The sequence below is a fragment of the Alloscardovia criceti DSM 17774 genome (genome assembly GCF_000376885.1).
Lineage (GTDB): Bacteria > Actinomycetota > Actinomycetes > Actinomycetales > Bifidobacteriaceae > Alloscardovia > Alloscardovia criceti.
The window spans coordinates 57,672-111,749 of the sequence record NZ_AQXR01000006.1 but is presented as its reverse complement, the minus strand read 5'-3'; the positions used below and the strand labels follow the sequence as shown (position 1 = coordinate 111,749).

Here is a 54,078-nt window from a genome sequence, read left to right as displayed (position 1 = left end):
GGGTTGTGGTTTGGTGTATTGTTTTTATTCGCTGCCTGATGCGGTGTGATTGCTTGGTTTGTGAGTGGTTGTGCTGGTTTGTGTTGTGGTGGTTTGAGAACTCAAGAGCGTGTTTTGTACTACTTTTTATTGTTTTGATAATGCCAGTGATGCTCGCCTGAATATTGTTTTGTGTTTGGGTACTGTGATGGTTTGATGAGTGTCTTTTTTTGTGCGTTGAAACTTTTTGTTTTTTCGTTGATTTTATTTTTGTGAGTCATTTTTGATGGCCTTTTTGCAAGTTTTTTGTGGAGGGTTTGATTCTGGCTCAGGACGAACGCTGGCGGCGTGCTTAACACATGCAAGTCGAACGGGATCTGGCTCAAGCTTGCTTGGGTTGGTGAGAGTGGCGAACGGGTGAGTAACGCGTGATCAACCTGCCGTGTAGTGGGGAATAGCTCCTGGAAACGGGTGGTAATGCCCTATGGTCCGCATCATCGCATGGTGGTGTGGGAAAGTGATTGAGTGCTATACGATGGGATCGCGTCCTATCAGCTTGTTGGTGGGGTAGTGGCCTACCAAGGCTTCGACGGGTAGCCGGCCTGAGAGGGCGACCGGCCACATTGGGACTGAGATACGGCCCAGACTCCTACGGGAGGCAGCAGTGGGGAATATTGCACAATGGGGGGAACCCTGATGCAGCGACGCCGCGTGCGGGATGACGGCCTTCGGGTTGTAAACCGCTTTTAATTGGGAGCAAGCAGTTTTACTGTGAGTGTACTTTTTGAATAAGCACCGGCTAACTACGTGCCAGCAGCCGCGGTAATACGTAGGGTGCAAGCGTTGTCCGGAATTATTGGGCGTAAAGAGCTCGTAGGCGGTTTGTCGCGTCTGGTGTGAAAGTCCATCGCTTAACGGTGGATTTGCGCTGGGTACGGGCAGGCTAGAGTGTAGTAGGGGAGACTGGAATTCCCGGTGTAACGGTGGAATGTGTAGATATCGGGAAGAACACCAATGGCGAAGGCAGGTCTCTGGGCTATGACTGACGCTGAGGAGCGAAAGCGTGGGGAGCGAACAGGATTAGATACCCTGGTAGTCCACGCCGTAAACGGTGGATGCTGGATGTGGGGCCCTTTCCACGGGTTCTGTGTCGGAGCTAACGCGTTAAGCATCCCGCCTGGGGAGTACGGCCGCAAGGCTAAAACTCAAAGAAATTGACGGGGGCCCGCACAAGCGGCGGAGCATGCGGATTAATTCGATGCAACGCGAAGAACCTTACCAAGACTTGACATGTTAACGATTGCCTCAGAGATGGGGTTTCTCTTCGGAGCGTTTTCACAGGTGGTGCATGGTCGTCGTCAGCTCGTGTCGTGAGATGTTGGGTTAAGTCCCGCAACGAGCGCAACCCTTGTCTTGTGTTGCCAGCACGTTATGGTGGGAACTCACAAGAGACCGCCGGGGTTAACTCGGAGGAAGGTGGGGATGACGTCAGATCATCATGCCCCTTACGTCTTGGGCTTCACGCATGCTACAATGGCCGGTACAGCGAGGTGCGATAGGGTGACCTGGAGCGGATCTCTGAAAACCGGTCTCAGTTCGGATCGGAGCCTGCAACTCGGCTCCGTGAAGGTGGAGTCGCTAGTAATCGCAGATCAGCAACGCTGCGGTGAATGCGTTCCCGGGCCTTGTACACACCGCCCGTCAAGTCATGAAAGTGGGCAACACCCGAAGCCGGTGGCCTAACAGTTTTTCTGGGGGAGCCGTCTAAGGTGAGGTTCGCGATTGGGACTAAGTCGTAACAAGGTAGCCGTACCGGAAGGTGCGGCTGGATCACCTCCTTTCTACGGAGATTTTGAGAACCCATTGTTATGGGTTGTTTTTGTGGCACAACATATTTTTTTTCTTGCACTGTTGTGGTGTGGGGTGTTGTGTTCTGGTGTGGAATGTTATTGAAACATTGTAGTGTGGAATATGCTTTTGGGTTTCCGGATTGCGACAGCAGTCTTGGTAGCTTCCCCATGTGATTGCATGCTGGATGGTTTGTTTGGTGTGTGGTTGTGTGTGGGTTTGTGGTTTGAGAACTGGATAGTGGACGCGAGCAAACAAGTTTTATTTTTTTGCTTGTTTGTTGTAATTGAATCGAACTCTGAGAATTTTTATTTTTTTGAGTTGTGGTTCGATCGTTTTGTGATCATTTTAGTGTGATGATTTGTTGTCTAGGAATTGTATTCGGTAGTGTTTAATGGTGTTTTTACTGTTAAGGGCTTAGGGTGGATGCCTTGGCACATGGGAGCGATGAAAGACGTGGGAGGCTGCGATAAGCCTTGGGGAGCTGTCAACCGAGCTGTGATCCGAGGATGTCTGAATGAGGAAACTCATCAAGTATGAATGCTTGATACCCATTTTTTGTGGGGGCGTACGTAGGGAAGTGAAACATCTCAGTACCTACAGGAAGAGATATTCCGTGAGTAGTGGCGAGCGAAAGCGGAGGAGACTAAACCATTTGCGTGTGATACTTGTCAGGGGTTGCGTGAGTGGTGTTGTGGGATGCTTTGTACTGGTTCTGACAGGCTGGTGGTGAGTGATAAAATGGCGTGTGAGCTGAACAGGATTGAATGCCTGGCTGGAGAGGGTGATGGCCCCGTAGGTGGTAGCGCGTTGTCTTGCTATGAGTTGTCCCGAGTAGCACGATACTCGAGGAATTTCGTGTGAATCTGCCCAGACCGTTGGGTAAGTCTAAATATATCCATGTGACCGATAGTGAACGAGTACCGTGAGGGAAAGGTGAAAAGTAGTCCGGGAGGACAGTGAAATAGTTTCTGAAACCGTGAGCTTACAATCCGTCGGAGCCTTGAGGGGTGACGGCGTGCCTATCGAAAAATGAGTCTGCGAGTTAGTGGTATGTAGCGAGGTTAACCCGTGTGGGGGATCCGTAGCGAAAGCGAGTTTTAAAAGGCGTTTGAGTTGCATGCCCTAGACCCGAAGCGGGATGATCTATCCTTGAGCAGGTTGAAGCAGGGGTAAGACTTTGTGGAGGACCGAACGCACCTAGGTTGAAAACTGGGGCGATGACTTGTGGATAGGGGTGAAAGGCCAATCAAATTCCGTGATAGCTGGTTCTCTCCGAAATGCATTTAGGTGCAGCGTTAGATTAGTTTCCAGGGGGTAGAGCTACTGGATGCTTGCGGGCCCGTATAGGGTACCAATAGCAGCCAAACTCCGAATACCTGTGAAGTGGTGTCTAGCAGTGAGTCAGCGGGGGATAAGCTTCGTTGTCGAAAGGGAAACAGCCCAGATCGTCGTCTAAGGTCCCTAAGCGTGTGCTAAGTGGGAAAGGATGTGGAGTCGCATAGACAGCCAGGAGGTTGGCTTAGAAGCAGCCATCCTTGAAAGAGTGCGTAACAGCTCACTGGTCTAGTGGTTCCGCGCCGACAATGTAGCGGGGCTCAAGCACACCACCGAAGACGCGGCAATCAGTCTTTAGGGCTGGTTGGGTAGGAGAGCGTTCCATACTGGGGTGAAGCAGGAGTGGAAACTTTTGTGGACTGTATGGAAGTGAGAATGCAGACATGAGTAACGAAAGACGGGTTAAAATCCCGTCCGCTGGATGACTAAGGGTTCCAGGGCCACGTTCATCGTCCCTGGGTGAGTCGGGTCCTAAGGCGAGGCCGACAGGCGTAGTCGATTGGGTGAAGGAGTTGATATTCTCCTACCAGTGTATACTCGTCAAATCCGAGGCTTACTATACTAACCTCTGATGTTTATGATCCATGCTTTCGGGTGTGGTGAGTTTTCATGATTGGGATCTTGGTTTGTAGTAGGACAGCACAGGAGTGACGCATCGTGATAGCCGACATGTCAGGTGGTTTTGGCATGGTAAGCACGCAGCCTGTTTGATAGGTAAATCCGTTGAACGTGTGGGTGAGGTGTGATGCGCATCATCGTTGGGTGGTGTTTTGGTGTGTCTTGGTGTCAAGAAAAACTTCGGTGTGAGAGTGTATACTGCCCGTACCCTAAACCGACACAGGTGGTCAGGTAGAGTATACCAAAGCGATCGAGCGAATCCTGGTCAAGGAACTCGGCAAATTACTCCCGTGCCTTCGGTATAAGGGAGACCCTTGATGGTGAAACTCTTTGCGGGTGGAGCTTTTGGGGGTGGCACAGACCAGGGGGTAGCGACTGTTTACCAAAAACACAGGTGCATGCGAAGACGTAAGTCGCTGTATATGCACTGACGCCTGCCCGGTGCCGGAAGGTTAAGAGGATCCATTAACAGTAATGTGACGTGGTGAATTTAAGCCCCGGTAAACGGCGGTGGTAACTATAACCATCCTAAGGTAGCGAAATTCCTTGTCGGGTAAGTTCCGACCTGCACGAATGGCGTAACGACTTCCCCACTGTCTCGACCAGGAGCTCGGTGAAATTGCAGTACGAGTAAAGATGCTCGTTAAGCGCAGAAGGACGAAAAGACCCCGGGACCTTTACTATACCTTGGTATTGGCATTCGGTGTGGATTGTGTAGCATAGGCGGGAGACTTGGAAGCATGGGCGCTAGCTTGTGTGGAGTCGGCAAGTGAAATACCGTTCTGTTTATATTGGATGTCTAACCTCGACTAGTTATCCTAGTCAGGGACAGTGCCTGGCGGGTAGTTTAACTGGGGCGGTTGCCTCCTAAAGAGTAACGGAGGCGCTCAAAGGTTCCCTCAGCCCGGTTGGTAATCGGGTGTTGAGTGTAATTGCACAAGGGAGCTTGACTGTGAGACTGACGGGTCGAGCAGGGACGAAAGTCGGAAATAGTGATCCGGTGCCGGCGTACGGACGCGGCATCGCTCAACGGATAAAAGGTACCCCGGGGATAACAGGCTGATCATTCCCAAGAGTCCATATCGACGGGATGGTTTGGCACCTCGATGTCGGCTCGTCGCATCCTGGGGCTGGAGCAGGTCCCAAGGGTTCGGCTGTTCGCCGATTAAAGCGGCACGCGAGCTGGGTTCAGAACGTCGTGAGACAGTTTGGTCTCTATCCTCTGCGCTCGTTGGAATTTTGAGGAGTCCTGCCCATAGTACGAGAGGACCTGGGTGGACGAACCTCTGGTATGCCAGTTGTCACGCCAGTGGCATGGCTGGTTAGCTACGTTCGGAAGAGATAACCGCTGAAAGCATCTAAGCGGGAAGCTCTCTCCAAGATGAGAATTCCTGACACTCCTTTGGGGGTGTGTGAGACTCCTTAGAGATGATGAGGTTGATAGGCCGGGTGTGGAAGCATGGTAACGTGTGGAGCTGACCGGTACTAATAGTCGAAGGTAATCACACTCTTATTGAACACTCCTTATGCGAATACGATTAATACTCAACAAGGAGCATTATATGAGAACACGAAACGTGTCGCGTCTACTAGCCGGTCCCCGAACCACAAACACGAAACAAATGATACATGAGCCCATTATTGATGGGGTTGATAATTGAAGATTTTGCGGTGGTCATGGCCTAGGGGAAACGCCCAGTATCCTTTTCGAACCTGGTAGCTAAGACCTAGTACGGTGATGGTACTGCACTCGATAGGGTGTGGGAGAGTAACAAACCGCCGCAATCACACGTATGATGAGGGGTGACACCAACACGGTGCCACCCCTCACTTCTTTCATACACACACCAATTAATACATCGGTCCAGTACTCCCACGTACAGCCATAGTCGGTGGATAGAGTAGGCTCTTTAATTTCGCTTGAGCAAAATGTGGTGCAACTGTTTTCCTCTTGGATGCCGAGCTGAGAAGTCTGCCCACGAGTTCACTCGTCATCAGTGCAGTAGGTTGTTGCATAGTAGTCAGTGGTGGATCAAGGTGGCACGCGTTGTCGATATCATCAAAGCCGATGATAGACAGTTCTTCCGGGATACGTATACCCAATTGGTGCGCGGCGTCATAGATGCCAAACGCATGGTTGTCGCTGCAGGCAAATATGGCCGTAGGACGTTGTGAACGCGGCACGTCTAAAATCTTTAGCGCAGACTTTCGCGCAGATTCTGACCAATAATCGCCAATGCACAGATGGTCTTGGGAAAGGCTTATATCTTCTTGAGCAAGGCCGGCTTTAAAACCGTCTAAACGCGCTTGATAGCATGGTGTCGAAAGCGGTCCACAGATCACCGCAAATTTCGTATGGCCCAGTTCCAAGAAATGAGTGGCCACTTCAAAACCGGCCGTCCAATTGTCCACGCGTGCTTCGGGACATCCTTGGGCAGGCTTACCTGAGGGGTCCACCACGGCAAAAGGTATGGCCATTTCCTTGCATAGATTGCGATCGGTCATAGAAACGTATGCATGGTCAAAAATAATGGCTTGAGGTTTAGAGCGTCGGATAATCTTACGATACCCGTCATCGGGTGTGCCGTCGGTGGCCGTTTTCGCACACACCATCACAGTCAATCCGCGGGTTATGGCTGCGTTCGTAGCGCCTTCCATAATGTTGACAACCCACGGGTTAGACATAGATTCAAACACTAATGCAAGCGTTGTGGACCGACTGTGGTTTACAGGATTCTTTGCATAATCTAGATCCTGCAAGATGCGTTCGATATTCTGCCTAGTCTGTTCTGAGACCCCTGGCCTTCCATTAATGACTTTGGACACCGTCGATGGTGTGGTATGCGCGAGTCGTGCGATTTCCGAAAGTTTAGGGCGTCGTTGCAGTGCATTCGTCATACTCACCATAGTAATAAAGAAATTTCTTTCTTTTCAGATTTTCCCGCAAAAGTATGCTATGAATTCCAAGGAATACGCGCGCATAACGGGATAACATTTACGAAATTTCGTAAACTTCGAAAAAAATTTTTATGAATACTTTTTAGGATGAGAGCACAACGAAAAGTGCGATGGACAGAGTTGTCGAGTGTGAGCAGCGAACCACAGGAACTTTTCAAACAAACGTTATCTACAGATAGGCAAAGGAGACGAATCTGATGGAAGACGCCAATGTCAAACTCTCATTAAGAGAGAAGCTCAGTTACGGCGCATCTGATTGCGCATATAATCTTGTATTCAGTGTTATTACTGCCTTTATGATGTTCTATTACACGGATGTGGCTGGAATCAGCTTGATGCAAGTGGGAACGCTGTTTTTGGTAGTTCGCGTGCTCGATGCATTAGCCGGGCCAATCGTCGGTGTGCTCATCGATAAAACGCATACAAAGTGGGGCAAAGTGCGCCCATGGTTTTTATGGTTCGCACTGCCATTTGCGATTATCGGTGTGATGACGTTTAGTGTGCCAAACTTTAATGAGCCGCTCAAAATGCTCTACGTATATATCACGTATATCCTGATGAATTTTGTGGCCGTGGCTGTGACCACGCCAGTGACGGCTATTTTGCCTAATTTAACCACGAATACGCAGGAGCGCGTCACTGCGAATGCATTCAGAAATGTGGGCGGGCAGATTGGCGTCATCGCATCGGGAATGCTGACATTGCCGTTGGTTAACCTGCTGGGACGGGGAAATCAGCAACTGGGCTTTACTCTGACGATGTGTCTGTATGGCGTGGTTTGTGCAGCATTGCTTCTGCTTGCGTTTAAGAATACGCGTGAACGTGTCCAGACAGCAAAGGCTGAAGAGCCACCATTTATGAAAAGCTTTGTAAGCATGCTAAAGAATGAACCCTGGTGGATTCTTACTATTTTGAATCTTGTACTTTTCATTGGTGTGGTGACGCGTGCCGCCTCGATGGTGTATTTCTTCAAGTACAATGTGGGCAATGAAAATTTGGCATCCCTTGCCAATGGCTTAAATGCTGGGGGAATGATTCTAGGCATGGTGCTTGCTCCAGTGCTTGCAAGACGCATGAAAAAACGCAATATTGCCATAGTCTTCTTCGCATTGGGCATTGTAGGATCCGTCATTCTCTATGCCGGTGCGCAGATGATGTCCTTGCCGATTATTTTCCTTGCCATCGTCATCGCTGCACTGTCTGGTGCGGGGCAAAGCATGGGCTTCGTGATGCTTGCCGATGTGGTGGATTATGGAGAGTGGAAGAGCAATGTGCGTAGCCAAGGTCTGATTACCTCGTGCGCTGCCATTGGCATAACCTGCGGTGCGGGCATTGCAGGATGGCTGTCCAGCTATGTGTTGCAAATTAACGGATTTGTACCAAATCAGGTGCAAACGGCTCAGGCTTTGAATGCCATTAATATCGACTTCATTTGGATTCCGGTAATCTGCGGTGCACTGGGCATTGGTTTGATGCTTTTGTACCGTTTGGACTACCAAATTGATGAAATTCGCCAAGACTTATCTCAACGAAGCGCAACTGAAGCGCAGTAAAGAAACACAACGTTGCGGGTTGTGAGCAGACATCTCTCCTTTCTTCTCACGACCCGTAATGGCCTAGGAAAGACGGGCAGAGGATATGGCAATTCTAGATATTCGTTTCAATTCTTTTCTTTTGAAACGGAAGATTACTATCAAAGCAATTCTCCCTGGAGACCCCTTTAATGCTTATAGCGGGCAAGCATTTCGCGGAGAAAACAGCTCATTACAATCTTTATATCTTTTCCACGGATTCGGGGGTGATTGCTCGGACTGGCTGGAAAACACGGATATACAGCGGATAGCTGGGAAAAATAATCTTGCGGTTTTTCTGGTGAGTGGCGAGAATAGCTTCTATGTCGATTCGCATGGAGATACGCAGTGGGAAACATTTATTGCGCAGGAATTGGTAGGTTACACAAGGCGTCTCTTCCCTCTATCGCATTCTCGGCAGGATACTTTCGTTGCCGGTAATTCCATGGGCGGTTTTGGTGCTTTGAATATTGGGCTAGGACATCCTGAGATTTTTGGCAAAGTCGTTGCCCTGTCCTCTGCGCTCATATTGGATACGATTGATTCGATTTCTGAGGATTACGTCGATAACCTTGCAAACTATGCGTATTATCAGGGCATTTTTGGCGATCTATCGTCCGTGGCTTTCGGCCCCCTTGATCCGCGCTATCGGGCTAAGAAAGCGGTGCAGGCTCACAAACAGCCGCGACTGTATCTGATGTGCGGAACGGAAGATTTCCTTATCGAGCAGAACCGTGAATTCGTACGGTATGTACGGGATATCCCTGCAGAAGTGCTATACGAGGAGCTTCCGGGAAAGCATGACTGGGAATTTTGGTCGAGTAGAACGCATGCAATGGTGCAATGGCTTGTGTCTTAACGTCTGCGTAATGGACCAAGCAAACAAGAATTTGAAATGTCAAGAGGCTAAAATGAGTGAAATTAACTTAGAATCCGTGAATTTTACAGTCCAGCGTGAAGATGGAGAAAGGCTCATCCTGCGCGGTACTCAATATTTACCCAACGATTTTTCCCCAGAAAAAACGTACCCAGTTGTGGTACTTCTTCATGGTTTTGGCGGTAATCGTATAGATTATTCAGGTTTCATGGTTCAGCTTGCCCGCATGTATGCGTCTGTAGGAGTTATGGCGATTACCTACGATCGTGCGGGTCACGGGGAGAGTGATGGTTCTTTCTTCGACACCACCGTGACGGGTGATGTGGCCGATGCGCTTCAGGTTATCGCGCAAGTACGCCAGTTGCCCGGGTGTGATCCAGACAATCTTCATCTGGCAGGGCTCAGTTTGGGCGCGGTTATTGCGACATTCTGTGCGCCGCAGGTACAAGCACAACCGAAGTCAATAACATTATTCTCAATTGCAGCGTCATACGCGGATGAAATTCGCGGTGGCACTTTACAGGGGCAGCCGCTGCATGTGATGGATGAGCAAGGCTATTTTGATTTCATGGGCGTGGCAATGGGCGGAGCTATGGTAGATGATGCTGTGTCTACCGATCCATACAAGCGTGCGCAGGGCTTTGAGGGCAAAGTCAAGATCATTCATGGCAGTCACGATTTTATTCCGATTTCGTATGCTGAAAAATACCGTGAGGTCTACGGGGACTCCATGAATTTCTTGAAAATCACTGATGGCAATCATGGGTTTGGAAACGTAAAACACCGTGAAATGGCGTTTCAGGCAGCACGGGAATTCATTGCGGAGCAAATAAAGAGCTAAACCTGAGACTTTTCAGGGTTAGAACTCGGGATGTCACTGATGTGCTCCGCCTGCAAGCCCTTCTACAATATAATTATGAGGCTTCTTGGAAATATTTTGTGGATTATCTTTGGCGGATTTTGGATAGCGCTGGGCTGGCTGATTGCCGGGCTGGTGCTATGCGTCACGATAATCGGTATCCCCCTGGGTGTGCAGTGCTTTAAGATGGCGGAGCTCACGTTGACACCATTCGGTAAGCAGATAGTGTACACCGGCGGTGGATTGAGCTTCCTCGCAAACATCATCTGGGCTGTGGTCTTTGGTTGGGTGCTGGCCGTGGGTTATTTTATCGCCGGAATTGCGAATTGCATTACGATCATTGGCATTCCTTTTGGCCTTCAATCCTTCAAAATGATGAGGTTGGCATTTGCACCGTTTGGTGCCAGCGTTGTGGAGCCATATCAGTATTATTAAGCACATCCGTGGGCGGAAACTACGGAATTGTGCGATAGTTCGCCTAGATACAAGACGAGAAAATAATGAAAGTGCCGATCGGTGTAATAACCGGTCGGCACTTATGTGTGTTCAGTATTTTAGCTATTTGAACTGGTGGTTTCGGTCAAATCGTAAATCGTGACACCGCCTACTGTTTGGGCTGTGTAGTTCTCGGCTACCCATTCTGCAATTTCAGAGGCTGCTGAGGATCCGCCATTTTGGCTGCCACCCATACCGCCACCAGAAATGTAGTAGTGGATGAGGCCTTGAGCTACGTATTCTTTGAATTGCTCCAGAGTTGGGTAATCATCCGTGCCGTTGAAGCCGCCGATTGCCATCACAGGTTCTTCGCTGGCCAGCTGGTAAGAGGCGGCTGACTGAGAGCCGGTGGTTGCTGCTACCCAACGATAGTTGGAAGCATTTTCTTGAAGCAAGGCGACAAGCTCAGAGTTTGAGGATGCGCCCGTGCCGCCAGTGAGGTTGCCCATGCCGCCACCACCTGGACCGTTATTTGACTGGGTTGAGGAGCTGGAGGAATCCGAGCTAGTGGAGCTATCTGTATCGGTGGTGGAGTCGCTGCTTTGACTAGAACTGTCGGAGGAACTATCCGAAGACCCATCGCTGGAATTCATACCTGGCATGCCGCCCGGTTGACCATTTGAGCTGCCATCTGTACTACCACCGGGGAATCCCTGAGAAGACTGACTATCCGTGGATCCGTCTGTGGCGCCATCCATGGATGGAGCGCCATTACTGGAGCTACCATCCTGGCTTGTAGAGCCTGGAGCGCTACTCATGGCCGAGCTACTGCTCGTGGAGGAGCTGCTAGAGGCATAAGCCACAGTCCACACGGTTGGGGTGACGATGATGAACGCGGTGACGATGCCGATTGCGATATTGCGCAGCGTGTGCGTTTTATATGCGCGGTGTGTTTCTGCCATGAAAAGCCCCTTTAGCTATTGATACTAGAACTGTTTGTCGTGCTGGATGAGGAAGAATCGGAGGAGCTACCGTCCGATGTAGAACCATTGGCGCCTGGGAACTGCTGAGAGCCATCCGTGCTGCCCTGAGAATCCGTAGATCCGTCTGAACTTGTAGATCCGCCAGGTCCCATCATCTGTCCGCCAGGGCCACCCTGCATGTTCATTTGTGAGGACATGGATGGGCCGGAATTTTGAGCCGTGCTCGAGGCGATCATCCATGTGGTTGGTGTAATCAAGGCAGCTGCAGCCACGAATCCGATGGCGATGTGCATAATCATCTTCTTGCGTTCGGCCTTGTTAGGAGCCATTTCCGCATTGACCGGGCCTCCCACGGTGTTTGGAGCCATCGGTTGAGCTACGGGAATGCTCGTCTGCTGTGTGCCCTGTGGCGCATTCTGAGATGCGTACTGCTGCTGATAAGCCAGATTTTGTTGGAACTGATCAGTCGACTGCTGTGGCTGTGCTTGGTCAGTCTGTGCCGCATACTCCGCCTGTGCATTTGCGTTCTGCTGGGTTTGCTGTGCCTGCTGATATTGCTGGAATTGTTCGGTTTTTGCAGAATCCTCCGAGTACGGTGCTGCATTCTGGTTGAGTGCAGTGGTTTCTTCAGTGGAGAAATCTTCATAAGGATTCTGAGAAGAATTATTGTTGGCCATGACGGTCCTTTCAAAAGAGAATTGTGAATTAGTTGGTTGTAGTTGTTGTCGTGGTGCTGTTATCGCTAGACGTGGTGGAGCTACTCGTAGAGCTGTCGGTGGTGCTAGAGCCATCCGTGGTCGAGGATGAGCTGTTCGTTGTCGAGCTTCCCGGACCTCCGCCCTGCATACCACCACCCGGCATTCCGCCACCTCCTGGTCCGCCAGAGCCGCTTGGTCCTGCGGTAACGATAGATCCTTGGTGGCCCGTGGAGATGGTCGCTACGGTCCAGGCAACTGGGCCGGCAAGCATAGCGATGGCAGCGGCTACTGCTCCGAGCTTCACCAGTGTGGAAGCGCCTGCAGATTTGTTCGCATATCCCAAGTAGGCGGACAAGCCATACCACGCGAAGATAGCTGTGGCAATCATGCCTGTGGCAACTACGGCATAAGCGAGAACTTGGTATCCGCTGACTTGGTTGATCATGGAGAAGGACCACAAGGCAGTGACAAGCACAGTAGCTGCAGCGGTGAGTGGCGCCCACGTCGTATGATGTTTCGACCACAGGAGTGCGATGCCTATAGCTGTCAATACTGCAATTGCTGGGGAGAGAGCGACGGTGTAGTAGGAGTGGAAAATACCAGACATAAAGCTGAAGATGAGCCAAGTCACCACCATCCAGCCACCAAACATAATGCCAGAGGCACGGCGGATATCTGTGCGATTCTTCCATCCGGCTACAATCAGCGCCACAATCAAACCTGCGAGAGCTGCGAAGACCAGCCATGAAATTTGATCATTGAAATCGCTCGTAAAGAGTCGATTCCAGCCGGTTTCACCCCACTGGCCGCCTTGGGACTTCGAGGAGCTAGCTCCTGGCACGACAGATCCTGTTTCGTCACCTGTTAATCGTCCAAAACCGTTATATCCGAAGGTTAGTTCGATAAAGGAGTTATTTTGTGAGCCGCCGATATAAGGGCGCATATCTTCCGGCACGATAACGGTGAGCAAAACCCACCAGCCGGCGGAAATAACCATGGCACCGAGTGCTACAATTCCATCCACCATGCGACGCCAGAATTTTGTAGGTGAAGCGATGAGGAACGCGAGTGCAATACCAGGCAGGATCAGCATAACCTGGAGCTGTTTTGTGAGGAATCCAAAGCCAACGGCTACACCCGCAAGTGCCATCCATCCGGTTCGACGCCAGTTTCCGCGTTTCGTGGTGTCATGCTCCAAAGCGCGCAAGGTGGCGGCAACGGCTGCGACTTCTAGGAAGACGAGCAGGGCATCCGGATTATTAAATCTAAACATCAGAGCGGCTACCGGGGTGGTGATAAACACAACGCCAGCAATAATGCCCGTCCAGTTGCCCCAGTAACGGCGCGTCACGCTATAAATTAAACCGGTTGTAGCCACACCTAGCAACGCCTGTGGAAGGAGGATAGCGAAGGAGCTCAATCCAAAGATGCGTACGGACAGTGCCATCAGCCACAGGGACGCAGGTGGCTTATCTACCGTGATGGCGTTTCCTGAGTCAGACGATCCCCAGAGGAAGGCCCACCAGCTTTTGGAACCAGCCTGAGCGGCTGCGGAGTAGAATTCATTCGCATATCCAGAAGCCGTTAAATTGATAAAGAACACGGCTGCAGCTGCGATGAGGAGAAGACCGAAGGCTATCCAATCCAAGCGTTTACGTGCTGGAAGTACATAGCGATTCGTATAACTTCGGGGGTTTTTCTGTATTATCATTCATTTATCCTTAAGCAGCTGTAACTAAAAGGTTGATAGGAACCAAACTTCCGCGGAAAATTGGTTCACGTCTGTTTTCCATCACGCGGGCACGCGTTTGAAGAATGCCCTGCATGCCACGGCCAATGCTTTTATGCATACGCCACATGCCTTTAAGATCCTTCATCACGGTGTCGGTGATATGGACGGAACTTTGTGTATCCTCAATCCAGCGCACCGGAATTTGATTCAAACGGTAACCGCGGAACTGGGCAAGCAGCAGAAGCTCGGTATCGAAGAACCATTCATTGTCTTCCAGTTCCTCATACATGGCGTTGAAGGCATCCGCACGAATGGCCTTGAAACCACACTGAGCGTCGCTAAACAAAGCACCCGAGTAAGTGCGCAGCAAAGCATTATACGTTCTTGAAATAAATTCACGCTTCAAGCTGCGCGTGGTCTGCGATTGCTTGAGCAAGCGTGAGCCAATTGCCAGCTGCGCTTGATCAAGCAGCAATGGCTTGACCAAATCATCGATATGCTCGAGACCGGTAGACAAGTCGGCATCCATATACGCTAAAACACGCGCTCGCGAACTCAGCCACGCCGTCTTCAGTGCAAATCCGCGACCCTTACGGTCTAGGCGGATGGTGCGTACATGACTGGGGTCGGACTGAACGAGATCACAAATGACATCCCATGTAGAATCCGTGCTCGCATTATCAGCCACCATAATGCGCCAAGAAAAATCAGCCGCGTGTGACTCGTGCAAAGTGGTGCCAAATTCATCCCTTAAACCGCGAAGATATCCGCTGAGGGTTTTTACGCATCCGGCGATGCAGTCTTCCTCGTTGTACACAGGAATGACGAATTCCACATCCACCTTATCTGGGCTTCCCAAGGAATCAGTCACATGTGCCATGTAATCTGCATAGTGTAATGAAGTAGTCATGTGATCTCCTTTCGTAATGACCTCTAGTTAACGCTGGGTAACTGTGGAGAAACCTCGGATGAGGTTCAATATCTCTAGGAATTTCCTGAAAGCTTACTGAATTCGGCAGTGTTGAGCCGGCGGAGTATATTGAAATTACGCACATCAAGGAGGATTCATATGAAGTACGTCAATATTGGGACGACAGATATATCTGCTTCTGCCATTGCTCAAGGCGTCATGCGCATGGCCGAAAAATCGCAAGAGGAAGCGGCACACATCACTTCTACAGCGTTGGAAGCTGGTATTAATTTCTTCGATACTGCCGATGTCTATACCAACGGCGAAAGCTCACGCAAACTGGGACAGGCTTTGAAAGATGTGAAGGTCGATCGCGCGTCTATTTATCTGCAAACCAAGGTGGGCATTGCTAGCGCGGATGAAACCGGATCGGTTACTATTTATGATTTCTCAAAGGAACGCATTATCAATCGCGTAAACTTTGAACTCGAGAATTTGCAAACGGATTATGTGGACTTTCTGCTGCTTCACAGGCCAGATACCTTGCTTGAACCGGACGAAATTAACGCAGCATTTGCCGAGCTAAAGGCAGCAGGCAAGGTGCGTCATTTTGGTGTCAGCAACATGTCTGTGTGGCAAACGGAGTTCTTGCAAAGTGAGCTGGATGAAAAGCTTCAGGTGAATCAGTTACAACTTAGCCTTGCTCACTCGGGCATGATAGATCAAAATATTTACACCAATATGGAAGAAAGCCGCAGCGTGGATCGCGATAGCGGTTTGCTGGAGTATTCCCGTTTGCGCAAGATGACTATCCAGCCGTGGAGCCCACTGCAGGCAGGATTCTTTGGCGGTGCATTTGTGGATAATCCGAAGTTTGTGGAGCTGAACGCTGAGCTGGAGAAGCTGGCTAAGAAGTATGACAGCACAAAGAACGGCATAGCAGTGGCCTGGTTGCTACGTCATCCAGCGCAGATGCAGGTCATTATCGGCTCGATGAACCATGAGCGTATCCAGCAGTTCGCACAGGGCGCGGATGTACGCTTAACGCGTCAAGAGTGGTATGAGCTTTACGCTGCTGCGGGCAATTTGTTACCATAAGCGCTATGTATAATTTCACACCTCAACGCTGCTCCACCACGGATAAAATAATGTACGCTACTCAAGATCAAGCACAAGAAGCAGCGCGACAGAGTTATGTGCAGCGAGGTGTGCAATTATGGGTGTATGTGTGTCAATACTGCCATCGATGGCATTTGACCAGCACACCACCTATTCGCCAAGCCTTGAAAAACATCGGCTCCAGTCCGCGCGGTCGTTCATCGTGGGGCGGAAAGCCAATAGTATCTCGCAAGCGCGGTTTTAAGCCACGTAAGCATTAGGCCTATAAAAATGCTGGTTGGGATGTAACATCACAACCAGCATTTTGTATGGTGTTTTATTTTTCTTCTGACGAGAAGCTGCGTCCTGTAAATCCTTGAGCGCGGGCAGGTTTGCCGAATGCCTTCGAAAGTCGGCCTTGGTCCGTGGATTTCTCTGCGATGTTTTCCGTAAAGGCTTGTACCGGATGGCTAGGATTGCGCAAATCGTAATACTGTGTCACCTCATGGTCGAAGTCTTTCAAAGCTTCGGTCATGCTTGGTGTTTGGGCATCCTCAGGGTAACGATTTTCAAAGAACTGGAACTTTCGCTCCATCCGCGGCTTCAGCTGAGGCGTTTGAGATGGATGGCCAATGGCTAAACCGAGCACAGGGAAGGTGCGCTCTGGCAAGTGCAGCAAGTCAATGACGGCCTGAGAATCGTTGAGAATGCTACCGAGGATGACGGTTCCTAATCCCAAAGATTCGGCGGCGGTTTCCATGGCATGCAATGCTAAAACGGCGTCATTTTGGCCCTGCGTGAAGGTGTAATCCGAGTCCAGCGTCATATCTTCATCTTTGATGCCGGCTTCGCGAGCAATACTCAGATTGCGATGATCATCGATGATAAAAATATAGAGCAGAGGTGCTTCGGCAATATACGGCTGATGTCCAATTTCGGCGAGTTTTATAGCTACGGCTTTATCGGTAATGCGAATGGCGGACCAGGCATTAAAGAACTGGCTCGTCGCCGCGCGCTGTGCGACTTTTTCCAGCGTTTCAATAGTATCGGCGTCTACCTCTTCATCTGTCCAGGCGCGTATGGTGCGGCGGGACAATAATGTGTCCACGGTAGGGTTGTGAAGAATAGTCATGATGTCATATTAAGCAGCCCACATGCATAAAGTCTATGAATGTTATGCAGTGGGCTAAAGCGTGAGATGAGTCGTGATGCGAGGGTAGTGTTACGAGTTTTCTCGTTCAGCTATGTTTTATGACGACTTAGTTTTTGTGACGACCTTTGGATTGGGTAGTTTTGCGAGCGTTACGGTTATGCCTTAAATTGACAAGACCCTGTGAGCCTTTGGTGGAGAGGCTGGAAATCAAGGAGCCGAGCGCTGCCGAAAGTCCCGCAAAAATCATCGATGCGAAGATGCCATCGGAGATATCATTGCCGTCATCATCGATGGCTTTTGCGCCCAAAACGCTGCGTTTGCCTTGTTTCCATAAGATTTCAGCAATTTTTCCGCCGATGAGTCCAGCCAAGGCCGGCAAAGCGAGCTTCAGTAACTTATCGAAGGCGTCATCGGGATCATTTTTTATACGTGTGCGAATAGCATTAATTTTTTCGTCTGCCTTGTGGAGATTTTCCACGGCTTCTTCCGTCTTAAGGTTGCTGTAATCAGTATTCTCACTCATACACAGTATTATCTCACGCATTGAGTGATTGTGCATCTGCTGTCTGGCTACAGAAATTGCTTGGCTTATAAGGAAAACGGCGAAGTGTTCATAACAACTAATTTTTGTTAAGATGAAAAGCATGGTACAACGAGGACGTTTATTTTTACTGCGCCATGGGCAAACCGTGTGGAGCCAGACTGGGCAGTATACAGGCAGAACGAATATACCACTCACAGCTCAAGGCGAAGCACAGGCAGTTGATGCAGGTCGGCGTCTGCGCGATTTTGGAGTGCAGTTTGAGGCTCAGAACATCTACGTTTCGCCGCTCCGTCGCGCTCAGCACACGGCACAGCTTGCCGGTTTTGAAAACTTCACTACCGAAGAAAACCTCTTAGAGTTTGATTATGGTGGCGCAGAAGGGCATACGCGCCATGAGGTGGCGAAGGCCCTCGGTGCCGAATCGTGGAATATTTGGGACATTGGTCCTCGGGAGCTACCAGCCTCCTTACAAGGTACGCGTACGGAATACATCGATAATTTTGGTGAAATCGACGTTATAGCGGGCGCAGGCGAGTCCGTAGAAGAGGCTGCAGCTCGTGTGCGTGAAGTCATACAGCGGGCGCTGCCCGCGCTGGAAGCAGGAAACGACGTGCTGTGTGTGGCTCACGCCCATATTTTGCGCATATTAACGGCTCAATGGTTGGGCTTACAGCCTCATCAAGCGCGCAGTTTCCGCCTAGATACCGCCCATTTCTGCGTGCTGGACTGGCATCATAGCGATCATGTAATTGCTTACTGGAACTTGTAAAACGTGCTTCACGCGTTCCGTCCGCTCCTGATGAGGAGCGGATTTTTTTATCTTTCCAGTCAGAAAAAGCGGAAAATTAAATATTTGTATTAAAAAAGTGGAAAACCGGGAATAAATTTGCCAATTAAAAGTTGAGTGATGTAGACTCAAGTTTAGAAAGTTGATAAAGAAACGCTCAACTTTAGGAAACTTGAATAGGACGATTAGGAAAGGACACATAGAATGGGTCGCGCAGTAGGTATTGATTTAGGTACTACTAATTCTTGTATTGCAACCTTGGAAGGTGGACAGCCAACAGTTATCGTAAATGCTGAAGGTTCTCGCACTACTCCTTCGGTTGTAGCATTTAGCAAGTCTGGCGAAATTATTGTCGGTGAAGTGGCAAAGCGTCAGGCTGTGACAAACGTAGATCGCACCATTTCTTCCGTAAAGCGCCATATGGGTACGGACTGGACGGTAAAGATTGACGATAAGGAATGGACTCCTCAGGAGATTTCCGCTCAGATTTTGATGAAGCTCAAGAGGGATGCAGAAGCATACTTGGGTGAGCCAGTTACCGATGCCGTGATTACCTGCCCTGCATACTTCAATGATGCTCAGCGTCAGGCAACGAAGGATGCGGGAACTATCGCAGGTTTGAACGTGCTGCGTATCATTAACGAGCCAACCGCAGCCGCTCTGGCATATGGCCTCGAAAAGGGCAAGGAAGATGAGCGCATTCTCGTCTTCGATTTGGGTGGCGGTACTTTCGATGTTTCCTTGCTGGAGATTGGTAAGGATGACGAAGATGGTTTTGCAACCATTCAGGTACAGGCAACCAACGGTGATAACCGACTCGGTGGTGATGACTGGGATCAGGCCATTATCGATTGGATCGTCACTGAGGTCAAGAACAAGTACGGCGTGGATGTATCCAAGGATAAGATTGCAATGCGCCGCTTGAAGGAAGCAGCTGAGCAGGCAAAGAAGGAGTTGAGCTCCTCGATGTCTACCACTATTTCCCAGCAGTACTTGGCCATGGCTTCTGATGGCACACCAGTACACCTCGATGAAACCTTGACACGTGCAAAGTTTGAAGAGATGACTTCTGACTTGCTGGAGCGCACACGTAAGCCATTCAACGCTGTGCTGGCCGATTCCGGCATTTCTGTATCCCAGATTGATCATGTGGTGCTCGTGGGTGGTTCTACGCGTATGCCAGCCGTGCAGGAGCTTGTCAAGGAGCTTACAGGTGGACGTGAAGCAAATAAGTCTGTAAACCCAGATGAGGTTGTGGCCGTTGGTGCTGCAGTACAGTCCGGCGTTATCAAGGGCGACCGTAAGGATGTTCTCTTGATTGATGTCACACCTTTGAGCCTTGGTATCGAAACCAAGGGTGGCATTATGACCAAGCTCATCGAGCGCAACACTGCTATCCCAACCAAGCGTAGTGAAGTCTTCTCCACCGCTGAGGATAACCAGCCATCCGTGCTGATTCAGGTCTATCAGGGCGAACGTGAGTTTGCTCGCGATAACAAGCCATTGGGTACCTTCGAGCTCGGTGGTATTGCTCCAGCTCCACACGGTGTACCACAGATTGAAGTAACTTTCGATATCGATGCAAACGGCATTGTGCACGTCTCTGCTAAGGACAAGGGCACAGGTAAGGAACAGTCGGTGACTATCTCCGGTGGTTCCGGCTTGGATAAGGACGAAATCGATCGCATGGTGAAGGAAGCTCAGTCTCACGAGGCTGAGGATAAGAAGCGCCGCGAAGAGGTCGATACGCGTAACCAGGCTGAATCCTTCGCATACCAGACCGAAAAGCTCGTGGCAGACAACAAGGATAAGCTCTCTGATGAAGTTGCTTCGGATGTGACCGCAAAGGTGAACGCTTTGAAGGAAGCCTTGAAGGGTGACGATATCGAAGCTGTGAAGACGGCACAGTCTGAATTGATGACTGCTGCACAGAAGATTGGCGAAGTGCTCTACTCTCAGCAGAATGCTGAAGGTGCTGCAAACGCGGCTGGTGCAGGCAATGCCAGCGCTGGTAACCAGGGCGGCGATGACGATGTAGTAGACGCGGAAGTAGTGGACGACGACAAGGAATAATATGTCTGAATTCAATACCGAAGATTATCTCAACGGCATGGATGATGCAGATAAACTTGCCGACAATCACGCCGCGCAAGGCGATGCGGCTCAGAGTGCTGCAGATGCGACCTCAGCGGCTGAAGATCAGGTAGTATCCGCGGATGCGTCAGAGGCTCCGGCTGAAGCTAAGACGGAGAGCACGTCTGCTGAGCAGAAGGAAGAAACGCTGACGCCTTTGGGTAAAGCCAAGGCAGAAGCTGCCGAGTACCTCGATGCTCTACAGCGTGAGCGCGCAGCCTTCGTCAATTTCCGCAACCGTGCAGCCAAGGAGCAGGACCGCTACCGCGAGCATGGCATTGTGGATGTGCTGACCGCCTTGCTGCCAGCTCTGGATGACATTGATCGCATTCGCACAAACGATGCCTTGGATGACTCCTTTGCTGCTGTGGCTGCGAAAATTGATAAGACCTTTGAAAAGTTTGGTGTAGAAAAATTCGGCGAAGCCGGAGAAGATTTCGACCCAACGCATCATGAAGGCATTTTGCGCAAGCCAGATGCTGCGATTGATCACGAGGTTATCGATACTGTGGTAGAAGCGGGCTACAAGATAGGTGATCGCGTCATCCGCGCGGCGCGTGTCGTTGTGGCAGTTCCTCAAGAGTAATAATCACTCATAATGTTTGGTGGCGGTCGGCTAGAGTCGGCCGCCACTGACATACATATGCATCAGCTATGCATATAACCAGTAAGGAGGAGTCATGGCTGAACAAGATTGGCTAGGTAAAGACTTCTACGCAGTTCTGGGAGTCTCTAAAGATGCTGATGATAAAGAGATTTCAAAAGCATTTCGCAAACTAGCGCGTAAATATCATCCTGATTCAAATGCAGGAAATCCTGAGGCGGAAGAAAAATTCAAGGAAATTTCTGAAGCTTACGAGGTTTTGAGCAATAAGTCAGAACGACAAAAGTACGACGCAATTCGTTCCTTCGGTGCAGGTGGAGCCCGCTTTGCAGGCGGCTCAGGCGCCGGCGGTTATGAAGATGTGTTTAGCTCCATGTTTGGCGGCGGCGCAGGCGGTCGAGGCTATACGAATATCAATTTCGGTGGCATCAATCTCGATGACCTGATGTCCCAGGCTGCGGGCGCGGGGGCCTTTGGCAGAAGTGGCTTCGGCGGAGGAAATCCTTACGGGCAACCGCGCCGTTCGGGATTTGGTTCCTCAAATCCTTATGAACCACAGCCAGAACCGGTAAAGGGTGAAGACAGAAATTCATCCGTTACGCTGAGCTTTGCGAAGGCCGTACATGGTGCCACCGTTTCCTTGAAAGTCGGCGGTGAAAGCTTCAAAACCAAAGTGCCTGCAGGCATTCACGATGGGCAAAAAATCCGCATTCCTGGAAAAGGAAAAGCGGGAAGCTATGGCGGAGCACACGGAGACCTGTATTTGACCATTCATGTTACGCCGGATGACGTGTTTAGCATGGACGGCAAGGATTTGGTGCGCGATGTGCCTGTGACGGTGGCCGAAGCGGCTTTAGGTTCGAGCATTACGGTGCACGATTTTGAAGGTGCAGAGGTCAAGGCCAAGATCCCCGCAGGTTCGACCACGGGTACCACCGTGCGTGTGAAAAAGCACGGTGTGAAGGCTACAAAGTGCACCGGGGATTTGGTGCTCAGATTGCAAGTGCAACTTCCAGAAAAACTGACTATGGCTCAGAAGAAGGCTTTGAAGGCCTTCGATGAGGCCACGTCGGATTTTGCGCAGCAAGTCGAGGCTCAGCGCCAGCAGTAAGGTGATGGGTTTCAAAACCCAGAGGGCAGCGCAATTCTCGTCTGCGGGCAATAGTGATGTTGAAGGATGAGAATTGCGCAAAGCCGAGGTAAAAGCGCGTACACGATATAACCGGTGAAAGTTGTATTCGCAGTAGTGGAGGCAAGATATGGCACGTTTGAATAGACAAGCAAAGCAAGCATATATCGCATGTGCTCAGGCCATTGCGGAGGGGCGCATCGACCTCGATGGTGCAGATGCATCCGGCTTTAGTGTGGATGAGCCGGTTTTTAACGTTTCCCAAGCTGCACAGCTCGTTATCATTCACCCGCAGACCTTGCGCCAGTACGATCGACTGGGTTTGGTGGTGCCGCAACGCACAGAGGGTGGATCGAGGCGTTATGCCTTGCGTGATATTGACCGTCTCATGCTCACCCAGCATTTAGTTCAAGACGAGTCGATTAACCTGGCAGGTGTGGCACGCATTTTGCAGTTGATGGAAGAAAACCGACAACTGCGCCGTCAAGTGCGCAGGCTGAAGCAGCCAGAAGGTTCGAGTGTCTTTACAGCTGCGATGGACGGAGAAATCGTAGAAATATTGCGCTCAAACCGCGATCGTGCGCGCGCAATGGCTCAGGCTCGGGGAATCGTGCATCCGGATGGGCGGTCCGATGCGGATGCGCAGCACGCCCAAATTCAGGTGCGTCCAGCGCGTGGGCGTTACCTGCCGCAAGGGGCTTCGGCTGCCTTTATGCTCGAGCTTCCGGGCGTGATGTCGGATGATGCCGATGATACGGATGAAGATTATTTCGATGAATTTGAGGATCGAGACGAGCTCCATCGCGTGGAGAAGTCGTATTTTGATCAGGATGCGAATCATGATGCGGATAGCGAGATGTAGGCGAGAGGCTAAGTCTGTTTTGTGTGGATGTCGTAGGAGAAGTTCAGGCTTCGCCTACGACATTTTTTGATTGCCAGTGCTGTGGAAAAGTAGCAAACTTATCCACAGCACTTTTTGCATTTCGCCGAGTTCATGGCTGTAAGAGAGTTACTTACCAGCGTGTGGAGGAGCTGTGGTTTTGCGTACTAAGAGTTGGACTGGGGCTTTATCGTGCGTGGCTGCACTGTGATCGCCGTCGATGAGACGAAGAGTTTTGTGTGCTGCATCAATAGCCATGTCCAAGGGTTTTTGCTTGATGGTGGATAGCCCTATTTCCCCGGAAAAAAGAGAATTGTCATACCCGAGCACAGATATGTCACCGGGTATAGACATGCCCAATTCTCGATATTTAAAAATAAAGGGAATGGCTAGCGAATCCTGATGGAAAAATAGCGCAGTGGCTTGGTTGTTTTCCTCGGTAACGAGCCGAGAATATACGGCATCGAAGGCATCATCTTCGGGAGAAATTCTGATGAGTGAATGTTCAATTTTCTCAGAATCGCAGGCATCTAAAAATCCTTGAATGCGAGACCAGGAGCTGAAGTGCAGACCTCGTTCAAACTCCTCATAACAATATGTAATGTGCTTATGGCCTAATTGTTTGAGATATCGAACTCCGATGGCTGTTCCTTCGCGATCGTCAATGCTTACGGACGCAGTAAAACCGTTGGTTGTAGGAATATTAACGCCGACGATAGGGATATTTGCGTCCTGAAGACGCGTCACTTCATCATTGCTGATGTCGAATGAAGAAACGACGACAGCATCCACATTTCCGCGTAACGGCAATTGGTCAAAAAACTCTTTTCGCTCTTCAATCGTAGTGACAGGGAAAATGATAAGGTCATAATGAGCTAGCCGAAATACGGTATTCAGTCCCTCAATTATTCTGCCGGTAAACCAGTCAATTTTGCTCGATCCTACGAGAAAGGCAATGCGCATAGCTTTGCCGGATTTAAACACACCAGCCGAACGAGAAATGTAGAAATCCAGCTCTTGCGCCTTTTTCACTACTATGTCACGTGTTTTCTGTGACACTCTTTCTGGATGTGAAAAAACGCGAGACACGGTAGCTGTGGAAACCCCGGCTGCTTGTGCGACATCTGCGATGCTATGTTTCTGTTTTTTCATTCATCCATCCCTTGCTGGTACCCGTTGAACTTCATTGTACGGGGGAGTACGACACGCCGGTTTCATGAAAATTGTAGCATGAAAAGCCTTATAAATGTAACCGTTTACATTATTTCGCGTGTTGTCGCGATATTTTTTACATTAATCCATGGAAAACGTACAAGATACGTGTATAGTGGATAGTGCAAATTTATTGCACTTACAGTGGAGTAAGGAGAGAAGATGCAGTTAAAGAAGATAGCTACTGCGACAATTGCAACCGTTGGCATTTTGGCTATGGTTAGCGCATGCTCAAGCACGGGAAGTTCGGGCGTCACCGACACAAAAGCGGATAAAGGTCTGGATGTTATCGGTACGAACGTCACCTATGATCCGAACCATCTCGTCAATGAGGGTAAGCCAATTACGATTGAATACTGGACATGGTCAGACAAAGGTGTAGACCCTGTTTATCAGTTATCCGAAGACTATTCGAAGATTTATCCCAATGTCACAATCAACATCAAGAAGCAGACATGGGATGACTATTGGACGAAGCTGCCTCTGCAGCTCAAAGGGAAGAATGGCCCGGCCATCTACAATATTCACAATTCTTATGACTCCTTAATCCGTCCTTATTCGGCAGATTATGATATCGACCAAGCTGCATTGGAAGCGGATTATCCAACCGCCGTGGCGCATGAAGATGCAGACGGCAAGGTCAAGTACATCGATTCTGTAATTAATACCGGAAATATTTATTACAACAAGACTTTGTGGAGCGAAGCTGGTCTTACGGAAGCGGATATTCCGACCACGTGGGATCAGTTCATCGCAGTTGCGCAGAAGCTGACGAAATTTGATGGCGATAAGATGACTCAGGCGGGCTTTAATATCAATGGCGCCTATGATGCCATCTATCAAGGTCTGAATTATCAAAAGGGCACGTTGCTCTTTGATAGCACCGGCAAGACTGCAAACTTTGACAATGAAACAATCAAAGAAAATTTGCAGTTCTTAAAGGATTTGTATGAAAAGGACAAGGTGGGTTCCGTAGACTTTGGCAACGAATACTCCGAATCCTTTGGACAAGGCCAAACTGCAATGGTATACGCATGGGGCTGGCTTGAGGGCACGATGAAGGATAAATATCCTGACATTGATTACGGTGTGTTTGCAACCCCAACCTTTGGCACGGATACACCATTTGCTTTTGACCGTTACAACGGCGAATCTACTCCTGGAATTAATAAGAATCAGACTGCGGAACAGCAAGCTGTTGCACAAGATTTCGTGAAATACCTGTTGGCTAACGATGATTACGTTCGCCAAGCAGTAGCAGGTTTGAATTCCTTCCCAGCGAAGGCGAATCTTCAATCCGATGCTGAAATTTTGAAGAGCCCTGTTATGCAGGCAATTCAACCACGCGTATCTCGCTTGATTTGGCCAGGCGCAACACCTGCAACCGTGGAAACCTCTGCAAAGGTTGCGTTTGAAAATGTTATGCAAAATGGTATGTCCATCGATGAGGCCTTGACAGAAGGCCAAGCAACGATGGAGAAGGATATGAAGGGTTCAGACTTTACTTCCGCAGAAGGTAAATATGAATTCTTTAGCGAGCATAAGTAAATGAGCCTTGCGGTGGAGTGCAATGCAGAGAGCTTGCACTCCACCTTAGGGGAACTGTGATTTTTCATAGGTAAACACCATGTGTGGGCAATGGGATACGAAACTTGCATTCCATTTACGATAGTCAAATATGTGATGATGCACGGGGAAGTGCACTGCGCATATCAAGCAGTTGATCAGCATGCTGGAGGAGAGTTATGAGTAAAACCGCTGCATCAACTCAGGAAAAACGAAGCATATTTTCGCGTATTTTTACCTTGCGAAATATGGCAGTAACGTTCCTGATTGTTTATTTCGCCATTTTTCTGGCGTACCCAATTTATAAGGCTTTTGCAGGAAGTCTGCATAACTGGAATCCGCTGAATGATACGTATGAGTGGATTGGCTTTGAAAACTACAAAGATATCCTGACAGATAAGCTCTTTTGGACATCCATGGCAAATACGGGGGTATTTCTGGGGTGGTCCACCTTGTTTAGAGTGGTAATCGGATTGGGTTTGGCTTTGCTTCTGAGCTCCAAGCTAGTGCGGGCAAAGGATACACTGCGCGGTCTGTTTTATATGCCAACGATTACGCCTCTCGTAGCTGTCAGCTTTGTCTGGTTGTGGATGTTTGACCCACAGTTCGGCATGATTGACAAGGTCACGGGCCTAAACATCAACTGGCTCCATGATTCTACCTGGGCGATGCCGGCAGTCATTATCATGACGATTTGGAAAGATTTCGGTTATGCAACGGTGCTGTATCTCGCGGGATTAATGAATCTTCCGCGCGATGTATATGAAGCTGCTGCTATCGATGGCGCAAATTCGGTACAAATCTTCTTCCGCATTACACTGCCATTGTTGAAATCCACAACGCTCTTTATTGTGATTACTTCGATTATTAGCTACTTGCAGGCCTATGTGCAATTCCTGGTAATGACTGAGGGTGGTCCGGGAACGTCCACATACACCATCAGCTATTTAATCTTTGACCAAGCATTTAATAAGAATAATTTTGGTGTAGCATCGGCTCAAGCGGTTGTATTGTTCCTCTTTACCGGTGTGCTCACCCTAATTATGTTTAAGGTTTCCGGCGATGCGGAGGGATTGGCATAATGAAAAACCCGCTTATGTGGAGACGTGTCGGCTCTATTATTCTGACTGTATTTCTCTTTATCATCGCTGTGATTACCATAGTTCCGTTTCTATGGATGTTTATCTCTTCGTTTGCGCCCAATAGCGAAATCGTAAAGATCAATGGCGGACTTTTCCCAACGCCCACAACTATCGAGAATTACATCAACATTCAAGAGAATTTTAATTTCTTCAGACTTTTTGGTAATTCCGTATTTGTGGCGACGGTGAAAACGGTCATCATCATTTATACTTCCGCCTTGCTAGGCTTCGTATTTTCTAAGATGCGCTTCTTTGGGCGAGACATCCTTTTTGGTGTTGTAATGAGTACGATGATGATTCCTTGGGCAGTGACGATTATCCCTCAATATGAAATGATGGTGAATTTCGGCTGGCTTGATACCTACAAGGCGCTCATTATCCCTGGGTTGGTATCTGGTTTTGGCATCTTCCTGTTCCGGCAATCGATTTCCGGCATTTCTGACGAGCTTATAGAAGCGGCAAGGTTGGATGGCGCCAGCGATACGAGAATATTCCACAGTTTGATTTTGCCGTTAAGTCACAATACTATTGCGGCTCTCGCCATCTTCACCTTCTTGTGGAATTGGGAAGACTATCTATGGCCATTCTTGATGATCACGGATGATACGAAGCAGCTCTTGGCTGTGGGATTAAAGGCCTTTAATGGGCAGTATGGCACGGATTACGGTGGCTTATTTGCTGCTACATCGTTGGCCATCGTGCCGGTCATTATCGTCTATATGATCTTCCAAAAGCAATTCATAGCAGGTATTGCTACCGGCAGTTCGAAGTAGCACATCTGATTTGTGGGACTGGGCATAACCAGCCCCACAATGCTGTGAGGCGTGGTGTTATTACAATTATGAAGTCTTTGCAAACGTTTTCATAATAATATAGGGGAACAACTTGATTTGCGGCCCATTTTATGAATCTTCGGCTATAATTATAAATGGGTTTTATGAAAACGTTAGCATTGGTAAGTTTTCGTGGATTCTTCATGAATATGCTTATGAATCATTGATAACTTTCCGACAATCAGAAGCGAAGGAGCTTAGTATGACAGAACAAGGAAACGGCGCATTTGCAGAGTATGAGGGCATGACGCATCCGGTCATGGATGCAAAGCGCGTTATTTCGGGCGATAAATGGCGCATTGGGGTGATTACCAATTCGCTGCTACGCTTCGAGTGGTCGGATACAGGTGTGTTCGAGGATAAGGCAACTCAGGTTGTGGTTGACCGCAATTTCGACGACGATATTTCCATCGCGATGACAGAGCGTGACGGCCTGCTTATTATCGATACGGGCGAGCTCTACGTCACCTATAACAAGAAGCCATTCTCCAAAGAGGGGCTTAGCGTTGTTGTTAAGCATCTCAATACTTCGCAATTCAACACCTGGCATTATGGCGATGCTGCTCCAGGCAATTTGCGTGGCACCACACGTACCTTGGATACCATCGATGGCCGCACGGAGCTCGAAGAAGGCATCCTGTCCATTGATGGTTGGGCCATCCTCGATGATTCTCGCTCTAATGTGGTGTCTTACGAGGGTGCGTCTCCAAAGGCTGTTTTTGGTGAGGAAAATATCAAAGCAGGCGGTTGGCGCATTGCTTCGCGCGATCATGCGGAAACGGATTTCTACTTCTTCGGCTATGCTCATGGCTACAAGAAGGCTATTCGCGATTTCTACAAGCTTACGGGCCCGCAGCCGTTACTACCGCGTTGGGCACTGGGCAACTGGTGGAGCCGTTACTATGCCTATACGCAGGAGGAGTACCTCCAGCTGCATGATAGATTTAAGCAGGAAGGCATTCCTTTCACCACGGCTGTCATCGATATGGATTGGCATATTACAGATATCGATCCTAAGTATGGTTACGGTTGGACGGGATATACCTGGAATAAGGATTTGTATCCTGATCACGTGCAGTTGCTCTCGGATTTGTCAGAGCGCGGATTAAAGACCACATTGAATGTGCATCCTCGAGACGGCGTGCGCGGCTATGAAAAGCCTTATAAGGAACTTGCGGAAAAGGTAGGCATTGACCCTGCCACAGATGAGGCTGTGGAATTTGACCTGACGAACCCTGCCTTTATCGACGGCTACTTCGACATGCATCACACATTGGAAGATGAAGGTGTGGACTTCTGGTGGCTCGACTGGCAGCAGGGTGGTGTTACCCGTCAGCCAGGCTTAGATCCGCTGTGGATGCTCAATCACGTGCACTACATCGATTCTGCGCGCGATGGCAAGTGGCCATTGACCTTCTCGCGTTATGCAGGACCGGGCTCGCATCGCTATCCAGTAGGATTCTCTGGCGATTCCATTGTGTCGTGGGAGTCCTTACAATTCCAGCCTGAATTTACAGCAACGGCGTCGAACATCGGATTCGGTTGGTGGAGCCACGATATCGGCGGTCATATGATGGGATATCGTGATGATGAGCTCGAAGCACGCTGGTATCAGTATGGCACCTTCAGCCCAATTAACCGCTTGCACTCCAGCAATTCGCCATTTACCAGCAAGGAGCCATGGAACTTCCGCCCAGAAGTGCGTCAGGCCATGGTTGAAGCCTTGCAGTTGCGTCATCGTCTCATCCCTTATTTGTACACCATGAATTATCGTGCATATGATGCGGGTGAGCCATTGGTGCAGCCAATGTACTGGGCATCTCCAGAAATTGCTGAGGCATATGCGGTGCCAGAAGAATTCTGGTTTGGTTCTGAGCTCGTTATGGCGCCTATTACCTCTCCTTCTGACAAAAATGTGGCGAAAGCTAAGGCAGACGTGTGGCTGCCATCGGGCGAATGGTTCGATTTCTTCAGTGGTCGTCGTTATGTGGCAAAGGGCAAGGGCCGTACATTTGAAGCGTGGCGCGCGCTCAATCGCCAGCCAATCTTCGCTCGTTCGGGTGCAATTATTCCATTGGCTCAGCTCGGTGCAGATGATCACATTAACTCCGTTGCAAATCCAGAGGCGTTGGAAATCGTGGTGTTCCCAGCAGCTCAAGGCGAGGGTAATACCTTCACGCTCGTAGAAGATAATGGTCAGTACAACGATGCTCGCACGGGCAAGACGGCACGCACACGTTTGAGCTGGGATGGTTCAACCTTTGTTATTTCTGCTGTAGAAGGCGATGCGCAAGCCGTACCAAGCACACGCACCTGGACCGTGACTCTGCGCGGTGTAGGCGACTTAGGGGAGAAGGCTCTTACGGGTGCAGAGGTAACGGCATACGCTTATGATGCAGAAAATATGAGCGCTTCGTACACCTTGGCAAGCCTGCCGGTTAGCAGTGAAACAGTGCTGGAGATTTCGGGCGCTACGCCTGCAGAAAACCCAGTGGCTGAGGATGCGCGCAAGATGCTCCTCAACACGCAAATTGCATACAACATGAAGGATGCAGTTTACCGTGTGGCTCTCAGTGGCGATATTACGGAGCTGGCCTCTATGGGTGCGCGCAAGTTCGCCTATGAGTACGGTTTGCATGGTCATACCCCAGAGCATACGGTGACGGAACGCATTCCAGCGGAAATAGAATCCGCATTGAAGGAAATTATGCTCCGATCATAAAAATACTATCCAGCCTTCTGAGATGAAGGCGTAGATGTGCAGGCGATTTTTTAGACATTTTCGGTCGAGAAATCGCCTGCGCTGTATTCTGGGAGTGACGAGAAAAACTTCACGTACTTATGTGCAATGCGCACTGAAGGAGAACAAATGGCAATCGAAGAAGTCGCTACATCTCAGGCACCTCAAGCGTTGGGTGCCTACAGCCAGGCAGTCAAAGCCAATGGCTTTGTCTTTGTTTCAGGACAGCTGGGCATTGACCCGGACACCGGCGAGCTCGCTGGAGCCACGCCAGAATTGCAAACGCATCAGGCGATGAAAAATATTGCGGCCATTCTCGAAGCTGCAGGTTCCAGCCTAGATAAGGTTGTGCGTGCCACCATTTATATGAAGAATGCAAATGACTTTGCGGACATCAATGCGGTTTATGCTCAATATTTCGAGGGTGAGGTCAAGCCTGCGCGCGTGGCTTTTGGTTCTAATGTCATCCCAAAGCCGGGCGCGGTGGTAGAAATTGATGCCATTGCAGTAGCTGAGTAGATTTGTAATAACGGCAGTTCATCTAGGCGATAGTGCGTAAGCTTGCGGGGCTATCGCCTTTTGTGTGCGCACAATCCTTACTTGGTTAGCGCAGCGCGTACTGCGACTACTCAGATGGATGCGCCGAATATCCTTCGATAGACCGCACAAGACGGCGCCCGTCATTGCTGGCAGGGCAAAGAGGAGCAGAGTGCAACTATACGAGGTGTGCGCGAGCAGGGGGCCGGCCATAGCGCCACACAGCGAAGATAATGCTTGAGCGGGGACACTCATAGTGGTGGTAAGCCGACCTTGCATGGTATCGGGGGCTTGCGTGGAAACGAATCCGAGGAGGAGTGCATTCATTGCAGGGATCACCAGACCGATCAAGGAGTTGAGTATCAAAGTCAGGGGATAAGACGTAAAAATCGGTAAGAGCAGACAGAGTATACTCACATATCCCAGGGAGAAAACCGTTACGCGCCCCACATGCAGGTGATGGTTGTAATGTCGCGTAAAAATTGAGCCTGCGAGCATGGACACAGCCATACCTGCGCTGATGCAGCCGATAAGCGTGGAATTGGTATGCGTGGAAACCAAGCGAAGCTGAATCGTGTACTGCACGCCGGAAAGAGAAAAAATTTGTCAAGCTCCTGGCGAGAAGAATAATCACGAGCATGTGTTTGGAAAAAGTCCATGTCCAACCGTCCACAAAGTCCTGTCTAAAGTGCGCTTGGGGGTCGTCGTTCTGTGCATGTTCAATTTCAGCCGTGCGTGGTATGGCGTCCGTAGCCCCGCCTAAGCAGGCGTAGAGCAGAGCTCTGATAGCAAAAGGAAACCAAGTGTGCAGGGCGAAGAGAAAGCCAGACAGGGGGTTTCCGGATAAAAAAATCAACGCATCGCCCCCCGGTTGAGGCTGCGTGCTTTCATAATCCTCGAGTGGAATGACGGATTTGAGCAGCGCATCGGAGGCAGAAGACAAGAAACCGTTGATAAGCGACATGGCAATGCAGAGGCTGAGAAACAGCGGAAAACTCAGCAGATGTCCAACCAGTAGCAAGCAGACAAGTCCCCAGCCCATCGCGGAGCACACAGAATTTATGACGAGCGAGACGCGCCGATGATGACGATCCATGAAGGTGTCGCCTGTGATACCGGCGATTAATTGTGCGATAAGCGACAGAGTTCCCACCCAACCGGCAAGCGTGGTGGACTGGGTGAGTGCAAAGCCCAAAAGCGAAATGGCGAGTGTTCGGATGGATGTGCCGGCGGCTGAGGTGGTACCTGCGGTAAACCAGGCGAGATATGCACGCTGGCTGTGTGTATCGTGTGCACCGAGAGTGCTGAGTGTGCGTGCTGACCGTGTGTGCAGGTTGTGCTGTGAGCGGCGCATCAGGCTATCCATCGGAAGACTTGGATAATGCTCACGACCTTGTGCAAATCTGTTTGGGTAGAAGCGGCGGGTTTTTCAGACGACTGGGCATTCTGCTGAGAAATCTTTTCCCATTTCGCGAGTACATCTCGTAGTTCCTCTGCCATGCTCGCAGTTTGCTCCGCGGTCAGCGTAAATGTGCAGTCATCGCTGGTGACGGCATTTTTCCACTCTTCCGAGAGTTCATCGAAATGGTCGAGGAATCTTTCGTATGCTAGATGCCGGGTAATAGAAGCACTGCGTTTAAAGGTATCCAGCGTGTTTGTATCCGCAGAATTAGTCGAAATAATAGTTTTCTGCTCTGCTGCTACCCACCAGCTCGTGCGCGCATCGTGGTTGGGGGAGTCCACCTTGTGCACGAGATTATTTTTCTCCATGATGCTCAAGTGATAACTGACTGAGCCGGGAGCCTCGCCGATGGATGCGCTGATGGATCCTACACTCTGTGCGCCGTCTAGGCGCAGCGTGCCGAGGATGCGCATGCGTATGGGGTTGGACAGAACTTTCAGCATTTCTGGGGTGGTGGATGCCATCTTCTCGCCTTCTTGTGTAAATGGTCTTTAACAAAGAATACCACAAATAATTTGTACAAATAAATTGCATAAATAATAGATTGAGTAAAACTGCCGATTCTTTCGCCAAATTCCTGTGTATGCCTCAACCGTTAAACTAACCTCTATGAGTCCAGAAGCACTTGCACAATTAATTTTTGATATCGCCACCGCACTCGTGGAGTCCGGTAAAGCAGGCGAATTAACTCTTGAACAGATCCCACCCGTAGAAAAGCTTGCTGTTATGCGCCCTAAGGATCGTGCGCACGGCGATTGGTCGACAAATATTGCCATGCAGCTTGCCAAGAAGGCGGGTATGGCACCACGTAATTTCGCAGCATTGTTTGCAGAAGGATTGGGTAAAGCAGACGGTATTGCACGCGTAGATATCGCGGGCCCAGGCTTTATCAATATCGTGCTGGATTCAGCATCGGCAGCCGCTATTGTGCAGACGGTGCTGGATCAGGCAGAGACGTTTGGGCAGAATGATCATTTGGCTGGTCAAACGCTCAATCTGGAATTTGTCTCGGCAAACCCTACGGGGCCTATTCATATCGGTGGTACACGCTGGGCTGCTGTGGGCGATTCCATGGCGCGCGTATTGGAGGCGAATGGTTCCAAGGTTGTGCGTGAGTACTACTTCAATGATCACGGTACGCAGATTGACCGTTTTGCCAAGTCTCTCGTGGCGGCTGCACACGGCGAGGAAACACCTGAGGATGGCTACAAGGGTGCGTATATCGATGATATTGCCGCTCGTGTAATTGAGCAGGCGCAGGCGGAAGGCGTCGATGTGCTGTCCTTGCCACGCATCACAGGTGAGGATGGGGCAGAAGGCGATTCCGAGCAGCGTGAGGAGTTCCGTAAACGCGCCGTTCCTATGATGTTTGACGAAATCAAGCAGTCCATGAAGGAATTTCGTGTGGACTTCGACGTGTACTTCCATGAAAATGCGGTGTATGAGTCCGGCGAAGTAGATCGTGCCATTGCCGAACTGCGTGCCAAGGGCGATATTTATGAAAAGGATGGAGCTACGTGGTTTGCTTCTACCAAGTATGGTGACGATAAGGACCGCGTCGTTATCAAGTCCGATGGGAATGCAGCGTATATTGCCGGCGACATTGCTTATTATCTCAACAAGCGTCGCCGTGAAAAGGATCCTGCAGACGTAGCTATTTATATGCTGGGTGCAGATCATCACGGTTATATTGGTCGCATGATGGCCGTGTGTGCAGCATTCGGTGATACGCCGGGCACGAATATGCAGATCCTCATCGGTCAGCTCGTCAATGTGTTGAAGAATGGTCAAGCCGTGCGCATGAGCAAGCGTGCAGGCAATGTGGTTATCATCGATGACCTGATTGAAGCCGTGGGAGTAGATGCGGCGCGTTATTCTTTGGCTCGCACCTCCTACAACCAAAATCTCGACATCGATTTGGATGTGCTGGCTTCGCATACCAACGACAATCCCGTGTACTACGTGCAGTACGCCTTTGCACGTTCCAAGAACGTGGACCGCAATGCTCAGGCTGCGGGTATTAGCTACGAGGGTGCAGATTTGAGCCTGCTGGACACCGCGACGGACTCCGAACTGCTGGCAGAGCTGGCTTTGTATCCTTCGGTGGTTACCACAGCCGGTGATTTGCGCGAGCCGCACCGCATTGCACACTATGTGGAGGAGCTCGCGGGCAAGTACCACAAGTGGTATGCGGCAGAGCGTGTGGTACCAATGGACTTGACGGAGGGCGAAGCCTCTCGTGAGGATGCGGAGGATGTGCGCATTGCTAAGAGTCCGGAGCTAGCGCGTGCAGCCGCGCGTTTGATGCTTAATGATGCAGCGGGTCAGATTTTTGCGAACGCTTTGGGTCTGCTTGGTGTGAGCGCTCCAGAAAAGATGTAAGTTTCCCGTGAAATCTGCGCAATCCAGCACAGGGTAGGATGAGAGCGATGTGAAAGGCACTGGTATACGCCAGTGCCTTTTCGTATGCTCCTCTTAGACTAGACGGTAATTGTCTGTGGAATGAAACGGCAGTAGCAGCGACGGAGAACGAATTATGATAACACCGGATATCACACGTATTTGGCCACAAGGCGTCAGCATTTTCGAGGGTGAAGAGGGTATGACGGACCGTGGTCACAGTTTCGAGGCCTTGGCTGAAAAGTACGGCACGCCACTGTACGTGATAGATACGGTGGATGTGGCAGATCGAGCGCGCTATTTCGTGGATACTGTGCGGGACAGTTTTGCCAATGCCACCACACATGTCAGCTTTGCGGGCAAGGCTTTTCTGTCCAAGGAGATTGCGCGCATCGTGGCCGAACAGGGCTTGTTTGTGGATACCTGTACTTGGGGCGAAATGCAGATTGCGTTGGCTGCGGGCATTCCAGGACGTCGTTTAGTGTTGCATGGAAATAACAAATCGGATGCGGAAATTCGTTTGGCTATTGAGCATGATTTTGACAAAATCGTCATCGACGAACCGCAGGAGCCGGACCGTATTGCCCGTATCGCGCGCGAGGTAGGCAAGCGCGCTCGTGTTATGGTGCGTGTGACTGTAGGTGTGCATGCAGGTGGGCATGAGTATATTTCTACCGCACATGAAGACCAGAAATTTGGCATTGCCATGCTTCCGGCTCATCATGAGGATGTGACAGACGTACAATCTGTGCTTTTCTTCGATGAAGTGGCTCATGGCCCGGCCATCAGCGTTTTGCAGAGCGTGCTCCATCTGTCAGAGGATTTGGAGCTCGTGGGCGTGCATTCGCATATTGGTTCACAAATTCACGATGCAGATGCGTTTATCGCTGCGGCAGAGCGTGTGATGGTACTGCGTCGCGCGTTTTATGCAACGGATGGGTATGTACTGCCAGAAATTGACTTGGGCGGCGGCTATTCTGTGGCGTACACCGAAGGCGATGCGTCTATGGATATCGAAGCCACAATGAAGCGCATTGCGCAGGCGGTGCACTCCGATTCTGCGCGTGCAGGACTACCTTTGCCTATCGTGAGCTTTGAGCCAGGCCGTTGGATTGTGGCGCCGGCTGGCTATACCTTGTATCGCGTGGGTACGGTGAAGAATGTGCCTCTGGAAGGCGGGCAGTCTCGCGTGTACGTCAGTGTAGATGGCGGCATGAGCGATAATATTCGTCCGGCATTATATGGAGCTGAGTACACGGCAGTTGTCGCCAATCGTGCGACCACGGGTGAGACGGTACAGGCACGCGTAGTGGGTTCGCATTGTGAATCCGGAGATGTCGTCGTGCATGACATCCAGCTTCCGGCAGACATACAGCGCGGAGACTTGCTGGCTGTGCCGGTAACCGGTGCCTATGGTCGCACGATGGCTAGCAATTACAATCAAATTCTGCGTCCAGCTGTAGTAGCAGTGGACGAGAACGGCTCGCATGTGATGATGCGTCGTGAAACCATGGAAGATTTGCTGGAATTGGACGTCAGCGAGTAAACACCGTGCTCACTCAGTGAGTGGAAAGGGAGAATAAGTGTCGCAGACAAATGAATACGGTCAGCTGATTGGCGATCGAGTGCAGGGCATGGCCTTTGTGCAGCCCACGGTGTAGACGATTGAGGGGCGTTTCGTCACCGTCGAGCATATGAGGGTGTCTGATCATCTCGAAGATATTTGGGATTTTTACCGAGCGGATTATGCACACCCTCAAGACTGGACTTATCTGTCCTATGAGCCATTCAGTGATATTTCTGAGCTTCGAAATCTTGTAGAAGATCACGAAAAGAGCACAAATCCGTATTTTCTTGTCGCTCGTGATAAGACGCAGAATCACAAAGTACTTGCCACCTGCGCGCTGATGCGCATTAATCCGCAGAATCGTTCCTGTGAAATGGGACAAGTCATTTATGCGCCTGCATTTCGCAAAACGCGCGCCGCAACAGAGTTGCAATTTCTTGTGAGGCGTTACGTGTTTGAGGAACTCCATGCGCGCCGGTATGAGTGGAAATGCGATAGTTTGAATTTGCCTTCTCGGCGTGCGGCTGAACGCTTGGGCTTTACGTATGAGGGACGTTTCCGGAATGCTGTCGTGTATAAAGGTCGTTCTCGAGATACGGATTGGTTCTCTGTTATTGCTACAGAATGACCATCGCTGAAAAAGGCATTCGAATTATGGCTAGATGACAGCAGCTTCGATGAGCAGGGGAATCAGCGCCAGAACTTGCAAAATATGCGTTCTTAGTATTTACTAGGTTAGGATAATTTAATACGAAGCCTGCAACCCTTTATATGTTTCTGGTGCACGTTTCGCTAAAAAATGGCAAGAAATGTATGGAGAGAAAAAGGTTCACTATGCCAAAACCATTACTTCAACGCGCCCTAAAATTGGTGCTCAGTGCAGGAATCGCTTTATCCTTGACCGCAGCTCTGGCTGCTTGTGGCACATCATCCACTTCGAGTTCGTCCGCAGAGGGTTTAAAAACCGTTACTTTTATGCTCAGCTGGATCCCGGACACGAATCATATTGGCGCGTATATTGCTCAAGAACGTGGCTATTTTAAAGAAGAAGGTTTAAACGTCGATATTGTAGCCGCTTCTCAGGCGGGTGCAGAGCAGGCCGTATCTACCGGTGCGGCGGATTTTGCATTATCCAATACCTTTAATGTGGGCGTGGCCAATATTAAAGATGCGGGTCTGAAACTTATCGCACAAGTACAGCAGCGTACATCGGCAATTTGGTGCTCGCTGGCTTCCAACACCTCAATCCAATCGCCGAAAGATTTTGATGGCAAGACTTTCGCGACCTTTGGTGCGAATGAATCCGATGCGGTGATTAAGCGCATGATTCAAACCGATGGTGGCACCGGTAATTTTGACAAGGTAACCGTGGGCACCTCTACCTTCCAGACTTTAAGCTCGGGCAGAGCTGACTTTGGCGGATTCTATGCCACCTGGGAGGGTGTGCAAGCAGAATTGTATGGTCCACAGCTCAACTGCTGGAACGAGCCAGATTATGGTGTACCCGGAAATGCGGATGAAATTGGCATTATTACCTCGGATAAGATGATTAGCTCAGATAAAAACACCGTGCAAGGCTTTACGCGTGCCGTACAAAAGGGCTATACCTGGGCGTACTTGCATCCGGATGACGCGGCCGAGATTCTGGTCAATGCGGCGAAAGATGCAAACCTGGATAGCGAATTGGTTAAGCATTCCATGGAAGCCATTGTGGATGGTCAATACTGGGGCAGCGCAGATGATGTGAAGTCTGGTGCATTTACCATTGGCACCATGAATACCGAAGCGGCTCAGCAATACTTTGATTTTGTCAAAGATTCAGGAGCTTACACGGATAGCAATAATCAAACAGTGACCACCGCGCCACAGGCCACCGATCAGGTGGACGAGGAGTTCCTCATTTCGGGCGCAGATATCGTAAAGGCAATCGGCTCATGACACAGGACGCAACTGCACAAAAAATCATCCTCGACTGTGATACCGGTATCGACGACACCCTGGCTTTAATGTATCTTTTTGGCAGTGAAGACGTCGAAATTCTCGGTGTGGTCGGCACCTTTGGCAATGTGACCGAAGGACAGGCGGCGTTGAATAATCGCGCGCTTTTGGATGCGGCCGGGTTGGCAGACATTCCGGCGTATCGCGGCATTGAAGTTCCATCGTTCGATAAGATATCCACCCATTACGAGGTGGATGAAGGTTGCGAACGCTTCCATGGAAAGAACGGATGGGGCGGAGCACAGCTCGATCTACCGGAAAGCGTACAGCGTGGCGCAATTCTTGATGATGGTGTGTCATTCGAAGCTGAAGTCATTGAAAAATATGGTACGGATCTGACCGTCATTGCTACCGGACCCTTGACCAATATCGATGCAGTGCTGACGCGCAGGCCTGAACTGGCACGCAAACTGCATCTGGTCATTATGGGCGGCGCGCTTACTCAGCTAGGAAACTGCTATAACCTCATTAGCGAAACCAATATGGTCAACGATCCGGAGGCGGCCAATCGCGTATTTCACAGTGGTGCAGATATTACCGTCGTAGGCATCGATGTGACACATAAAACCTTGATGACGCGCGCGCATGTGGAGACTTTTGCGCGCGAGGGTGGTAAGACTGGGCAATTTGTGGCGCAGGCGCTACGTTATTACGTGAATGCGAATGAGCAGTCTGACCCCGTATTTCTTGCTGGATCGCCGTTGCATGATCCGCTGGCCGTAGCGGTAGCTTTGGATCCTAGTCTTGTTTCTTGCTTCCCTATCAATTTGATGGTGGATTTGGAAGGTCCGCAACGTGGACGCACGGTGGGAGATCCTACGCTGATCAACGCGCCTGCCGAGCATGTACGCATGGCCTTAGGCGTGGATTCTCCACGTTTTGTGAGTCAGTGGCACGAGCGTACTCTGCGTGCGTTTGAGCGCATGAATAAGCATCTCGCAGCATAGGTCTACGCCATAGATGTATATCTCCCAAAACTTGAGTGACTTTGACTCAAGTTTTGGGAATATCTCTGAGAGAAAACTGTTAAACATATCAGAATAACGAAAAAACCTTGACGAACGTGCGAATCAAGGACAAACAAAGAAGGTCTGATATGGAACAAAAATTTACGACTTTGGCTCAAGAAGCCATATCGTCTGCTGTTCAAAGTGCCTCTGCAGCGGGAAACCCACAGGTAGAAACATTGCATCTGGCTCAAGAATTGTTGACCCAAAATAATGGGGTTGTGCTGGGCTTGCTTCAAGCAGCGGGCGCGGATGCGCAGTCTATTGGTGTGGGTATCCGTCAAGCATTGCTGGCTTTGCCACGCGTTTCTGGCAGTTCTGCAGCACAAGCCGCGGCTGCACGCTCGCTGGAGGCAGCACTCGTAGATGCTCAGAAAATCATGACAGATATGGGCGATGAGTATATTTCTACCGAGCATTTGCTCATTGCGATCGTTCAAGGACAGTCCGAAGCGGCGCACATTCTCAACAAATTCGGTGCTACTGCGCAAGCTTTGAAGAAGGCTGTGCCTCAGGTGCGCGGTGGAGCTAAAGTCACCAGCCCAGATGCCGAAGGCTCGTACAAAGCTTTGGAGAAGTACTCTACGGATCTGACGGCTCGTGCTCGCGAAGGGAAGCTGGATCCGGTCATTGGCCGTGATAAGGAAATTCGCCGCGTTATCCAGATTTTGAGCCGCCGTACGAAGAATAATCCTGTGCTTATCGGCGAGCCGGGTGTGGGTAAAACCGCAGTTGTCGAAGGATTGGCGCAGCGTGTGGTTGCCGGTGATGTGCCTACAACCCTCCAAAATAAGCGCGTTGTCACCTTGGACATGTCCTCTATGGTGGCCGGTTCGAAATACCGTGGTGAATTCGAGGAACGCTTGAAGGCGGTGCTCGATGAAATTCAAAAAGCGGATGGAAACATCATCACTTTTATCGATGAAATTCACACCATCGTGGGAGCAGGTGCAACTGAAGGCTCCATGGATGCGGGCAATATGCTCAAGCCTATGCTGGCACGTGGTGAGCTGCGTCTGATTGGTGCTACCACATTGGATGAGTACCGCGAAAACATCGAAAAGGATCCTGCTCTGGAGCGTCGATTCCAGCAAGTATTCGTGGGCGAGCCAAGCGTAGAGGATACTGTGGCCATTCTGCGTGGTTTGAAGGAGCGCTACGAGGCTCATCATAAGGTCACTATTGGTGATGATGCTTTGGTTGCGGCTGCTACGCTGTCCCATCGCTATATTTCCGGACGTCAGTTGCCAGATAAGGCCATCGATTTGGTGGATGAGGCTGCTGCGCATTTGCGCATGGAGCTGGATTCCTCCCCAGAGGAAATCGATGAGCTGACCCGTCGTGTCACGCGTTTGGAAATGGAAGAAATGCAGCTGAAAAAAGCTGAGGACATTGCTTCTCAGGAACGTCTTGAAAAGCTGCAAGCGGAGCTGGCCGATGCGCGCGAAAAGTTGACTGGCTTAAATGCCCGGTGGGAAGCCGAAAAGACAGGGCACAACAAAGTGGGTGACTTGCGTGCACAGCTCGATGCCTTGCGCGTAGAGGCAGATAAGGCCACGCGTGAGGGCGATTTGGAGAAGGCGTCGCGCATTTTGTACGGTGACATTCCTCAAATACAGAAGGAGCTGGCTGCTGCAGAACAAACCGCGGATGAGGGGAGAGAGGAATCAGAGCAATCCTCCGAACCTATGGTACCAGACCATGTGGATGCAGATTCTATTGCGCAGATTGTGTCGGACTGGACCGGTATTCCGGTGGGCCGCTTGATGCAAGGCGAAAATGAGAAGCTTCTTCATATGGAAGAAGAACTGGGTCGCCGCGTTATCGGTCAGAAGGAAGCGGTGCGTGCGGTCAGCGATGCAGTGCGTCGTTCGCGTGCCGGCATTTCGGATCCAAACCGTCCGACGGCAAGCTTCATGTTCCTCGGACCAACCGGTGTGGGTAAGACGGAGCTAGCAAAGGCTTTGGCGGACTTCCTCTTTGACGATGAGCGCGCTGTGGTGCGTATCGATATGAGCGAATACATGGAGAAGGCTTCGGTATCGCGCTTGATTGGTGCGGCTCCGGGCTACATCGGATATGAAGAGGGCGGTCAGCTCACCGAAGCGGTACGCCGTCGCCCATACTCTGTAGTGCTTTTCGATGAGGTAGAAAAGGCTCATCCAGAGGTCTTTGACATCCTGCTTCAAGTTTTGGATGATGGTCGCTTAACGGATGGTCAAGGTCGTACTGTGGACTTCAAGAATACGATTTTGATCATGACGTCTAACCTTGGCTCGCAGTTCCTCGTCTCTGGCGATTTGGATGAGGACGCGCGTAAGCAGGCGGTGATGAACGCGGTCCATGCGCAGTTCAAGCCAGAGTTTATCAACCGTTTGGATGACATGATTGTCTTCCAACCGTTGACGCGCGAGGAATTGGCCAAGATTGTGGATATTCAGGTCAATGCTGTGGCAGCACGTCTAACCGATCGTCGTATTACCTTGGATGTGACGAAGGTGGCTCGCGAATGGCTGGCAGACATGGGCTACGATCCAGCCTTCGGCGCTCGCCCATTGCGCCGCCTGGTCCAAAGCGAGGTAGGCGATCAGCTGGCACGTATGCTGCTGTCGGGCGCAGTTCATGATGGCGATACCGTGCTGGTTGACCAGACGGGTGGAGAGCATTTGGAACTCACCAGCTGGGCTACTCAGGATTTAGCGGATACCGGAGATCTTGAAAAGTAATATGTGACACAGTCATTCTCTCAGTACAAGGCTTGCGTGGTGATATCTACCATGCAAGCCTTTTTGTTTTCCCGTGCACAGTGAGTGGTGCAGTTTGCGGCGTATCGCGGCTCGAAATACCACAGTGGTATATTAAAGCCATGAAGAACCTCTCTATGGAAAAGAATCCACTCTCTAATCCCAGCAAATGGATTCACACGTACATCGTCACTGTAGGTCTGGATGATGGTGGCACCAATCGTTACGATATCGTCACCCGTCACGAAGCCGAGACTCTCGAAGATCTTAACCGCAACGAGGGGGATGCGGTGACGATTATTGCCACCTCCACAGACAGACAAAAAATGCTGGTTATCCGTGAATATCGACCGGCTATTAACGGCTATGTCTGGGCTTTCCCGGCAGGCTTGCTCGATCCGGAAGATACGAGTTTTGAATCCGCTGCGGCGCGTGAGCTCAAAGAAGAAACGGGCTACGACGTGGTTCGCGTTGATCAGGTTATCCGCCCGACTTATACCTCGCCCGGCATGACCAACGAATCCGTAGCGTTTGTGTATATAACCGTGGATGCGGAGCAGAAAAACGTCCTGCAGCATCTCGAAGCCAGTGAAGATATAGAGGCTCGATGGATTGATGTGCCGGCCGCTCAGCGACTGCTCGAGGGTGAGGAGTCCATCGATCAGCGCATGGCTTTGGTGGTGCGCGAATTCATCGAATCACATAAGGGCCCAACGCAGGATGTGGCAGTGCCGCATATCGTTCTGCGCAAACCAGGCGCTCAGGATAAATCGGCCATAAAAGCCATGGCTAAGGAATTCCAACGGTGCAAAGTTCCTCATGATGGGGGATTTTGGGACGAAGACCGTCTCGACGATACGTTTTATTATCAGCAATGGCTGGAATACAATGCCCGCACCGAAACCCAGCCGCCGATAGGATTTGTACCGGCCGTCCAATACGTCAGCTTTGACGCGTTTGGCAACGCTGTCGGAGCGCTGAGTCTCAGGCTGGAGCTCAATGATGATTTGCTGAATCGGGGAGGGCATATTGGCTACTGCATTCGTCCGGTGTCTCAAGGACGTGGCTATGCGAAAGAGCAGTTGCGTCAGGGTCTCGAGAAGGCTCGAGAGCTGGGTTTGGTGCGCGTGCTTGTCACCTGTCATCCGGAAAATACGGCCAGTAAGGCGGTGATTATCTCGCAAGGTGGTGTGCTGGAAGATGTGCGCGATAATGTGATGCGATTCTGGATTGATTTACGGCAGTAATAGAATAATCAATAATCAAAAAGCTGCGTCCCGCCATAGTAGGAGGGGCGCAGCCTTTCTTTATATGAGAATGACTTAATTCTGCTTGACAAATTGCTCAGGATTTGCCTTGAAAGAAGCCATGCAATGGTCAGAGCAGAAATGATAGGTCTTGCCATCGTATTCGTAAGAAGGATTGTCCTTCGTAACGGACATATTGCACACAGGATCGGTGAGTACGTGTTCTGCGGTATCGGTGTTTTTCTTAGACTTCAGGAAATCAAACATGTTTTCTCCTTGTTGTGAATTGTTGTCAATAATGATACGAGGTGTGACCTTTTCAGTCGCCGATGTGTCCACCGAAGACTGAGCAAGACGCAGACCACGCAAGCGTTGTGAATTCAGGATTAAGCTTACCGAGCTCAAGGCCATGGCAAGGCCGGCAATCATAGGGTTGAGCAGCCAACCGGTGAGTGGGTACAAAATGCCAGTAGCGATGACAATGCCCACCACATTGTATGCAAAGGCAAAGCCCAAATTCTGGTAAATGTTGCGCATGGTTTCACGGCTTAGGCGAATCATACGTGCTACGCCGTTCAACTCTCCTGTCATCAGGGTGACGTCCGCAGATTTCATAGCGATATCTGTACCCGTCCCCATAGCAAAACCGATGTCTGCCTGTGCTAACGCCGGTGCATCGTTAATGCCATCGCCTACCATAGCCACCAAATGGCGAGCGGAGGACTTGTCAGCATTCTGCTGAATCTGGGAAATCCAGTAAGCCTTGCCGTCCGGCTTCACCTGAGCGATAACGGTGTCAATGCCGGCTTTCTGCGCCACTTCGCCCGCCACCTCGGCCTTATCGCCAGAGAGCATGATGGTGCGAATGCCCAGCTTCTTCAGCTCCGCGATAGCGGCTGGTGAAGTCTTCTTTATAGGATCTTCTGCATAGCTGACCGTGCCGTTTTCTACGCTTTCCACTTCAGCGACACCTTCGGTAATAGTGCCCGTCTTATCAAATACAACGGTGCCGATATGACGCGCGCTTTCCAAAGCTTGAGCAGAGGCAATAAGAATGCCGTTACGAGCGCCAATGCCAATGCCTGCAGTTACCGATAATGGAGTAGCCAATCCGAGTGCACATGGGCAGGCAATAATAAGCACAGTCACGGCTGTGGTTAGCGCGTACGACAGTGCATCCGAAGGCGCGAAGGACGTCCACAGGGCGAAAGTCCAAATCGCTATGGTAAAGACCGTAGGCACAAATACGCGCGCAATTTTATCTGCTAATGCCTGCACTGGAGCCTTACTGGCCTGAGCGCTGGAAACCAGATGAATAATCTGTGAAAGCACTGTATCTTTGCCCGTAGCCGTTACTTTCATGGCCAAAGGCTTGTCCAAAGCCAAGGTGCCACCGGTGACCGAGTCGCCCGTGCCGCGCGAAACCGGACGGGATTCGCCGGTAATCATGGACTCATCCACTTCAGCCGTACCTGCAACGATAACGCCATCCGTTGGCACGGTATGTCCACCAGAAATCTTGAGAATATCGCCAGCCTTGACTTCACTCATGGAAATTTCCGTGCCGGAGGTTGGCAAAGACCATGCCTGAGTTTGTAAATCTTCTTCAGACAAGCGATATGCGGTATCAGGGCGCAATGTCATCAACGCTTCGATGGCATCATTCGTACCTGCACGCGCGCGAGACTCCAGCAAAGCACCCATCACGACCAAAGTCAGCACCACGCCCACGGTATCGAAGTACACGTGACGCGCATTCGCCGGCAAAATCTGAGGGGCTACAGTTACGAGAAGGCTAAAGATATAAGCTGCGCTGGTGCCCATGGTCACCAAAGCATTCATCTCCGGATTACGGTGAATAATCGCGCTCCAGCCAATGCGATGAATATCCCAACCCGTGTAAAACATCACAGGCGTCACCAAAATAGCCTGCAACCAAGGGCTATTTACCCATGCGGGTATATTGTTTCCCCAAAACATGGAGCCCATAGCCAGTATGGCTACTGGCAATGCAAAGATGATGCCAACAATGAGCTTTTTGCGTAGCCCAGAAATTTCCTGTGCGCGCTCGCTAGAATCCGCGATGCTCGACACAGTATCTTCGGAAGCCCTGTGGTCAATCTGACTGTCAGCGTTGTCTACAGACTCGGCCGGAGCCTTCCAATCGCCGCTGACACGCAACATGCCATGCACCATGTTCATGCCGCAGGCAAAGGGATAATCTCCTGCTTCCAAGGGAGGTAGCGTAATAGAGGTTTGACGCTGCGAGGGCAGATAGGCATCGATTCCCAGATCAGAGAAGACCACGTGTGAAGTGCATTCTCCGCTGTCCTTTCTGTTGAAATCGATTGTAAGCGGTTTTCCGGCTTGTGCTTGGATTAAAGCTGGCGAGTAACTTCCGTGCACGTCGACTGCAATGCGTTGAGTATGTCCTTCAACGGTGGTCTGTGCTCCTTTTTGTGGAGAAAAGAAGAACCAGAGCAGGGCTGCAGAAATAATTACTGCTCCGGCTAAGTAAACAAAGACCATGAGCGTACCTTTCTTTCATTCAATTCACATTCATCAACTGGACGGGTGCTGAAATTATTTCCGTGTCGGCATGTTTCAGCTGATGGTGATACATCCTGCTACTATCGAACATATGTTCGAAATCATTTTTTCTGTGGTTATTGGTCTTGTTATAGGCGGCGTGGTGGGGTACCTGCTGGCCTTGGCGCGCGGGCAGAATCTGAACGGTTCTGCGGATGCTGTGCGCAATCAAGAAATACAAATTCGTGAACTCACCACGCAGAGAGATGATTTTGCTGAGCGGTATGAAAATACGCGTCAAGAATTGGCAGCGCAACGCGAAATGACCGCACAGCTTCAAGGTAATCTGCAGGGTGCCAAGGAGCAACTGGCCTTTGCTCAAGAGCAGCTTCAGCAGTCTCAAGAGGCGGAAAAGCAGCGCATTGAGCGCGAGCGGGAGCGCAGCATCGAGCGGGAGGAAGAGCGCCGTCAGGAGCAGGCCCAAAAGCAGAAAGAAGAGTCTCGTGTGCTGGAAGTGCTCAGCCCGGTACAGAAGAATTTGGAAGCCTTGCAAAAGAAGGTGACCGAGATTGAGGAATCTCGTCAGTCGGAGATGGGCAAACTCTCGGAGAAGCTGCTGGGCCTCGGTCAGGCTCAGGAAAAGCTGGATAAAGAGACTTCAAACCTCGCGATGGCTTTGCGTGATAACAAGGTACGCGGTGCGTGGGGAGAAGCTCAGCTGAAAAATATCGTCGAATCTGCTGGCCTGCGTGAGCACGTGGACTTTGAAACACAGTTCTCCGTACACAATGCTGAGGGTCAGCAGCAGCGTCCTGATATGGTGGTTATGCTGCCGGATGGGAAGTTCATCCCCGTGGATGCGAAGGTGCCGTACTCCGCATATCAAAATGCCTGCGCGATTAGTGAGACGGCTCCAGAGCAAGAATTGCGTCTGCGCGATGAATATCTCCAGCAGCATGCCAAGGCATTGCGTAGTCATATCGATACCTTGGCTAAGCGTGAATACTGGAAAAACAACAATGAGCGTGTGGCTCCGGATTTTGTCATCGCCTTTATTCCAAACGAGTCCTTGCTTCAGGCGGCTTTGGATGTGGATCCTACGATTTTGGATTACGCCTTTAATAATCAAGTAGCCTTGACTTCACCGGTAACTCTGTGGGCGGTGCTGAAATCTGTGGCTTTCGCATGGCAGCAGCAGACGCTGAGCGATGAAGCCCAAGAGCTCTTCGACCTCTCGCGTCAAATGTTCAAGCGCTTAAATTCCATGAGCGAGCATGCGCGGAAGCTGGGCAGTTCTATCGGCTCTGCAGTCCAACATTACAACTCCTTTGTTGGATCGTTGCAGACACAGGTGGTGCCGACGGCGCGTAAGCTCAATGCCCTAGAGCCCGGAAAAGTATTTACGGTACCGGAGCTGCTCGAGGACGAAAAGAAAAGCGATATCCGTGAAATTACCGCGCCTGAACTTTTGTCCGACTGGGATAGCGGTCAGGACGAGGCTCAACGATAAGGTGGAAGTATGACACAGGATTTTAAAGCCACAGGAAGCGCAGAACTTCGCGAGAGTCTTGCTGCTTTACCGGACGATATGCTGGAGCCACAGCAGCGATTAGAAAAACTCGTAAGAGCGGCCGTTCAAGGAAAGCAATTCAGCGAGCTCACCACAGTCACCTATCATCACGATGGCGCCACCTTGGCCGGTCATGCCTTGCTCGATGTACTGGAAACAAACGGATTCAGCATAGACGATTTCGACGCTGTAGGTGCCATGACGACGGCTGGTGTGCCTCTGGTCTCAGCCATGATTCATGCCGCAGCCTCACGTGGACAAATCCTGGATGGTTTCCTGATGGATTTTGTATTTCCTAGCATCAAGGGTCCGTCCATTCGCGGTAAACGCGTTATCCTCGTGGACGCATGGCTCTCGGAAAAATCTTTTGTCCAAACCTCCTCTGTAGTCACCTTGACGCACGGCAATGAGCTGAATTTAGACTTTGCAGTTCTCGAAAAGGAAGGCGCTCAGATTGTGGCCATCACATCGCTGGTGGGGAGCACGGGTGCGGTAGAAGCCTATGGCGAGGGAGCAGAAGAATCGCTACATATTCGGTTAATTAATCCGATTACGCAGAGTGAAACCGTTGTGCCGTTCATCCCTGTGTTTTCTGATAAGGATTTGCAAAATTCATGATTCCACCGAGTGATTTTACGCAGCGCGTCATAGCAGCCGGGGATCCGGGATTACGGGAAATTGGCGTAGGTCCGTGGGTGGAAGAGCATCCGGGAGAGCCTATACCTCAGGGCTATCCATACGATGATGAGCTTGTGCAGGAAGGCGATCGCCGCAACGTTATGGACCGTTACCGCTATTGGAGTGTGGAGGCCATTAAGCAGGATCTGGACGACCGTGGACGTTATGGTTTTGAAGTCGCCGTAGAAAATTGGACACACGATTTCAATATCGGCTCTATCGTACGCACGGCCAATGCTTTTACCGCAAACGCGGTACATATTATCGGTCCTAAAAAGTGGAACCGTAAGGGTTCGTTGATGACTGAGCTCTACCAGCATGTATATCATCACGCGAGCATCGAAGAATTTGTGGAGAATATTAAGGCTCAGGCGCAAGCGCAAGACAAACCGCGTCCACGCATTATCGCCTTGGATATCGTGCCGGGTGCAGTGCCTATAGAAAAATATGATTTTCCGGAGCATTGTGTGATGATTTTCGGTGCTGAAGGGCCTGGTCTGACGAGCAAGGCCCTAGACCTAGCGGATGATGTGGTGTACATTTCTCAAACTGGATCCGTACGTTCTTTGAATGCGGGTGCAGCCGCCGCTGTTGCCATGCATACGTGGGTAATGCAACACGGGAAAATTGGCTAAAATCCTTAGCAATCAAACCATATTGAGCCGCCAAAGTGTCGTGTTAGACATCTACTATTGGGCAGTATGCCAACATTTACACGTGAAGAAATCGAGCACTTGGGTGAGCTTGCCCAAATTGCTCTGACAGATGAAGAAATTACTCGTCTGCAAGGTGAATTAAATGCTGTAGCTGATGCCATTGCGCAGGTACAGGAAGTTGCAGGTGAGGATATCGCTCCAACCGCTAATCCAGTGCCACTGGAAGCGTATTTGCGTCCAGACGAACCAGCTCAGCCATTAACTCAGCAAGAAGCACTTTCTGGCGCTCCAGCCTCCGAGTCTGGAATGTTCGTAGCTCCACAGATTTTGGGGGAGTAGTGAGATTATGGATAAACAAACACGCAAGGAATTAGTACAGCTTTCTGCTGCCGAGATGGCAGATAAGTTTAAAGCTGGCGAAGTCAGCTCTCGCGAACTCGTAGACGCTCATTTGGAAGTCATCGAGTCTGCAGAACCACAGATTAATGCTTTTTTGAAGGTGAGCGCAGATGTAGCCCGTGAGCAGGCTGATGCTATTGATGCTCAGCGCGCTCAGGGTGCAGAGCTCAAGCCACTGGCTGGTGTGCCTATCGCCATCAAGGACATGATTGTGACCAAGGGCATCGAAACCACGGCAGCATCCAAGATTTTGGAAGGCTGGGTTCCACCATACGATGCGACGGTTATCACGCGTTTGAAGAATGCGGGCATGCCTATTTTGGGTAAGACCAACTTGGATGAATTTGCTCAGGGTTCTTCTACCGAGCATTCTGCTTACGGAAATACGAATAATCCTTGGGATACCGAGCGCGTGCCAGGTGGCTCCGGTGGCGGTTCGGCCGCTGCGGTGAGCTCTTTTGAAGCTCCACTGGCACTGGGTACGGATACGGGCGGTTCTATCCGCCAGCCTGGTGCGTTTACGGGCACTGTGGGTGTGAAACCAACCTATGGTGGCGTTTCTCGCTTTGGCGCCATTGCGATGGCTTCTTCTTTGGACCAGATTGGCCCTGTATCGAGAACTGTCCTCGACTCTGCTTTGTTGCAGGAGACCATCGGCGGTCACGATCCGCATGATTCCACCTCGTTGCCAGGCTCCGCACCAGCCATGGTGGATGCAGCACGCGCAGGTTATAAGCGTGACTTAACGGGATTGAAGGTCGGCCTCATTAAGGAGCTGTCCGGCGATGGCTTCCAAGAGGGCGTATCCGCACGTTTCAACGAAGCTGTCGAAGAGCTCAAAGCCATGGGTGCAGAGGTGGTCGAAGTTTCGCTGCCAAACCTCAAGTACTCCTTGGGCGCATACTACATCATCATGCCTTCCGAAGTGTCCTCTAACCTTGCACGCTATGACGGTATGCGTTACGGTTTGCGCGTCATGCCACCAGAAGGTGTGCCAGCAACCGCCGCAAATATGATGGCATATACCCGTGAAGCCGGCTTCGGTGACGAAGTCAAGCGCCGTATCATCTTGGGTACCTATGCCCTGTCCGCAGGTTACTACGATGCGTGGTATGGATCCGCTCAGAAGGTACGCACCTTGATTATCCGCGACTTCAATGCCGCTTTCGAGAAGGTAGATGTGCTCGCATCTCCAACCGCTCCTTCCACGGCATTCAAGTTTGGTGAAAAGAGCAAGGACCCACTTGCGATGTACTTGGATGATATTTCCACTATTCCAGCAAACTTGGCTGGTGTGCCAGCAATTTCTGTGCCTGCTGGTGTCAGCACAGACGGCATGCCTGTAGGATTCCAATTTATCGCTCCACAAAAGCGTGACGATTTGCTTTACAAGCCAGCGGCCGCCTTGGAAGCTGCGCTGGAAGATAAGTGGAACGGACCTGTATGGCAGTGGATGAACACTCCATGGTTAGGCGAGTAGGCAAAGGTAGGCAAGAGGAAAAATGGCTGAAAAATTAATGAAGTTTGCCGAAGCTGTAGAAAAATACGATCCAGTTATCGGTTTGGAAGTTCACGTGGAATTGAGCACCACCACAAAGCTCTTCTGCCCAGCAGAAGTGTCTTTCGGTGGTGAACCAAATACCCAGCTCACCCCAGTATCTTTGGGCTTGCCAGGCTCACTGCCTGTGGTCAACAAGGAAGCAATTGATTACGCTATCAAGCTCGGTCTTGCATTGCACTGCGATATCGCAGAGTGGAGCCAGTTTGCCCGTAAGAACTACTTCTACCCAGATATGCCGCGCGACTATCAGATTTCCCAGTATGATAAGCCGCTCAACGGCGAAGGCTACTTGGATGTAGAGCTGGAAGATGGCGAAATTTTCCGTGTGCCTATCGAACGTGCACACGTAGAAGATGACGCCGGTAAGAATACCCACGTGGGTGGTGCCGACGGTCGTATCGAGGGCGCCGATCATTCGCTCGTTGATTACAACCGTGCAGGCGTACCATTGGTGGAAATTGTCACCAAGCCTATTACGGGTGCGGGCGCTCGCGCAGCCGAAGTGGCAGGCGCATACGTGCGTACTATTCGCGACATCGTGCGCGCACTCAATATTTCCCACGCGCGTATGGAGCAGGGAAATATGCGTGCCGATGTCAACGTTTCTCTGCGCCCAAGTGCAGACGATCCATTCGGTACTCGCTCCGAAACTAAGAACGTAAACTCCTTCCGTGGTATCGAACGCACCATTGTGTACGAAATCCGTCGCCAAGCAGCTCTGCTCGATGCAGGTGGAGAGGTGCTGCAGGAGACCCGTCACTGGGATGAGGCAAGCCAGACCACTGCAGGTGGCCGTGTAAAGACCGATGCCGATGATTACCGCTACTTCCCAGATCCTGATTTGGTGATGGTGCATACCACGCAGGAGCATATCGAGGAGTTGAAGGCTCAAATGCCTGAAATGCCACGTGAGCGCCGTAACCGTTTGCAGGCTGAGTGGGGCCTGTCCGATAACGATATGCGCGATATCATCAACGCCTCCGCGCTGGATTTGGTGGAAGAAACGGTCAAAGCTGGAGCTTCTGCGGCCGGTGCGCGCAAGTGGTGGATGGGCGAAATTTCGCGCGCTGCCAACGAGCAGGAAACCACACTGGAGGAGCTCAATATCACGCCAGCCGATGTGGCTCGCGTAGAAGCTCTGATCGCTGAAGGCAAGTTGAACGATAAGCTCGCAAAGCAGACCGTTCAGGGCGTCATCGACGGCGAGGGCACGCCGGACGAGGTTGTAGCCAAGCACGGCTACGAGGTGGTGCAGGATACCAGCGCTCTCGAGGCTGAAGTGGATAAGGCTTTGGCTGCAAATCCAGATATTGCCGAAAAGCTCAAGAGCGGCAATATGAAACCAATGGGTGCAATTATCGGTGCCGTCATGAAGGCTACGCGCGGACAGGCAGATGCAAAAACGGTTACCAGCATCGTCATGTCAAAAGTCAAGTAAGCTAGATACAGCTAGATAATTTAAGCTGAACTCAGCTGGACTCAGATAAGCAACGGATTGAGAGGGCATCCCATGCAGGCCAACGAGAAAACCAACACCTTCGATGATACCGATAGTCAGATTGCGGGAAAAAAGCCTCATACAGACGATCGTATCCTTGCAGAAAGTGTGGTCATTCCGGAAATCTGCGGTGAAATGGTGAAACTTCGCGCGGCCACGTGGGAAGATTTCACCCAAATGGAACAGTTGGATGCCTTCTCGTCTTCGCTTACCTTGGTAGGCAAAACCGAAAAAGCGGAGCGCGATATCGTCCGCTCCTTGGTACAGCGTTCTTTACGTTGGCAAAAGGGCATACGTACCCAAGAAGAAGGACTCCAGGATGCGGAGGCACGCGGCGTAATGGCGTGGTCGATTTTCGCGCGCAACGAGAACGATCAGGCCGAAACCGGCGATGTGGATAATCAGGACACGCCAACCCCATCTGAAGAGCTCCTCGGTATGGCCTTCCTCGTGGATATTGACGCGTGGGCAGCATCCGCACGCATCCAAGTCATCCTGGGTGAGAACTACCGCGGTCGTGGCTACACGCGCGACGTCATGCCACGCGTGATGACCTTCGGCTTTGCACCTCGACCAGCCGGGCTGGGCTTACACAGGATTTGGATTAGCACACCATCTGTCAACACACGTGCTCACGCCGTTTATCAATCGCTGGGCTTTGTGGAGTCCGGTATTTCACGCGATGCCCAGTGGGATGACAACGAGCAGCGCTACATGGATATGCACGTCTTCGATATGTTGGTGGACGAATACGATCCTATTCATTCCCTCGAAACCTTTGGATTGCATGCCATTATGGATAATCCGGGCGTGCGCGAAGCTTTGGCACAGCACGAGCGCACATTGGAGCTGAAAAAGCACGTCACCAGCGAAGAGCGAGACTTAAGCGTAACCAATAAAGAAGTGCGTAAAACCACCATCGGTGAGAACGACGAATCCATCGAGGATCTGCAAGTGCGCTTGGGTGAATCCGAGCAAGAGGGTGACAAGGCAGAGCCGGATTTGCCGTGGTGGAGAAAGCTCGGCGCGGGCAGAAAACGCGATTAATCGCTTCCTGTCGAGCCTAGACGCTCCACCGTGTTGCGCAAGTACTGAGCAGACAAATAAATATCACAGGTATACGAGTAAAGGACAACCATGAGCGCAGAAGATCTCGATAATTACGAAACGGATGCCGAACTTGCGCTGTATAAAGAATATCGTGATGTGATCAAACTTTTTACGTATGTCATCGAAACAGAGCGCCGCTTTTATCTCGCCAATCGCGTAGATTTCAACGTGCGCCAAGCTGGTCAGGACGCATATTTCGACGTTCAACTCACCGATGCATGGGTGTGGGATGTGTATCGTCCAAACCGCTTCGTGAAAAGTGTGAGAATTGTCACCTTCAAGGATGTCAATGTGGAGGAAGTTCAAAAAACAGAAATTGAAATTCCTCGGGATTTATAACGCAATCCACGCTTTAATTTAGGCTGCGCTAATCTTTTGTATGGGGTTAGGGCAGCCTTTTTCGTAGAAAAATAGTAAAATGAAGCGTATGTATGGATGAAAGCAGGCGCCATAATGTGCTTCGTTGTGTGCCCGAAAGAACGCACAAG

General features: G+C 50.6%; 41 protein-coding genes, 3 rRNA genes and 1 pseudogene. 34 read left to right on the top strand and 11 right to left on the bottom strand.

Annotation, left to right across the window (positions count from 1 at the left end):
* The first annotated feature begins 284 nt into the window (after window positions 1–284).
* From D570_RS0100930 to rrf, 3 genes are all read left to right on the top strand, one after another.
* A 16S ribosomal RNA gene (locus D570_RS0100930) occupies window positions 285–1,820 on the top strand.
* 406 nt (window positions 1,821–2,226) lie between these two features.
* Window positions 2,227–5,291 (top strand): 23S ribosomal RNA (locus D570_RS0100920).
* Between the two features lie 159 nt (window positions 5,292–5,450).
* Window positions 5,451–5,568: ribosomal RNA gene (gene rrf / locus D570_RS0100915) — 5S ribosomal RNA — on the top strand.
* Together the 16S, 23S and 5S rRNA genes form the textbook arrangement of a ribosomal RNA operon.
* Window positions 5,569–5,634: 66 nt before the next feature.
* Here rrf and D570_RS0100910 read toward each other — a convergent pair.
* Window positions 5,635–6,681 carry a LacI family DNA-binding transcriptional regulator gene (locus D570_RS0100910; RefSeq protein ID WP_156812187.1) on the bottom strand — a complete coding sequence of 349 codons (1,047 nt, stop codon included), beginning with the start codon at window positions 6,679–6,681 and terminating at the stop codon, window positions 5,635–5,637.
* Window positions 6,682–6,938: 257 nt separating this feature from the next.
* Here D570_RS0100910 and D570_RS0100905 point away from each other — a divergent pair, with 257 nt between their 5' ends.
* The 4 genes from D570_RS0100905 (at window position 6,939) to D570_RS0100890 (ending at window position 10,483) form a co-directional block, all read left to right on the top strand.
* Entirely contained in the window at window positions 6,939–8,294 is a 1,356-nt protein-coding gene (locus D570_RS0100905) for an MFS transporter (protein WP_018142528.1), read from the top strand.
* An 85-nt stretch (window positions 8,295–8,379) separates the two neighbouring features.
* Window positions 8,380–9,171, top strand: coding sequence for an alpha/beta hydrolase (locus D570_RS0100900; RefSeq protein ID WP_018142527.1), 792 nt, complete (start codon window positions 8,380–8,382; stop codon window positions 9,169–9,171).
* Between the two features lie 10 nt (window positions 9,172–9,181).
* Window positions 9,182–10,030: an alpha/beta hydrolase gene (locus tag D570_RS0100895; protein WP_169331205.1), complete on the top strand. Its 849-nt coding sequence runs from the start codon at window positions 9,182–9,184 to the stop codon at window positions 10,028–10,030.
* Between the two features lie 75 nt (window positions 10,031–10,105).
* Complete coding sequence (locus D570_RS0100890) at window positions 10,106–10,483, top strand: YccF domain-containing protein (RefSeq protein WP_026181740.1); 378 nt, start codon at window positions 10,106–10,108, stop codon at window positions 10,481–10,483.
* A gap of 119 nt (window positions 10,484–10,602) precedes the next feature.
* On the opposite strand, the gene D570_RS0100885 is transcribed toward D570_RS0100890, so the two are convergent.
* The 4 genes from D570_RS0100885 to D570_RS0100870 are packed head-to-tail and all read right to left on the bottom strand — an operon-like array spanning window position 10,603 to window position 14,806.
* The gene (locus tag D570_RS0100885; protein WP_018142524.1) at window positions 10,603–11,445 is read right to left on the bottom strand and encodes a mannosyltransferase YkcB-related protein; all 843 of its coding nucleotides are present in this window, start codon (window positions 11,443–11,445) and stop codon (window positions 10,603–10,605) included.
* Between the two features lie 11 nt (window positions 11,446–11,456).
* Window positions 11,457–12,143, bottom strand: coding sequence for a hypothetical protein (locus D570_RS0100880; RefSeq protein WP_018142523.1), 687 nt, complete (start codon window positions 12,141–12,143; stop codon window positions 11,457–11,459).
* Window positions 12,144–12,171: 28 nt separating this feature from the next.
* A complete protein-coding gene (locus tag D570_RS08110) occupies window positions 12,172–13,875 on the bottom strand; it encodes a glycosyltransferase family 39 protein (RefSeq protein ID WP_018142522.1) in 1,704 nt (567 codons plus the stop codon).
* 10 nt (window positions 13,876–13,885) lie between these two features.
* Window positions 13,886–14,806, bottom strand: coding sequence for a dolichyl-phosphate beta-glucosyltransferase (locus D570_RS0100870; protein ID WP_018142521.1), 921 nt, complete (start codon window positions 14,804–14,806; stop codon window positions 13,886–13,888).
* Between the two features lie 159 nt (window positions 14,807–14,965).
* On the opposite strand from D570_RS0100870, the gene D570_RS0100865 reads away from it, so the two are divergent.
* Together D570_RS0100865 and D570_RS0100860 are read left to right on the top strand one after the other, a co-directional pair.
* Window positions 14,966–15,904 carry an aldo/keto reductase gene (locus D570_RS0100865; protein ID WP_018142520.1) on the top strand — a complete coding sequence of 313 codons (939 nt, stop codon included), beginning with the start codon at window positions 14,966–14,968 and terminating at the stop codon, window positions 15,902–15,904.
* A gap of 5 nt (window positions 15,905–15,909) precedes the next feature.
* Window positions 15,910–16,185, top strand: coding sequence for a hypothetical protein (locus tag D570_RS0100860; protein ID WP_026181739.1), 276 nt, complete (start codon window positions 15,910–15,912; stop codon window positions 16,183–16,185).
* A 56-nt stretch (window positions 16,186–16,241) separates the two neighbouring features.
* Here the strand turns inward: D570_RS0100860 and D570_RS0100855 are convergent, their stop codons facing one another.
* Both D570_RS0100855 and D570_RS0100850 read right to left on the bottom strand, forming a co-directional pair.
* A complete protein-coding gene (locus tag D570_RS0100855; protein WP_033376655.1) occupies window positions 16,242–17,036 on the bottom strand; it encodes a nitroreductase family protein in 795 nt (264 codons plus the stop codon).
* Window positions 17,037–17,163: 127 nt separating this feature from the next.
* Window positions 17,164–17,580, bottom strand: coding sequence for a DUF4235 domain-containing protein (locus tag D570_RS0100850; protein ID WP_018142517.1), 417 nt, complete (start codon window positions 17,578–17,580; stop codon window positions 17,164–17,166).
* A gap of 121 nt (window positions 17,581–17,701) precedes the next feature.
* Here D570_RS0100850 and D570_RS0100845 point away from each other — a divergent pair, with 121 nt between their 5' ends.
* The 5 genes and pseudogenes from D570_RS0100845 to D570_RS09570 all read left to right on the top strand — a co-directional run.
* Window positions 17,702–18,370 (top strand): histidine phosphatase family protein, encoded by a 669-nt coding sequence (locus D570_RS0100845; RefSeq protein WP_018142516.1) that lies wholly within the window; start codon window positions 17,702–17,704, stop codon window positions 18,368–18,370.
* A gap of 222 nt (window positions 18,371–18,592) precedes the next feature.
* Window positions 18,593–20,461: a molecular chaperone DnaK gene (gene dnaK, locus D570_RS0100840; protein ID WP_018142515.1), complete on the top strand. Its 1,869-nt coding sequence runs from the start codon at window positions 18,593–18,595 to the stop codon at window positions 20,459–20,461.
* Between the two features lies 1 nt (window position 20,462).
* Window positions 20,463–21,107, top strand: coding sequence for a nucleotide exchange factor GrpE (gene grpE / locus D570_RS0100835; RefSeq protein ID WP_018142514.1), 645 nt, complete (start codon window positions 20,463–20,465; stop codon window positions 21,105–21,107).
* A 94-nt stretch (window positions 21,108–21,201) separates the two neighbouring features.
* Window positions 21,202–22,236, top strand: a complete 1,035-nt coding sequence (locus D570_RS0100830) for a DnaJ C-terminal domain-containing protein (protein ID WP_018142513.1) — start codon at window positions 21,202–21,204, stop codon at window positions 22,234–22,236.
* 148 nt (window positions 22,237–22,384) lie between these two features.
* Window positions 22,385–22,834: pseudogene (locus D570_RS09570) on the top strand (heat shock protein transcriptional repressor HspR); the annotation flags it as partial.
* A gap of 429 nt (window positions 22,835–23,263) precedes the next feature.
* On the opposite strand, the gene D570_RS0100820 reads toward D570_RS09570, so the two are convergent.
* Entirely contained in the window at window positions 23,264–24,286 is a 1,023-nt protein-coding gene (locus tag D570_RS0100820) for a LacI family DNA-binding transcriptional regulator (RefSeq protein ID WP_018142511.1), read from the bottom strand.
* A 222-nt stretch (window positions 24,287–24,508) separates the two neighbouring features.
* Between D570_RS0100820 and D570_RS0100815 the strand changes: the two genes are divergently transcribed.
* From D570_RS0100815 to D570_RS0100795, 5 genes are all read left to right on the top strand, one after another.
* Complete coding sequence (locus D570_RS0100815) at window positions 24,509–25,894, top strand: extracellular solute-binding protein (RefSeq protein ID WP_018142510.1); 1,386 nt, start codon at window positions 24,509–24,511, stop codon at window positions 25,892–25,894.
* A 197-nt stretch (window positions 25,895–26,091) separates the two neighbouring features.
* Complete coding sequence (locus tag D570_RS0100810) at window positions 26,092–26,994, top strand: carbohydrate ABC transporter permease (protein ID WP_018142509.1); 903 nt, start codon at window positions 26,092–26,094, stop codon at window positions 26,992–26,994.
* A complete protein-coding gene (locus D570_RS0100805) occupies window positions 26,994–27,827 on the top strand; it encodes a carbohydrate ABC transporter permease (RefSeq protein ID WP_018142508.1) in 834 nt (277 codons plus the stop codon). The genes D570_RS0100810 and D570_RS0100805 overlap by 1 nt, the downstream gene beginning before the upstream one ends.
* A gap of 262 nt (window positions 27,828–28,089) precedes the next feature.
* Window positions 28,090–30,609, top strand: a complete 2,520-nt coding sequence (locus D570_RS0100800; RefSeq protein WP_018142507.1) for a glycoside hydrolase family 31 protein — start codon at window positions 28,090–28,092, stop codon at window positions 30,607–30,609.
* 147 nt (window positions 30,610–30,756) lie between these two features.
* Window positions 30,757–31,146 carry a Rid family detoxifying hydrolase gene (locus D570_RS0100795; RefSeq protein ID WP_018142506.1) on the top strand — a complete coding sequence of 130 codons (390 nt, stop codon included), beginning with the start codon at window positions 30,757–30,759 and terminating at the stop codon, window positions 31,144–31,146.
* 18 nt (window positions 31,147–31,164) lie between these two features.
* On the opposite strand, the gene D570_RS09715 is transcribed toward D570_RS0100795, so the two are convergent.
* Entirely contained in the window at window positions 31,165–31,662 is a 498-nt protein-coding gene (locus D570_RS09715; RefSeq protein WP_407636335.1) for an MFS transporter, read from the bottom strand.
* Between the two features lie 855 nt (window positions 31,663–32,517).
* The gene (locus D570_RS08095; RefSeq protein WP_018142505.1) at window positions 32,518–33,090 is read right to left on the bottom strand and encodes a winged helix-turn-helix domain-containing protein; all 573 of its coding nucleotides are present in this window, start codon (window positions 33,088–33,090) and stop codon (window positions 32,518–32,520) included.
* A gap of 145 nt (window positions 33,091–33,235) precedes the next feature.
* Here D570_RS08095 and argS point away from each other — a divergent pair, with 145 nt between their 5' ends.
* The 7 genes from argS to D570_RS09240 all read left to right on the top strand — a co-directional run bounded on the left by argS (window position 33,236) and on the right by D570_RS09240 (window position 43,589).
* Window positions 33,236–35,008: an arginine--tRNA ligase gene (gene argS / locus D570_RS0100780; protein ID WP_018142504.1), complete on the top strand. Its 1,773-nt coding sequence runs from the start codon at window positions 33,236–33,238 to the stop codon at window positions 35,006–35,008.
* 154 nt (window positions 35,009–35,162) lie between these two features.
* A complete protein-coding gene (locus tag D570_RS0100775; RefSeq protein WP_018142503.1) occupies window positions 35,163–36,572 on the top strand; it encodes a diaminopimelate decarboxylase family protein in 1,410 nt (469 codons plus the stop codon).
* A 148-nt stretch (window positions 36,573–36,720) separates the two neighbouring features.
* A complete protein-coding gene (locus D570_RS08840) occupies window positions 36,721–37,221 on the top strand; it encodes a GNAT family N-acetyltransferase (protein ID WP_018142502.1) in 501 nt (166 codons plus the stop codon).
* A 206-nt stretch (window positions 37,222–37,427) separates the two neighbouring features.
* The gene (locus tag D570_RS0100765) at window positions 37,428–38,531 is read left to right on the top strand and encodes an ABC transporter substrate-binding protein (protein WP_018142501.1); all 1,104 of its coding nucleotides are present in this window, start codon (window positions 37,428–37,430) and stop codon (window positions 38,529–38,531) included.
* Window positions 38,528–39,538: a nucleoside hydrolase gene (locus tag D570_RS0100760; protein WP_018142500.1), complete on the top strand. Its 1,011-nt coding sequence runs from the start codon at window positions 38,528–38,530 to the stop codon at window positions 39,536–39,538. The genes D570_RS0100765 and D570_RS0100760 overlap by 4 nt, the downstream gene beginning before the upstream one ends.
* Window positions 39,539–39,687: 149 nt before the next feature.
* Complete coding sequence (gene clpB / locus D570_RS0100755; RefSeq protein WP_018142499.1) at window positions 39,688–42,324, top strand: ATP-dependent chaperone ClpB; 2,637 nt, start codon at window positions 39,688–39,690, stop codon at window positions 42,322–42,324.
* Window positions 42,325–42,464: 140 nt separating this feature from the next.
* Window positions 42,465–43,589, top strand: a complete 1,125-nt coding sequence (locus D570_RS09240; protein WP_083907351.1) for a GNAT family N-acetyltransferase — start codon at window positions 42,465–42,467, stop codon at window positions 43,587–43,589.
* Window positions 43,590–43,664: 75 nt separating this feature from the next.
* On the opposite strand, the gene D570_RS0100745 is transcribed toward D570_RS09240, so the two are convergent.
* The gene (locus D570_RS0100745) at window positions 43,665–46,118 is read right to left on the bottom strand and encodes an HAD-IC family P-type ATPase (protein WP_018142497.1); all 2,454 of its coding nucleotides are present in this window, start codon (window positions 46,116–46,118) and stop codon (window positions 43,665–43,667) included.
* Window positions 46,119–46,230: 112 nt separating this feature from the next.
* Between D570_RS0100745 and rmuC the strand changes: the two genes are divergently transcribed.
* From rmuC to D570_RS0100705, 8 genes are all read left to right on the top strand, one after another.
* Entirely contained in the window at window positions 46,231–47,628 is a 1,398-nt protein-coding gene (gene rmuC / locus D570_RS0100740; RefSeq protein WP_018142496.1) for a DNA recombination protein RmuC, read from the top strand.
* Window positions 47,629–47,637: 9 nt separating this feature from the next.
* Window positions 47,638–48,306, top strand: coding sequence for a hypothetical protein (locus D570_RS0100735; protein WP_018142495.1), 669 nt, complete (start codon window positions 47,638–47,640; stop codon window positions 48,304–48,306).
* On the top strand, window positions 48,303–49,001 hold the full coding sequence (locus tag D570_RS0100730; RefSeq protein ID WP_018142494.1) for a TrmH family RNA methyltransferase: 699 nt from the start codon (window positions 48,303–48,305) through the stop codon (window positions 48,999–49,001). The genes D570_RS0100735 and D570_RS0100730 overlap by 4 nt, the downstream gene beginning before the upstream one ends.
* Window positions 49,002–49,067: 66 nt before the next feature.
* Complete coding sequence (gene gatC / locus D570_RS0100725) at window positions 49,068–49,361, top strand: Asp-tRNA(Asn)/Glu-tRNA(Gln) amidotransferase subunit GatC (RefSeq protein ID WP_018142493.1); 294 nt, start codon at window positions 49,068–49,070, stop codon at window positions 49,359–49,361.
* Window positions 49,362–49,368: 7 nt separating this feature from the next.
* Window positions 49,369–50,901: an Asp-tRNA(Asn)/Glu-tRNA(Gln) amidotransferase subunit GatA gene (gene gatA / locus D570_RS0100720; RefSeq protein ID WP_018142492.1), complete on the top strand. Its 1,533-nt coding sequence runs from the start codon at window positions 49,369–49,371 to the stop codon at window positions 50,899–50,901.
* Window positions 50,902–50,923: 22 nt separating this feature from the next.
* Complete coding sequence (gene gatB, locus D570_RS0100715; protein ID WP_018142491.1) at window positions 50,924–52,420, top strand: Asp-tRNA(Asn)/Glu-tRNA(Gln) amidotransferase subunit GatB; 1,497 nt, start codon at window positions 50,924–50,926, stop codon at window positions 52,418–52,420.
* 72 nt (window positions 52,421–52,492) lie between these two features.
* The gene (locus D570_RS0100710) at window positions 52,493–53,527 is read left to right on the top strand and encodes a GNAT family N-acetyltransferase (RefSeq protein WP_018142490.1); all 1,035 of its coding nucleotides are present in this window, start codon (window positions 52,493–52,495) and stop codon (window positions 53,525–53,527) included.
* Window positions 53,528–53,617: 90 nt separating this feature from the next.
* Window positions 53,618–53,929 carry a DUF2469 domain-containing protein gene (locus tag D570_RS0100705; RefSeq protein WP_018142489.1) on the top strand — a complete coding sequence of 104 codons (312 nt, stop codon included), beginning with the start codon at window positions 53,618–53,620 and terminating at the stop codon, window positions 53,927–53,929.
* Window positions 53,930–54,078: the final 149 nt, after the last annotated feature.

Coding starts and splice junctions, on each gene's coding strand:
- D570_RS0100910 (WP_156812187.1), bottom strand. CDS start 6,681: ATGACGAATGCACTGCAACGACGCCCTAAACTTTCGGAAATCGCACGA.
- D570_RS0100905 (WP_018142528.1), top strand. CDS start 6,939: ATGGAAGACGCCAATGTCAAACTCTCATTAAGAGAGAAGCTCAGTTAC.
- D570_RS0100900 (WP_018142527.1), top strand. CDS start 8,380: ATGGCAATTCTAGATATTCGTTTCAATTCTTTTCTTTTGAAACGGAAG.
- D570_RS0100895 (WP_169331205.1), top strand. CDS start 9,182: ATGGACCAAGCAAACAAGAATTTGAAATGTCAAGAGGCTAAAATGAGT.
- D570_RS0100890 (WP_026181740.1), top strand. CDS start 10,106: ATGAGGCTTCTTGGAAATATTTTGTGGATTATCTTTGGCGGATTTTGG.
- D570_RS0100885 (WP_018142524.1), bottom strand. CDS start 11,445: ATGGCAGAAACACACCGCGCATATAAAACGCACACGCTGCGCAATATC.
- D570_RS0100880 (WP_018142523.1), bottom strand. CDS start 12,143: ATGGCCAACAATAATTCTTCTCAGAATCCTTATGAAGATTTCTCCACT.
- D570_RS08110 (WP_018142522.1), bottom strand. CDS start 13,875: ATGATAATACAGAAAAACCCCCGAAGTTATACGAATCGCTATGTACTT.
- D570_RS0100870 (WP_018142521.1), bottom strand. CDS start 14,806: ATGACTACTTCATTACACTATGCAGATTACATGGCACATGTGACTGAT.
- D570_RS0100865 (WP_018142520.1), top strand. CDS start 14,966: ATGAAGTACGTCAATATTGGGACGACAGATATATCTGCTTCTGCCATT.
- D570_RS0100860 (WP_026181739.1), top strand. CDS start 15,910: ATGTATAATTTCACACCTCAACGCTGCTCCACCACGGATAAAATAATG.
- D570_RS0100855 (WP_033376655.1), bottom strand. CDS start 17,036: ATGACTATTCTTCACAACCCTACCGTGGACACATTATTGTCCCGCCGC.
- D570_RS0100850 (WP_018142517.1), bottom strand. CDS start 17,580: ATGAGTGAGAATACTGATTACAGCAACCTTAAGACGGAAGAAGCCGTG.
- D570_RS0100845 (WP_018142516.1), top strand. CDS start 17,702: ATGGTACAACGAGGACGTTTATTTTTACTGCGCCATGGGCAAACCGTG.
- dnaK (WP_018142515.1), top strand. CDS start 18,593: ATGGGTCGCGCAGTAGGTATTGATTTAGGTACTACTAATTCTTGTATT.
- grpE (WP_018142514.1), top strand. CDS start 20,463: ATGTCTGAATTCAATACCGAAGATTATCTCAACGGCATGGATGATGCA.
- D570_RS0100830 (WP_018142513.1), top strand. CDS start 21,202: ATGGCTGAACAAGATTGGCTAGGTAAAGACTTCTACGCAGTTCTGGGA.
- D570_RS0100820 (WP_018142511.1), bottom strand. CDS start 24,286: ATGAAAAAACAGAAACATAGCATCGCAGATGTCGCACAAGCAGCCGGG.
- D570_RS0100815 (WP_018142510.1), top strand. CDS start 24,509: ATGCAGTTAAAGAAGATAGCTACTGCGACAATTGCAACCGTTGGCATT.
- D570_RS0100810 (WP_018142509.1), top strand. CDS start 26,092: ATGAGTAAAACCGCTGCATCAACTCAGGAAAAACGAAGCATATTTTCG.
- D570_RS0100805 (WP_018142508.1), top strand. CDS start 26,994: ATGAAAAACCCGCTTATGTGGAGACGTGTCGGCTCTATTATTCTGACT.
- D570_RS0100800 (WP_018142507.1), top strand. CDS start 28,090: ATGACAGAACAAGGAAACGGCGCATTTGCAGAGTATGAGGGCATGACG.
- D570_RS0100795 (WP_018142506.1), top strand. CDS start 30,757: ATGGCAATCGAAGAAGTCGCTACATCTCAGGCACCTCAAGCGTTGGGT.
- D570_RS09715 (WP_407636335.1), bottom strand. CDS start 31,662: ATGCTCGCAGGCTCAATTTTTACGCGACATTACAACCATCACCTGCAT.
- D570_RS08095 (WP_018142505.1), bottom strand. CDS start 33,090: ATGGCATCCACCACCCCAGAAATGCTGAAAGTTCTGTCCAACCCCATA.
- argS (WP_018142504.1), top strand. CDS start 33,236: ATGAGTCCAGAAGCACTTGCACAATTAATTTTTGATATCGCCACCGCA.
- D570_RS0100775 (WP_018142503.1), top strand. CDS start 35,163: ATGATAACACCGGATATCACACGTATTTGGCCACAAGGCGTCAGCATT.
- D570_RS08840 (WP_018142502.1), top strand. CDS start 36,721: ATGAGGGTGTCTGATCATCTCGAAGATATTTGGGATTTTTACCGAGCG.
- D570_RS0100765 (WP_018142501.1), top strand. CDS start 37,428: ATGCCAAAACCATTACTTCAACGCGCCCTAAAATTGGTGCTCAGTGCA.
- D570_RS0100760 (WP_018142500.1), top strand. CDS start 38,528: ATGACACAGGACGCAACTGCACAAAAAATCATCCTCGACTGTGATACC.
- clpB (WP_018142499.1), top strand. CDS start 39,688: ATGGAACAAAAATTTACGACTTTGGCTCAAGAAGCCATATCGTCTGCT.
- D570_RS09240 (WP_083907351.1), top strand. CDS start 42,465: ATGAAGAACCTCTCTATGGAAAAGAATCCACTCTCTAATCCCAGCAAA.
- D570_RS0100745 (WP_018142497.1), bottom strand. CDS start 46,118: ATGGTCTTTGTTTACTTAGCCGGAGCAGTAATTATTTCTGCAGCCCTG.
- rmuC (WP_018142496.1), top strand. CDS start 46,231: ATGTTCGAAATCATTTTTTCTGTGGTTATTGGTCTTGTTATAGGCGGC.
- D570_RS0100735 (WP_018142495.1), top strand. CDS start 47,638: ATGACACAGGATTTTAAAGCCACAGGAAGCGCAGAACTTCGCGAGAGT.
- D570_RS0100730 (WP_018142494.1), top strand. CDS start 48,303: ATGATTCCACCGAGTGATTTTACGCAGCGCGTCATAGCAGCCGGGGAT.
- gatC (WP_018142493.1), top strand. CDS start 49,068: ATGCCAACATTTACACGTGAAGAAATCGAGCACTTGGGTGAGCTTGCC.
- gatA (WP_018142492.1), top strand. CDS start 49,369: ATGGATAAACAAACACGCAAGGAATTAGTACAGCTTTCTGCTGCCGAG.
- gatB (WP_018142491.1), top strand. CDS start 50,924: ATGGCTGAAAAATTAATGAAGTTTGCCGAAGCTGTAGAAAAATACGAT.
- D570_RS0100710 (WP_018142490.1), top strand. CDS start 52,493: ATGCAGGCCAACGAGAAAACCAACACCTTCGATGATACCGATAGTCAG.
- D570_RS0100705 (WP_018142489.1), top strand. CDS start 53,618: ATGAGCGCAGAAGATCTCGATAATTACGAAACGGATGCCGAACTTGCG.